At 68.0% G+C, this 55660-nt stretch carries 54 protein-coding genes (2 of these 54 running past the window's edge); 38 read left to right on the top strand and 16 right to left on the bottom strand.

Translation table 11 applies throughout. The features are described 5' to 3' along the window. From ACZ5V4_RS03670 to ACZ5V4_RS03650, 5 genes are all read left to right on the top strand, one after another. Nucleotides 1-3079, top strand: the 3' portion of a protein-coding gene (locus ACZ5V4_RS03670; RefSeq protein ID WP_464316822.1) for an efflux RND transporter permease subunit. The gene continues 17 nt to the left of window position 1, outside the view; the window shows 3079 of its 3096 coding nt (coding positions 18-3096); its start codon lies beyond the left edge, outside the window; the stop codon is at nt 3077-3079. 32 nt (nt 3080-3111) lie between these two features. After that, nucleotides 3112-4023, top strand: coding sequence for a delta(1)-pyrroline-2-carboxylate reductase family protein (locus tag ACZ5V4_RS03665; RefSeq protein ID WP_464316821.1), 912 nt, complete (start codon nt 3112-3114; stop codon nt 4021-4023). Between the two features lie 91 nt (nt 4024-4114). Continuing rightward, nucleotides 4115-5800, top strand: a complete 1686-nt coding sequence (ettA, locus tag ACZ5V4_RS03660; protein ID WP_464316820.1) for an energy-dependent translational throttle protein EttA — start codon at nt 4115-4117, stop codon at nt 5798-5800. 401 nt (nt 5801-6201) lie between these two features. Beyond that, nucleotides 6202-6906 (top strand): DUF6125 family protein, encoded by a 705-nt coding sequence (locus ACZ5V4_RS03655; protein ID WP_464316819.1) that lies wholly within the window; start codon nt 6202-6204, stop codon nt 6904-6906. Between the two features lie 108 nt (nt 6907-7014). Then, the gene (locus ACZ5V4_RS03650) at nt 7015-8556 is read left to right on the top strand and encodes a sigma-54 interaction domain-containing protein (RefSeq protein WP_464316818.1); all 1542 of its coding nucleotides are present in this window, start codon (nt 7015-7017) and stop codon (nt 8554-8556) included. A gap of 139 nt (nt 8557-8695) precedes the next feature. On the opposite strand, the gene ACZ5V4_RS03645 is transcribed toward ACZ5V4_RS03650, so the two are convergent. Next, nucleotides 8696-10321, bottom strand: coding sequence for an FAD-dependent oxidoreductase (locus ACZ5V4_RS03645; protein WP_464316817.1), 1626 nt, complete (start codon nt 10319-10321; stop codon nt 8696-8698). A gap of 152 nt (nt 10322-10473) precedes the next feature. Here ACZ5V4_RS03645 and ACZ5V4_RS03640 point away from each other — a divergent pair, with 152 nt between their 5' ends. The 9 genes from ACZ5V4_RS03640 (at nt 10474) to ACZ5V4_RS03600 (ending at nt 20545) form a co-directional block, all read left to right on the top strand. Further along, nucleotides 10474-11787, top strand: a complete 1314-nt coding sequence (locus ACZ5V4_RS03640; protein ID WP_464316816.1) for an O-acetylhomoserine aminocarboxypropyltransferase/cysteine synthase family protein — start codon at nt 10474-10476, stop codon at nt 11785-11787. Beyond that, on the top strand, nt 11784-12638 hold the full coding sequence (rsmA, locus tag ACZ5V4_RS03635; protein WP_464316815.1) for a 16S rRNA (adenine(1518)-N(6)/adenine(1519)-N(6))-dimethyltransferase RsmA: 855 nt from the start codon (nt 11784-11786) through the stop codon (nt 12636-12638). Before ACZ5V4_RS03640 ends, rsmA begins: the two co-directional genes overlap by 4 nt. A 173-nt stretch (nt 12639-12811) precedes the next feature. After that, nucleotides 12812-13084, top strand: coding sequence for an HU family DNA-binding protein (locus tag ACZ5V4_RS03630; protein WP_464316814.1), 273 nt, complete (start codon nt 12812-12814; stop codon nt 13082-13084). Between the two features lie 290 nt (nt 13085-13374). Continuing rightward, nucleotides 13375-13575, top strand: a complete 201-nt coding sequence (gene rpsU, locus ACZ5V4_RS03625) for a 30S ribosomal protein S21 (protein ID WP_173081155.1) — start codon at nt 13375-13377, stop codon at nt 13573-13575. Further along, nucleotides 13575-14018 (top strand): GatB/YqeY domain-containing protein, encoded by a 444-nt coding sequence (locus ACZ5V4_RS03620; RefSeq protein ID WP_464316813.1) that lies wholly within the window; start codon nt 13575-13577, stop codon nt 14016-14018. Before rpsU ends, ACZ5V4_RS03620 begins: the two co-directional genes overlap by 1 nt. Nucleotides 14019-14210: 192 nt before the next feature. Then, a complete protein-coding gene (locus ACZ5V4_RS03615; RefSeq protein ID WP_464316812.1) occupies nt 14211-16544 on the top strand; it encodes an endonuclease MutS2 in 2334 nt (777 codons plus the stop codon). A 70-nt stretch (nt 16545-16614) separates the two neighbouring features. Next, complete coding sequence (gene dnaG, locus ACZ5V4_RS03610; RefSeq protein ID WP_464316811.1) at nt 16615-18348, top strand: DNA primase; 1734 nt, start codon at nt 16615-16617, stop codon at nt 18346-18348. Further along, the gene (rpoD, locus tag ACZ5V4_RS03605) at nt 18345-20117 is read left to right on the top strand and encodes an RNA polymerase sigma factor RpoD (protein WP_464316810.1); all 1773 of its coding nucleotides are present in this window, start codon (nt 18345-18347) and stop codon (nt 20115-20117) included. Before dnaG ends, rpoD begins: the two co-directional genes overlap by 4 nt. A 143-nt stretch (nt 20118-20260) precedes the next feature. Beyond that, complete coding sequence (locus ACZ5V4_RS03600; protein ID WP_464316809.1) at nt 20261-20545, top strand: EF-hand domain-containing protein; 285 nt, start codon at nt 20261-20263, stop codon at nt 20543-20545. Between the two features lie 73 nt (nt 20546-20618). Here ACZ5V4_RS03600 and ACZ5V4_RS03595 read toward each other — a convergent pair whose 3' ends face one another. The 4 genes from ACZ5V4_RS03595 to ACZ5V4_RS03580 all read right to left on the bottom strand — a co-directional run bounded on the left by ACZ5V4_RS03595 (nt 20619) and on the right by ACZ5V4_RS03580 (nt 26689). Continuing rightward, complete coding sequence (locus ACZ5V4_RS03595; RefSeq protein WP_464316808.1) at nt 20619-22439, bottom strand: ATP-binding protein; 1821 nt, start codon at nt 22437-22439, stop codon at nt 20619-20621. A 286-nt stretch (nt 22440-22725) separates the two neighbouring features. Further along, nucleotides 22726-25740, bottom strand: coding sequence for a proline dehydrogenase family protein (locus ACZ5V4_RS03590; RefSeq protein WP_464316807.1), 3015 nt, complete (start codon nt 25738-25740; stop codon nt 22726-22728). 70 nt (nt 25741-25810) lie between these two features. Further along, nucleotides 25811-26260 carry an Lrp/AsnC family transcriptional regulator gene (locus ACZ5V4_RS03585; RefSeq protein ID WP_464316806.1) on the bottom strand — a complete coding sequence of 150 codons (450 nt, stop codon included), beginning with the start codon at nt 26258-26260 and terminating at the stop codon, nt 25811-25813. 192 nt (nt 26261-26452) lie between these two features. Continuing rightward, complete coding sequence (locus ACZ5V4_RS03580; protein WP_464316805.1) at nt 26453-26689, bottom strand: hypothetical protein; 237 nt, start codon at nt 26687-26689, stop codon at nt 26453-26455. Between the two features lie 323 nt (nt 26690-27012). Here ACZ5V4_RS03580 and ACZ5V4_RS03575 point away from each other — a divergent pair, with 323 nt between their 5' ends. After that, nucleotides 27013-27372, top strand: a complete 360-nt coding sequence (locus tag ACZ5V4_RS03575; RefSeq protein ID WP_464317807.1) for a response regulator — start codon at nt 27013-27015, stop codon at nt 27370-27372. 172 nt (nt 27373-27544) lie between these two features. Here ACZ5V4_RS03575 and ACZ5V4_RS03570 read toward each other — a convergent pair whose 3' ends face one another. After that, the gene (locus tag ACZ5V4_RS03570; RefSeq protein ID WP_464316804.1) at nt 27545-28573 is read right to left on the bottom strand and encodes a sigma-54 interaction domain-containing protein; all 1029 of its coding nucleotides are present in this window, start codon (nt 28571-28573) and stop codon (nt 27545-27547) included. A gap of 323 nt (nt 28574-28896) precedes the next feature. Between ACZ5V4_RS03570 and ACZ5V4_RS03565 the strand changes: the two genes are divergently transcribed. The 9 genes from ACZ5V4_RS03565 to ACZ5V4_RS03525 all read left to right on the top strand — a co-directional run bounded on the left by ACZ5V4_RS03565 (nt 28897) and on the right by ACZ5V4_RS03525 (nt 36316). Further along, nucleotides 28897-29844, top strand: a complete 948-nt coding sequence (locus tag ACZ5V4_RS03565; protein WP_464316803.1) for a sulfite exporter TauE/SafE family protein — start codon at nt 28897-28899, stop codon at nt 29842-29844. A 27-nt stretch (nt 29845-29871) separates the two neighbouring features. Further along, a complete protein-coding gene (locus tag ACZ5V4_RS03560; protein ID WP_464316802.1) occupies nt 29872-30306 on the top strand; it encodes a DUF1634 domain-containing protein in 435 nt (144 codons plus the stop codon). Between the two features lie 85 nt (nt 30307-30391). Then, a complete protein-coding gene (locus tag ACZ5V4_RS03555; RefSeq protein WP_464316801.1) occupies nt 30392-31549 on the top strand; it encodes a sigma 54-interacting transcriptional regulator in 1158 nt (385 codons plus the stop codon). A 3-nt stretch (nt 31550-31552) separates the two neighbouring features. Further along, nucleotides 31553-31912 (top strand): NifB/NifX family molybdenum-iron cluster-binding protein, encoded by a 360-nt coding sequence (locus ACZ5V4_RS03550; RefSeq protein ID WP_464316800.1) that lies wholly within the window; start codon nt 31553-31555, stop codon nt 31910-31912. Then, the gene (locus ACZ5V4_RS03545; protein WP_464316799.1) at nt 31902-33638 is read left to right on the top strand and encodes a sensor histidine kinase; all 1737 of its coding nucleotides are present in this window, start codon (nt 31902-31904) and stop codon (nt 33636-33638) included. The genes ACZ5V4_RS03550 and ACZ5V4_RS03545 overlap by 11 nt, the downstream gene beginning before the upstream one ends. Then, on the top strand, nt 33635-34015 hold the full coding sequence (locus tag ACZ5V4_RS03540) for a response regulator (protein ID WP_464316798.1): 381 nt from the start codon (nt 33635-33637) through the stop codon (nt 34013-34015). Before ACZ5V4_RS03545 ends, ACZ5V4_RS03540 begins: the two co-directional genes overlap by 4 nt. Before the next feature lie 30 nt (nt 34016-34045). Next, nucleotides 34046-34705, top strand: a complete 660-nt coding sequence (locus ACZ5V4_RS03535) for a hypothetical protein (protein ID WP_464316797.1) — start codon at nt 34046-34048, stop codon at nt 34703-34705. A 45-nt stretch (nt 34706-34750) separates the two neighbouring features. After that, the gene (locus tag ACZ5V4_RS03530; protein WP_464316796.1) at nt 34751-35197 is read left to right on the top strand and encodes a response regulator; all 447 of its coding nucleotides are present in this window, start codon (nt 34751-34753) and stop codon (nt 35195-35197) included. Between the two features lie 15 nt (nt 35198-35212). Beyond that, the gene (locus ACZ5V4_RS03525; protein ID WP_464316795.1) at nt 35213-36316 is read left to right on the top strand and encodes a sensor histidine kinase; all 1104 of its coding nucleotides are present in this window, start codon (nt 35213-35215) and stop codon (nt 36314-36316) included. Between the two features lie 11 nt (nt 36317-36327). Here the strand turns inward: ACZ5V4_RS03525 and ACZ5V4_RS03520 are convergent, their stop codons facing one another. Genes ACZ5V4_RS03520 through ACZ5V4_RS03500 form a run of 5 tightly spaced genes read right to left on the bottom strand, consistent with a single transcriptional unit; the run spans nt 36328 to nt 39794 of the window. Next, the gene (locus tag ACZ5V4_RS03520; RefSeq protein ID WP_464316794.1) at nt 36328-37233 is read right to left on the bottom strand and encodes a hypothetical protein; all 906 of its coding nucleotides are present in this window, start codon (nt 37231-37233) and stop codon (nt 36328-36330) included. Then, on the bottom strand, nt 37230-38018 hold the full coding sequence (locus tag ACZ5V4_RS03515) for a substrate-binding periplasmic protein (protein WP_464316793.1): 789 nt from the start codon (nt 38016-38018) through the stop codon (nt 37230-37232). Before ACZ5V4_RS03515 ends, ACZ5V4_RS03520 begins: the two co-directional genes overlap by 4 nt. A 47-nt stretch (nt 38019-38065) precedes the next feature. Continuing rightward, the gene (locus ACZ5V4_RS03510) at nt 38066-38407 is read right to left on the bottom strand and encodes a hypothetical protein (protein ID WP_464316792.1); all 342 of its coding nucleotides are present in this window, start codon (nt 38405-38407) and stop codon (nt 38066-38068) included. Between the two features lie 50 nt (nt 38408-38457). Further along, entirely contained in the window at nt 38458-38964 is a 507-nt protein-coding gene (rfaE2, locus tag ACZ5V4_RS03505) for a D-glycero-beta-D-manno-heptose 1-phosphate adenylyltransferase (RefSeq protein WP_464316791.1), read from the bottom strand. Between the two features lie 35 nt (nt 38965-38999). Next, on the bottom strand, nt 39000-39794 hold the full coding sequence (locus tag ACZ5V4_RS03500) for a YkgJ family cysteine cluster protein (RefSeq protein ID WP_464316790.1): 795 nt from the start codon (nt 39792-39794) through the stop codon (nt 39000-39002). 95 nt (nt 39795-39889) lie between these two features. Between ACZ5V4_RS03500 and ACZ5V4_RS03495 the strand changes: the two genes are divergently transcribed. The 11 genes from ACZ5V4_RS03495 (at nt 39890) to thrC (ending at nt 49345) form a co-directional block, all read left to right on the top strand. Continuing rightward, nucleotides 39890-40315 (top strand): ATP-binding protein, encoded by a 426-nt coding sequence (locus tag ACZ5V4_RS03495; RefSeq protein ID WP_464316789.1) that lies wholly within the window; start codon nt 39890-39892, stop codon nt 40313-40315. A gap of 1 nt (nt 40316) precedes the next feature. Beyond that, the gene (locus ACZ5V4_RS03490) at nt 40317-40655 is read left to right on the top strand and encodes an STAS domain-containing protein (RefSeq protein ID WP_464316788.1); all 339 of its coding nucleotides are present in this window, start codon (nt 40317-40319) and stop codon (nt 40653-40655) included. A gap of 5 nt (nt 40656-40660) precedes the next feature. Continuing rightward, nucleotides 40661-41266 carry a hypothetical protein gene (locus ACZ5V4_RS03485; RefSeq protein ID WP_464316787.1) on the top strand — a complete coding sequence of 202 codons (606 nt, stop codon included), beginning with the start codon at nt 40661-40663 and terminating at the stop codon, nt 41264-41266. Between the two features lie 53 nt (nt 41267-41319). Next, nucleotides 41320-43053 (top strand): dynamin family protein, encoded by a 1734-nt coding sequence (locus ACZ5V4_RS03480; protein ID WP_464316786.1) that lies wholly within the window; start codon nt 41320-41322, stop codon nt 43051-43053. A gap of 67 nt (nt 43054-43120) precedes the next feature. Beyond that, nucleotides 43121-43435, top strand: a complete 315-nt coding sequence (gene rpsF / locus ACZ5V4_RS03475; RefSeq protein WP_464316785.1) for a 30S ribosomal protein S6 — start codon at nt 43121-43123, stop codon at nt 43433-43435. A 3-nt stretch (nt 43436-43438) separates the two neighbouring features. Next, on the top strand, nt 43439-43699 hold the full coding sequence (gene rpsR, locus ACZ5V4_RS03470; protein WP_464316784.1) for a 30S ribosomal protein S18: 261 nt from the start codon (nt 43439-43441) through the stop codon (nt 43697-43699). A 19-nt stretch (nt 43700-43718) separates the two neighbouring features. Next, complete coding sequence (gene rplI / locus ACZ5V4_RS03465) at nt 43719-44243, top strand: 50S ribosomal protein L9 (protein WP_464317806.1); 525 nt, start codon at nt 43719-43721, stop codon at nt 44241-44243. Between the two features lie 49 nt (nt 44244-44292). Further along, a complete protein-coding gene (gene dnaB, locus ACZ5V4_RS03460; protein ID WP_464317805.1) occupies nt 44293-45666 on the top strand; it encodes a replicative DNA helicase in 1374 nt (457 codons plus the stop codon). A gap of 40 nt (nt 45667-45706) precedes the next feature. Further along, on the top strand, nt 45707-47002 hold the full coding sequence (locus tag ACZ5V4_RS03455) for a phenylacetate--CoA ligase family protein (protein ID WP_464316783.1): 1296 nt from the start codon (nt 45707-45709) through the stop codon (nt 47000-47002). Between the two features lie 306 nt (nt 47003-47308). Next, a complete protein-coding gene (locus ACZ5V4_RS03450) occupies nt 47309-47845 on the top strand; it encodes a DUF456 domain-containing protein (RefSeq protein ID WP_464316782.1) in 537 nt (178 codons plus the stop codon). Between the two features lie 54 nt (nt 47846-47899). Beyond that, on the top strand, nt 47900-49345 hold the full coding sequence (gene thrC / locus ACZ5V4_RS03445; protein WP_464316781.1) for a threonine synthase: 1446 nt from the start codon (nt 47900-47902) through the stop codon (nt 49343-49345). 194 nt (nt 49346-49539) lie between these two features. Here thrC and ACZ5V4_RS03440 read toward each other — a convergent pair whose 3' ends face one another. Beyond that, nucleotides 49540-49962, bottom strand: coding sequence for a hypothetical protein (locus tag ACZ5V4_RS03440; protein WP_464316780.1), 423 nt, complete (start codon nt 49960-49962; stop codon nt 49540-49542). A gap of 40 nt (nt 49963-50002) precedes the next feature. Here ACZ5V4_RS03440 and ACZ5V4_RS03435 point away from each other — a divergent pair, with 40 nt between their 5' ends. Next, nucleotides 50003-50746 carry a TlyA family RNA methyltransferase gene (locus tag ACZ5V4_RS03435; RefSeq protein ID WP_464316779.1) on the top strand — a complete coding sequence of 248 codons (744 nt, stop codon included), beginning with the start codon at nt 50003-50005 and terminating at the stop codon, nt 50744-50746. 8 nt (nt 50747-50754) lie between these two features. Here the strand turns inward: ACZ5V4_RS03435 and ACZ5V4_RS03430 are convergent, their stop codons facing one another. Both ACZ5V4_RS03430 and ACZ5V4_RS03425 read right to left on the bottom strand, forming a co-directional pair. Then, a complete protein-coding gene (locus ACZ5V4_RS03430; RefSeq protein ID WP_464316778.1) occupies nt 50755-51180 on the bottom strand; it encodes a YccF domain-containing protein in 426 nt (141 codons plus the stop codon). Continuing rightward, nucleotides 51180-52085 (bottom strand): rhodanese-like domain-containing protein, encoded by a 906-nt coding sequence (locus ACZ5V4_RS03425; RefSeq protein WP_464316777.1) that lies wholly within the window; start codon nt 52083-52085, stop codon nt 51180-51182. The genes ACZ5V4_RS03430 and ACZ5V4_RS03425 overlap by 1 nt, the downstream gene beginning before the upstream one ends. 141 nt (nt 52086-52226) lie before the next feature. Between ACZ5V4_RS03425 and ACZ5V4_RS03420 the strand changes: the two genes are divergently transcribed. After that, a complete protein-coding gene (locus tag ACZ5V4_RS03420; RefSeq protein WP_464316776.1) occupies nt 52227-52718 on the top strand; it encodes a rhodanese-like domain-containing protein in 492 nt (163 codons plus the stop codon). Then, nucleotides 52718-53140 (top strand): MauE/DoxX family redox-associated membrane protein, encoded by a 423-nt coding sequence (locus tag ACZ5V4_RS03415; RefSeq protein ID WP_464316775.1) that lies wholly within the window; start codon nt 52718-52720, stop codon nt 53138-53140. Before ACZ5V4_RS03420 ends, ACZ5V4_RS03415 begins: the two co-directional genes overlap by 1 nt. Before the next feature lie 13 nt (nt 53141-53153). Here ACZ5V4_RS03415 and bioA read toward each other — a convergent pair whose 3' ends face one another. Together bioA and ACZ5V4_RS03405 are read right to left on the bottom strand one after the other, a co-directional pair. Next, on the bottom strand, nt 53154-55073 hold the full coding sequence (gene bioA, locus ACZ5V4_RS03410; RefSeq protein ID WP_464316774.1) for an adenosylmethionine--8-amino-7-oxononanoate transaminase: 1920 nt from the start codon (nt 55071-55073) through the stop codon (nt 53154-53156). Between the two features lie 10 nt (nt 55074-55083). Continuing rightward, nucleotides 55084-55660, bottom strand: the 3' portion of a protein-coding gene (locus tag ACZ5V4_RS03405; protein WP_464316773.1) for a methyltransferase. It continues 203 nt past the right edge of the window; only the last 577 of its 780 coding nucleotides appear in the window; the start codon falls outside the window, past its right edge; the stop codon is at nt 55084-55086.

Here is a 55660-nt window from a genome sequence, read left to right as displayed (position 1 = left end):
CAAGCGCCCCATCGCCACGGCGCTCATCACCCTGGGGCTCATGTTCCTGGGCATCACGGCCTACAGGACGCTGCCGGTCTCCGAGATGCCGGCCATCGACTTCCCCACCATCCAGGTCACGGCGCAGCTGCCCGGGGCCGACCCCGAGACCATGGCCTCCTCGGTGGCCACGCCCCTGGAGAAGCAGTTCTCCACCATCGCGGGCATCACCTCCATGAACTCGGTGAACACCCTGGGGCAGTCCACCATCGTCCTGCAGTTCGAGCTCGGGCGAAACATCGACGGCGCGGGCTCCGACGTGCAGACCGCCATCTCGGCGGCCTCGGGCTATTTGCCGCCCAACCTGCCCAACCCGCCCACCTACCAGAAGGTCAACCCGGCGGACGTGCCCATCCTCTACATCGGCATGCGCTCGCCCACGCTGCCCCTGTACAAGCTCACGGAGTTCGCCAAGACCTTCGTGTCCCAGCGCATTTCCATGGTCTCGGGCGTGTCCCAGGTGCTGATCTTCGGCGACCAGACCTATTCCCCGCGCATCCGCGTGAACCCGGACAGGCTGGCCGCCTACAACCTGTCGATCAACCAGGTGGCGGACGCGGTCCAGGCCGAGAACGTGAACCTGCCCACCGGCTCGCTCTACGGCGACGTGAAGCTCTACACCATCAAGGTCAAGGGCATGCTCATGGACGCCAGGCAGTACCTGGAGCAGGTGGTGGCCTGGCGCAACGGCAAGCCCATCCGTCTGGACGACCTGGGCGCGGTGGTGGATTCCACCATAAACAACCGCAACGCCTCCTTCCACAACGACACCCCCTCCATCACCATCGCCGTGCGCCGCCAGCCCGGCACCAACACCATCAAGGTGGTCAACGACATCAGGGCGCTTCTGCCCTCCATCCAGGCCACGCTGCCCCAGTCCATCGAGTTCGAGGTCATGTACGACCGCTCCCAGACCATCCGGGAGTCCGTGGAGGACGTGAAGTTCACCATGGGCCTGGCCGTGGCCCTGGTGGTGGCGGTGGTCTTTTTGTTCCTGAAGAACATCCGCGCCACGGTGATAGCGAGCCTGGCGCTCCCGGCCGCGCTCATCGGCACGTTCGCGGTGATGAAGCAGTTCGGCTTCTCGCTGGACAACCTCTCGCTCATGGCGCTCACGCTGGCCGTGGGCTTCATCGTGGACGACGCCATCGTCATGCTGGAGAACATCGTCAGGCACATGGAGATGGGCAAGCCGCCCATGCTGGCCTCCCTGGATGGCGCGCGCCAGATCGGCTTCACCATCGTCTCCATGACCATCTCCCTGGCCGTGGTCTTCGTGCCGATCATGTTCATGGCGGGCATCCTGGGCCGGGTGCTCAACGAGCTGGCCGTGACCATCACCATCGCCATCTTCGTCTCGGGCTTCGTGACGCTCTCCTTCACGCCCATGCTCTGCAGCCAGTTCTTGCGCGGCGGGGCCGTGGGCCATTCGGGCAGGCTGTTCAAGGGCCTGGAGCGGCTCTACGAGGTCAGTCTGCGCTTCGTGCTGCGCCACCGCTTCGCCACGCTCATGGCCAGCTTCGGCGTGATGGGGCTCACCCTGTGGCTCTTCACCAAGGTGCCCACCGGGTTCATCCCCACCACGGACACCGGCTTCATCTACGGCTACGCCCAGGCCGAGCAGAGCGCCTCCTTCGACACCATGAGGAGCCGCATCCTGGAGGTCGCGGGCGCAGTCTCGCAGAACCCCAACGTGAATAAGGTGGTGGGCATCGTGGGCGTGGGCGGGCCCAACACGTCCATGAACAACGCGGCCTTCTTCACGCTGGTCAAGCCCGCCTCGGAGCGCAAGGACGACATCGACACGGTGCTGAACCAGCTGCGCGGGGCGGTCTCGAACGTCAGCGGGCTGCGCCCCTTCATGTTCAACCCCCCGGCTATCCAGATCGGCGGGCGCACCACGCGCGCGCTCTACCAGTTCACACTGCTCTCCCCCGACGTGGACAGGCTCTACGCGGCCGCGCGCGACATGGAGACGAAGATGCGCGGCCTGCCCGAGCTGCAGGACGTCAACTCCGACATGCAGATAGACGGCCCCCAGGTGCGCCTGAGCATCGACCGCGACAAGGCCGCCAGCTACGGCATCTCGGCCAAGGCCATCGAGACCGCGCTCTGGTCGGCCTACGGGGCGCGCCAGATATCGAACATCTACGCCACCACCGACACCTACCGCGTGATCATCGAGGTGGAGCAGCGCTACCAGCGCGACCCGTCGCTGCTTTCCAAGCTCTACGTCCAGCCGGACCTGGAGAACAACAAGGACAAGAACAAGGACAAGCTCGTGCCCCTGTCCAACCTCGTCTCCATCGAGGAGGGCGTGGGGCCGATCACCGTGAACCACACCGGCCAGCTCACCAGCGTGACCATCTCCTTCAACACGGCCCCGGGCTCGTCGCTGGGCCAGGCCGTGGCCGCCATCGAGAAGCTGGCCCAGGCCGAGCTGCCCGGCGACGTGAGCCACATCTTCGAGGGCCAGGCCACGGCCTTCAAGGAGTCTGCGGCCAGCGTGCCCTTCCTGCTGCTTCTGGCCGTGGTGGTGATCTACATCATCCTGGGCGTGCTCTACGAGAGCTTCGTGCACCCCATCACCATCCTTTCAGGCCTGCCCTCGGCCGCCCTGGGGGGGCTGCTCACGCTCCTGGTCTTCGGGCGCGAGCTCGACCTCTACGGCTTCGTGGGCGTGATCATGCTCATCGGCATCGTGAAGAAGAACGCCATCATGGTCATCGACTTCGCCATCGAGGCCGAGAAGACCGGCAAGCCCGCGCACGAGGCGGTCTTCGAGGGCTGCATCACGCGCTTCCGGCCGATCATGATGACCACCGTGGCCGCCATCGCGGGCATCCTGCCCATCGCCATGGCCTTCGGCGCGGGCGGTGGGGCGCGCCAGCCCCTGGGCCTGGCCGTTGCCGGAGGCCTGGCCATCTCCCAGGTGGTCACGCTCTACCTGACCCCCGTGGTCTACACCTACCTGGACCAGGCCCAGAACTGGCTGAAGCGCAGGTACGCCACAGGGCGCGGGAGCGCCCGGGCGGCCTGAGCGAAAGCCGAACCCCAAGGACGGATGACCGCATGACCAAGCTCCACGACGCGGCCGCCACGGCCGCGCTCCTGCCCTACGTGCCCCTGAGCGACGAGATCGCCCGCACCCTGGCCCTGAAGGCCCGGGGCAGGGTGGCCTGCCCCGAACGGCTGAGCCTGCCCCTGCCGGACGGCGGGGTGCTCCTCGTGATGCCCGCCGGCGACGGCGAGACCGCCGTGACCAAGCTCGTCACCGTGTGCCCGGCCAACAAGGATCGCGGCCTGCCGCTGATCATCGGCGAGGTGGTGGCCATGCGCGCGGACACGGGCGAGCGCCTGGGCATCCTGGACGGCCCGGAGGTGACGGCCAGGCGCACCGCCGCCGCGTCGCTGCTGGCCGCCGAGCGCCTGGCCCCGGACCTCTCGGGGCCACTTCTCGTGGTGGGCTCGGGCGTGCAGGCCCTGTCCCACGCCATGGCCTTCTCCACGGGCCTGGGCGTGGAGGAGGTGTTCGTGGCGTCGCGCTCCTTCGAGCGCGCAGCCGCCCTGGCCGCGCGCCTGGCTTCGGCCGGGGTGAACGCCGTGGCCGTGAAGGGCGCGGACGAGGCCCTGGCCCGGGCCTCGCTCATCATCACCGCCACCAACAGCCCGGAGCCCGTCATCGGCGAGAACGTCCGCCAGGACGCGTTCATCGCGGCCGTGGGTTCGTTCTCCCCCACCCGCGCCGAGATACCCGCCGGGCTCGTGCGCCGCTGCCGCGCCTTCGTGGACGACCTGGACGCGGCCCGCGCCGAGGCCGGGGACCTGATCCTGGCCGGGGTCGATTTCGGCGCGGTGACGCCCCTCGAAAAGGTGGACTCGCGGCTTGAACTGTCCGGCCCGGTGCTCTACAAGTCCGTGGGCTGCGCGGCCCTGGACCTCGCCGCCGCCAGGCTGGCCTTCGGGCGCGGCCGGGCGGGCTGAGGCCAAGCGGCGTCAGGGCCATTTCCCGCTCAAGCGGGCCGCCACGGCCCGCGCGCATCCCGATAGAAATTTCCCCAAGAGGTGCCAGACAGTGTCCGAACCGAACAACAAGATCATCTACTCCATGATGCGGGTTTCCAAGTTCCACGACAAGAAACCCATCCTCCAGAACATCTCCCTGTCCTACTTCTACGGGGCCAAGATCGGCGTGCTGGGCATGAACGGCTCGGGCAAGTCCACGCTGCTTCGGATCCTGGCCGGGGTGGACAAGGACTTCCAGGGCGAGACCGTGCTCGCCCCGGGCTACACCGTGGGCTTTCTGGAGCAGGAGCCCCTGCTCAACGAGGAAAGGACCGTGCGCGAGGTGGTGGAGGAGGGCGTGGCCGAGACCATGGCCCTGGTGCGCGAGTTCGAGGAGATCAACGCCAAGTTCGCCGAGCCCATGGACGACGACGAGATGAACGCGCTCATCGAGCGCCAGGGCCAGGTGCAGGAGAAGCTCGACGCCGCGAACGCCTGGGACATCGACTCACGCCTGGACATGGCCATGGACGCCCTGCGCTGCCCGCCGCCCGACACCCCGGTGAAGGTCATCTCCGGCGGCGAGAAGCGCCGCGTGGCCCTTTGCCGCCTGCTGCTCAGGCAGCCCGACATCCTGCTCCTGGACGAACCCACCAACCACCTGGACGCCGAGACAGTGGCCTGGCTGGAGCACCACCTGCACACCTACCCCGGCACGGTCATCGCCGTGACCCACGACCGCTACTTCCTGGACAACGTGGCCGGGTGGATCCTCGAGCTCGACCGCGGCCGGGGCATCCCCTGGAAGGGCAACTACTCCTCCTGGCTGGAGCAGAAGCAGGAGCGCCTGCAGAACGAGGAGAAGGCCGAGGCCGACCGCAGGAAAACCCTCGAGCGCGAGCTCGAGTGGATCAGGATGAGCCCGCGCGGACGCCACGCCAAGAGCAAGGCCCGCATCAGCGCCTACGAGTCCCTGGCCAGCCAGGAATCGGAAAAGGCCGCCGGGGACCTGGAAATCTACATCCCGGCCGGGCCGCGCCTGGGCAACAAGGTCATCGAGGCCGTGGGCGTGTCCAAGGGCTTCGGCGAGAACCTGCTGGTGGAGGACCTGAACTTCCTGGTCCCGCCCGGCGCCATCGTCGGCATCATCGGCCCCAACGGCGCGGGCAAGTCCACGCTGTTCCGCATGATCACCGGCAAGGAGCAGCCCGACGCGGGCGCGCTGACCCTGGGCGACACCGTGGTGCTCGCCCACGTGGACCAGTCCCGCGAGGCCTTGAAGGACGACATGAGCGTCTGGGAGGCCATCAGCGAAGGCAAGGACACCGTGATGCTGGGCCGCAAGGAAGTGAGCTCGCGCGCGTATGTGGCGCGCTTCGGCCTCACCGGCCCGGAGCAGCAGAAGAAGGTCGGCGTGCTCTCCGGCGGCGAGAGAAACCGCGTGTTTTTGGCCAGGATGCTCAAAAGCGGGGCCAACGTCCTGCTGTTGGACGAACCCACCAACGACCTGGACGTGAACACCATGCGCGCCCTGGAAGACGCGCTGGTGAACTTCGCGGGCTGCGCGCTGATCATCAGCCACGACCGCTGGTTCCTGGACCGCATCGCCACGCACATCCTGGCCTTCGAGGGCGACTCCAAGGCAGTGTGGTTCGACGGCAACTACTCCGAGTACGAGGCGGACAGGAAGGCCAGGCTCGGCCACGAGGCGGACCAGCCGCACCGCATCAAGTACCGCAAGTTCAGCCGGGCGTAAGAGTATAAGAGTTAAAAGCAAGAGTAGAGTAAGAGTGATGTAAGGGCGCGCCCCCGTGGCGGGGCCTGGCGGGCGGTGCTCGCACGTCCCGGAGGTCATCCAAGCTGCCGGGCCTGAAGGCCCTCTGGCGCAAGCGCCAGCGCAAGATGACCTCCGAGCCGCGCAAGCCCCGCCCGCCAGGCCTCGCCACGGGGGCGCGCCTGTTTGCGCGGTCGAGGGGGAGGCAGGAGGGAATGCTTTCGCGATCCTGGCAGGCTTTTGTACGGTTGCCGGGCTGGTTTCCGATCCTTTTGGCGGGCTTCTGTGCCGCGTTGAAGCTGGTTTTCACTCCGTATCGCTCACGACCGTGGTGCCTGGCCACCCCCCACCAGGCGGCGCCCGGCTCCCGAAGGAGAAACGCCATGTCCTCGAACTCCCCAAAAAACGAGCCCGACGCGGCCGCGTCCCTCCTCGAAGCCGTCAGGCTGATCGCCGTCCATTACGGGCTCTGGTTCGCGGAGACCGTGCACCAGTTCGGCATCGAGAAGGCCCTTCAGGCCGAGGAGAAGGCGGGGCGGCTGGGGATGTCGCTGGCTCTCAAGCGGCTCTGCGGCGGGGAGAACCCGTTCGAGTCCCTGCCCGCCGAAAGGCTCGGGGAGCTTCGCGGCGAGCTGGCCAAGCTCTGGCTGGGCCTGGACGGGGTCTGGTTCCAGGCGGTCGAGTCCCTGGCCGGGATGGACGGGGCCAAGCGCGTCAACGACACCTGCTGGGCGCGCTTCGCGCCGCTCGAAGCCCTGCGCGTGAAGGCCCTGCTCGGGCTGCCGGAAGCCTGCGGCCTGGAAGGGCTGGAAGCGGCGCTTCGCGAGCGCTTCAACTCCCGCATCAACGAGATCGAAATGTCGAGGGAGGGCGGCTCCCTCACGCTTCGCCTGCTGGACTGCCGCGTGCAGTCCGCCCGGCGGCGCAAGGGGCTGGCCGACTACCCCTGCAAGTCCGCCGGGGTCACGGAGTACGAGGCCTTCGCGCGCTTCGTCGATCCGCGCATCGAGACCCGCTGCCTGGCCTGCCCGCCCGATCCGCTCGGGGAGGGCGAATTCTGCTCCTGGCGATTCACCTTGAAATCCTGACCGGGAACTGCTTAAGAAGACGCAGCTTTTTTGCCGAACCGGCGAGGCGGCCGACGCCTCCCCGGGCTCGCCTCCCGCGCCAACCCCGCAGCCGTCCCGGAGTGCCGCATGCTTGAGAAGGTCCTGGAATTCACCCGCGCCATCTTCGAGGAGTTGGACCCCAAGACCTTCCAGCGCCGTTTCCTCGAAATGCTCCTGGCCGCGCAGAACGTGGAGCGCGGCTCCCTCTGGGTGCGCCAGGACGGAATGATCGCCTGCATCGAGGCGGCCGGGGAGGAGAGCGAGCGCATCCTGGGCGTGGAGATCCCGGCGGACAAGCCCAGCGTGGTGGGCTGGGTCATCGCCAACGCGCGCATGACCATCGCCGAGCCCGTGCGCGACCCGCGCCACTACAAGGAGCTGGAACACGGGCTTTCGGCCAAGAGCACGCTCATCCTCTGCTATCCGCTGCTTCTCTCCGACGGGTCGGTCTACGGCGCGGTGGAACTCATCGACACGGCCGCCAAGGGCAGCCGCCTGAACCTGCGCAAGGACTTCCTGGAGCTTCTGGAGCACCTGGTGGCCGTGGGCTCCATCGCCCTGGGCCAGGCCCTGGCCTTCGAGCGCAAGGAGCGCGAATGCCGTGGGCTCAAGTCCGCCCTGGAGCGCTTCAAGGACCAGCCGCCCATCCTGGGCCGCTCCCCGGCCGTGCGCGAGGCCATGAAGAAGGTGCAGGCGTACGCGCGCACGGATTTTCCCGTGCTCATCACCGGCGAGTCCGGCACGGGCAAGGAGCTCTTCGCCCAGGCCATCCACCAGGCAAGCCCCCGGCGCGACAAGCCCTTTCTGGTGCAGAACTGCTCGGCCATCCCGGAGACGCTCCTCGAGAGCGAGCTCTTCGGCTACCGCAAGGGCGCGTTCACCGGGGCGGACCGCGACAAGACCGGGCTCTTCGAGGCCGCCGAGGGCGGCACGGTCTTTCTGGACGAGATCGGGGACATGGCCCCGGCGCTCCAGGCCAAGATCCTGCGCCTGATCCAGAACGGCGAGGTCAAGCCCCTGGGCGCCCCGGCCACGCGCACCGTGGACGTCCGCGTGGTCTCCGCCACCAACAAGGACCTCCTGAAGGCCATGGAGCAGGGCGAGTTCCGCGAGGACCTCTTCTACCGCCTGAACGTGCTGCCTTTGCACCTGCCCGCCCTGCGCGAGCGCCGCGAGGACGTCGGCGAGCTCCTGGACTTCTTCCTCAAGCGCGACAGCCTGCGCATGGGCCTGCCAGCCAAGCGCCTCTCGCCCGAGGCCAGGGATGTCCTGTGCGCCTACTCCTGGAAGGGCAACATCCGGGAGATGGAGAACCTGGTGAAGTACGTGCTCACCGTGGTGGAGGGCGATACGGCCGGAGCGCAGGACCTTCCGGCCCACGTGGCCGCCGAGGCCGGGAACGGGCGCCGGAGCGCGGCCCCGGCCGCCGGTTGCCCCGAAGCCTGCCCGGCCCCGCCGCAGGGGGCCGCGGACCTGTCCTCCATGACCTGGGAGGCATTGGAACGCGCCTACGCCCTTGAGCTTCTGGACAGGCACCGCTGGAACGTCACCAAGGCCGCCAAGCAGGCCGGGGTGAACCGCTCCACCTTCGATTCGCGGCTGAAGAAGCTCGGCATCTCCAAGGATTGATCCCCCCCGTATCCCGCCGTTGCGGGGGTGAAGCCCGCGAAGCTATCGCCGGGTCAAGGGGCAGGCACTGCCCCTTGCAGGTCCAGGGCAGAGCCCTGGTGGGTGCAGGGCGAAGCCCTGCCGGGGCAGAGCCCCGCTTTCAGCCCTTCTGCGCGCCCTCGCGGGCCAGGTCCTCGAAGATCGACAGCGCGGCCGCGCCTCCCTGGCCCACGGCTGTGATGATCTGGCGCACGCCGCCGGTCACGTCCCCCGCCGCGTAGACGCGCGGGACGTTCGTGTGCAGGCGCTGGTCCACCACGATGTTGCCTTCTTCGGTCAGTTCGCATCCCAGAATCTTCGCGGGCTCCGAGTTCGGGGTCTCGCCGATAGCCACGAACACCCCGTCCGCCGGGACCTCCTTGATTTCCCCGGTGGCCACGTTTTTCAGCCTCGCACCCGTGGCCTTCACGTCGCCCAGGATCTCCTCCACCACGTAGCCCATGAGCGTGGGGATGGACTCGCGCTTCACGGAGTCGCTCAGGTGGCGCTCGCCCCGGAAGGCGTCGCGGCGGTGCACGAGGGTCACGTCCACGCCCAGGTTCTTGAGATAGAGCGCGTCCGTGAGCGCGGTGTTGCCCCCGCCCACCACCAGCACCTTGCGGCCCTTGTAGAGGTAGCCGTCGCAGGTGGCGCAGTAGTTCACGCCGCGTCCGAAGTAGGTGTCCTCCCCGGGCACGCCGAGCTTCTTCCAGGTGGCCCCGGTGGCAAGGAGCAGGGCCTTGGCCTTGAAGGTGTAGCTGCTCGTTTCGGCCGTGACCTCGTCCTTGTCCGCCGCGAGCCTTACGGGCTCCTCCTGGATGACCTCGCAGTACTGCCTGGCCTGGGCGGACATGATCTCCATGAGCGTGATGCCCGGGATGTTGGCGAAGCCCGGGTAGTTCTCCACCACCGGGGTCAGCGAGACCTGCCCGCCGATGACCCCTCGCTCCAGGATCACGGTCTTCATGCCAGCGCGCCCGGCATAGATGCCCGCCGTGAGCCCGGCCGGGCCCGCGCCCAGGATCAGGCAGTCCACGGCGATGGTCTCGCCCGGGGCGTGCCTGGGCGTCGCGGGGGCCTGGCCCAGGTCCTTGAGCAGGACCAGTTCCTCGATGAAGCGCTCCTCGGGCTCAAGGCCGAGGATGTTCAGGGCGTCGTTGAAGTTGGTCTGGGGCACGCTGCCCACGCCGTAGCGGTCGGCCAGGTGGGGCATCTGGCCGATCTCCACGCACCAGGCCTCCACGAGGTCCGGGCGCTCCACGGCCGCGCGGATGGCGTGCACGGCCTGGGCCGGGCAGTAGGGGCAGGTGGGGGTGACGAACACCTTCACCGTGCGCTTCTCCGAGAGCTCCTTGAGCGTCCGGCGGGACTTGGCCGAAAGCCCGGAGTCGCGCCGGGAGGCGATGAGGATGGCCTCCAGGAAGGTGCGGCCTTCCTCGCCCAGCGGAGACCCGGCGAAGCGGATGTTGTAGCGCCCGGGCTCCACGAGCACGGTGGGCGAGTGGGTGACGCCCAGGGCCTTGGCGCGCTCCGAGCCCACGGCGTGCCCGGCCACGATGATCTTGTCCGAGATGTGGGCCAGGTCGGCGGCGAAGCCCGTGACGAAGTCGTTGAAGACGTCGTTGGCTCCGGCCAGGGTGAAGACGTCCAGGTGGACGGGGTCCTTCAGTTCCTTGAAAAGTTCCTTCAGCTGCTCGCGGCCTTTCTCGGGCAGCCGCCACTGGTGTTTCGGGGTCTCGTCGGCCATTAAGGGCGCTCCTTGGTTTGCCGCCGGTCAGGCCCCGGGCCTGGGGGCGGGCCATGTTCCTTAAGTATACCCGGCGGGAAACCATCTCAACTCCCTTTTCATTTTCGCGCCGCGCGAGTAGAGAATCGGCTAGCGTCAACAAGGAGCACACAATGAGCGCCAAGAAGCCCGGCATCGAAACCCTGGCCCTGCACGCGGGCCAGTCACCGGACAGCCAGACCCGCTCGCGCGCGGTCCCCATCTACCAGACCACCTCCTACACCTTCCGCGACACCGACCACGCGGCGAACCTCTTCGCCCTGAAGGAGCCCGGATACATATACTCGCGCATCATGAACCCCACCAACGAGGTTCTCGAGAACCGCCTGGCGGCCATGCACGGCGGCACGGCCGGGCTGGTCACGGCCTCGGGCATGTCCGCCATCTTCTACGCCGTGGCCGCCATCGCGCAGGCCGGGCAGAACATCGTCTCGGGCTCCAACCTCTACGGCGGCACGGTGACGCTGTTCGCGCACACGCTCAAGCGCTTCGGCATCGAGGTGCGTTTCGTGGAGTCCTCGGACCCGGCCAACTTCGCCTCGGCCATCGACGAGAACACCCGGCTGGTGTTCACCGAGTCCATCGGCAACCCGCGCTGCAACGTGGACGACATGGAGGCCATCGCCAAAGTGGCCCACGACCACGGCCTGCCGCTCGTCGTGGACAACACCGTGGCCCCGCCGCCCATCTTCAACCCCTTCGACTTCGGCGCGGACGTCTGCGTCTACTCGCTGACCAAGATCACCGGCGGCCACGGCAACTCCATCGGCGGGGCCATCATCGAGAAGGGCTCCTTCGACTGGGCCGCGTCGGGCAAATACCCCGAGATCACCGAACCCGACCCCACCTACCACGGCGTGAACTTCTACAAGAGCTTCTGCGGCCTGGAGGAGGACCGGCTCCGCTGCATGGCCTACCTGCTCAAGGTGCGTTGCGGGCTCTTGCGCGACACCGGGGCCTGCCTGGCCCCCCTGAACGCGTTCCTCATCCTCCAGGGGGTGGAGACACTGCCCCTGCGCGCCCGGGCACACTGCGAGAACGCCCTGAAGGTGGCGACCTTCCTGGTGACGCACCCGGCCGTGAGCTTCGTCAACTACGCGGCCCTGCCCGGTCACTCCGACTATGACCGGGCCAGGAAATACTTCCCCATGGGCCCCGGGGCCGTGTTCGGCTTCGGCGTGAAGGGCGGGCTCAATGCCGGGCGCAAGTTCATCGATTCGGTGAAGCTCTGCTCGCACCTGGCCAACATCCTGGACGCCAAGACCCTGGTGATCCACCCGGCCTCCACCACGCACTCCCAACTCACCCCCCAGGAACAGCTGGACGCGGGCGTCACGCCCGACCTGGTGCGCATCTCCGTGGGCCTCGAGAGCGCCGAGGACATCATCGAGGACCTGGATCAGGCCCTAGCCGCGAGTCAGGCGTGAGCGGCGGATTCTCGAGCCGACCGAAACGAAGCCTCGGCCAGAACTTCCTGACCGACCCCAACACCGCCCGCCGGATCGTGGACGCCCTGGGCGTCCGCCCCGGCGACTCGGTGCTGGAGATAGGGCCGGGCAGGGGGGCGCTCACGGGCTTTCTCATGCAGGGCCAGGCTTCGCGGGTCATGGCCCTGGAGAAGGACTCCGGGCTCGCCCCGGAGCTCGCGCGGGCCTGGCCCGGGCTCGCCGTGGTCAACGCCGACGCCATGGAGTTCTCCTGGGAGCGGCTGGGGCGGATCGCCCCGGTGCGCATCGTGGGCAACCTGCCCTACAACGTGGCCTCGCCCATCATGTGGGACGTGGCCTGGCGCTGCCCGGACTTCGCCAGGGCCGTGTTCATGGTCCAGTTGGAGGTGGCCGAGCGCATCGTGGCCAAGCCCCGCACCAAGGACTACGGCGGGCTCACGGTGTGGCTCCAGAGCTTCGTCACCGCCGAGAAGCTCTTCAAGGTGGGGCCCAACGTGTTCACCCCGCGCCCCAAGGTGGACTCCGCCGTGGTGGCCTTCACGCCCAGGCCCCTGTCCGAGCGCCCGGAAAGGCCCGGCAGGCTCGGGCGCTTCATCAAGGAACTCTTCGGGATGCGCCGCAAGCAGCTCGGGCGGATACTTGGCGCGCGCCTGTCCGGGGCGGCCCGGGGGTATCTGGAAAGCGAAGGGTTGTCGGCCTCCTGCCGCCCCGAGGAGCTCTCCCCGGCCCAAATAGGCAAGTTGCTGGAATTCATGGATTTGTCGCAAACTCCCTCAGAGGCGCAAAACGGCCGCGAAAGGGGAAAAACCCCCGGGAGTCCGCAAAAATAGGGCATTCCCGCTGGACATTGACCTTTGATTGCTATAAGCCTGAGCCACTTCCGCGTGGCTAGCGGGTTGTGTATACAGCCGGGCCGCCTTCCGGCGTCCGGCTTTGACGATTGCGAGAAAGCCTCGATACGCCAAAGGCGCGTATCGCAACAGAACCGAGGAGGAGAGGACAGATGACGAAGGCTGATCTGGTTGTTAAAATCGCTGAGAAGGCCGGAATTACCAAGGCCAACGCCGAACGCGCCCTGAACGCCTTCCTGGAGGCTGTCGAGGCCACTCTGGTTTCCGACGGCAAGCTCACCCTGACCGGGTTCGGCACTTTCCTGGTCGAAGAGCGTCAGGCCCGCACCGGCCGCAACCCCCGCACGGGTGCCGAGATCAAGATTCCCGCCTCCAAGGTGGTGAAGTTCCGCCCCGGCAAGCTGCTCAAGGACGCGGTGAAGTAGCATCATTTTTTTGGGAATGGGCATGCCGGAAACGGCATGCCCGCCTCCTCGGTTCCATGCGCCTGTTGCCGGCGGGCGGGGTGAAAGCCCCGGCGGCCGGAAGAGGGGAACAGGCTCCGGCGCCCGACGATTCCCGCCGCCCGGCCGAAAGGCCGGGCGGTCCTTTTTTGGCCTTTCGGAAAATAATGCTTGCCCAGGGCCTGAAGCCAGGGTATCCAGCTTTTCTTTCTCGAATGAGATATCTACGGGCGTCCGGCCATTGAGCCGGACCGGAAGAGGGGGTGATCTCTTTGCCCGGTGTTTACCTTGAAGAATCCGACAACTTCGACATCTCCCTGCGCCGTTTCAAGAAGCAGGTGGAGAAGGCCGGCATTCTCTCCGAGCTGAAAAAGCGTCAGCACTACGAGAAGCCGAGCGTCATGCGCAAGAAGAAGAAGGCTGCGGCCCGCAAGCGCCTGCTCAAGAAGATGCGCAAGATCAACCAAATGTAATGACTCTCCAAGAACAGATCGAAAAAGACTTTCTGGCCGCCTACAAGGCCCATGAGGAAGTCCGGGTGGCCGTCTTGAGGATGCTCAAGACGGCCATCAAGAACCGGCAGGTCGAACTCATGCGCCCCCTCTCCGACGAGGAGGTGCTCGAGGTCGTGGCCCGCCAGGTCAAGCAGCGCCTGGAATCCATCGAGCAGTTCGGCCAGGCCGGGCGCGTGGAAATGGCCCAGCGCGAAGAGGCCGAACTGGCCGTGCTGCGCGGCTACCAGCCCGCCCAACTCTCCCCCGAGGAGACGGCCACCGCGGTCGACGCGGCCATCGCCCAGACCGGGGCCGCCTCCGCCAAGGAGTTCGGCAAGGTCATGCAGGCGCTCATGGCCGCGCACAAGGGCCGCATCGACGGCAAGGCCGCCGGGGAACTGGTCAGGCAGAGGCTCGGCTGACCGGCCGTCCATGAAAAACGCGCAAGCAGTTTTTCATGGACGCAAAGCCTCGCGCCACGCGGCGTTCGAAACCCGCGCGGGCGGGCAGCAAGGCCGCCGCGCCGGACGCGTGGCGGCTTCATCCGTTCAGGCCCGGGCCGGTCAAGCGTACGGCCCCGCATCCTTCACCTGCGTTTCACCCCAAGACCAGCCATGAACGCCCGCGCCCTCGCACAGCTCGAATTTTCCAAGGTCCTGGCCCACCTCGCCAAGCTGGCGGCCAGCGAACCCGGAGCGCAGGCCTGCCTGGACCTCACGCCCCTTCCGGGACCCACGGCCCTTGCCCACGCCCAGGAGCTCCTGCGCCAGGCCGTTGCCTGCGCCTCGGAGACCGGGCTTCGCATCCAGTCGTTCCCCCAGCTGGACGGCGTGTTCCACTATCTTTCCCAGGGCCACCGCGTCCTGGACGCCGACGGCCTCTGGGCCGTGCGCGAGGTGCTGGAGGCCGCCAGGGCGCTGCGCGAGCATTTCTCCCAGAATCCCGACGCCCCGCGCTGGGCGCTCCTGGCCGAGACAGTCCTGTCCGCGCCGTGGCCCGAGCGCCTGCACCCGGCGCTCAAACGCTGCCTGGCCAAGGACGGCGGGCTGCGCGACGAATCGAGCCCCGAGCTCTTCTCCGTGCGCCAGGAGATCAGGCGCATCCACCAGCGCTGCACATCGCAGGTCAAGGATTTCGTCTCCAAGGAGGGCCTTGGGCCCTACCTCCAGGACGACTTCATGACCATCTCCTCGGACCGCTACGTCCTGCCGCTCAAGGCCAACTTCAAGGGCCGCGTGCAGGGCATCATCCACGACTACTCCCAGACCGGCGAGACCTGCTACGTGGAGCCCATGTTCCTGGTGGAGGTGAACAACCGCCTCCAGGAGCTCAAGCGCGAGGAGCGCGAGGAAGAGCAGAAGGTCCTGGGCTACCTCACCAACCTGGCCCGCGACGAGGAGGACGCCCTGCGCGCGGCCTACCTGCTGGCCGTGGACACCGACGTGATCCTGGCCAAGGCCTCCCTGGCCGGGCTCCTGGACGGTCAGGTGCCGGATGTCGGCGGCGGGGGCTCGGTGGAGCTCTTCTCGGCCAGGCACCCGCTGCTGGCCCTCACCGAGCCCGGCAAGGCCAGGCCCGTGGACATCCTCCTCAAGCCCGACCAGCGCGCGCTGATCATCAGCGGGGCCAACGCGGCGGGCAAGACCGTGTGCCTGAAGACCCTCGGGCTCTCGGCCGTGATGGCCCTGGCCGGGCTGCCCCTGGCGGCCGGTGAGGGCAGCCGCCTGCCGTTCTGGCGCGAGGTCTACGTTTTCATGGGCGACGAGCAGAGCCTGGAGGACCACCTCTCCACCTTCACCGCCCAGATAAGCCACTTGAGCCGCGCCTGGGGCGGGCTGGATTCCGGCGCGCTTGTGCTTTTGGACGAGTTCGGCGCGGGCACGGACCCCTCCCAGGGCGCGGCTCTGGCTCAGGCCGTTGTGGACAAGCTTCTGGAGAAGGGCGCTTTCGTGGCCGCGGCCACGCACTTCCCGGCGCTCAAGGCCTACGGCCTGACCAAGCCCGGGGTGCGCAGCGCCTCCATGCTCTTCGACCCCAAGAGCAAGAAGCCGCTCTACGTGCTGGCCTACGACCAGGTGGGCTCCTCCGTGGCCCTGGACGTGGCCCGCGACTGCGGCCTGGACGAGGACGTGCTGGACCAGGCCCAGAAGTACCTGCTCATGGGCGGCGAGGATTCGGCAAGGCTCTTCGACAGGCTGAACGAGCTGGCGCTGGAGCGCGAGAACGAGCTTTCCGCCCTGGCCCAGGAGCGCCGGAAATTGAACGAGCGCCGCCTGAAGCTCGCCGAGAGCTTCGAGAAGGAACGCAAGAAGCTCCTGGACGAGCTGGCCGCCAAGTCCCGGACCATCCTGCGCCAGGCCGAGCAGGAGAAGATCGGGCGCAAGCAGGCCCTCAAGGAGCTCGCCCAGGCGCGGCGGGACGTGGAAAAGCTCTCCCTCGAGCCCGCCGGGGCCGAGGCCCCTGCCGCCGCCGCGCCCGCCTGGAGCTTCGAGGAAGCGGCCGTTGGCGCGCGCGTCACGCTCAAGGGCTGGGAGAAGTCCGGCACGGTGCTGGAGCGCGACGAGAAGCGCCGCTCGCTCAAGCTGGACATGGGCGGCGTGAGCCTCTGGGCCGCCTTCGAGGACGTCTCCCCGGCCAAGGGCGGGGCGGAGCGCCCCAAGGCCCCGGCCCAGGCTCCCGTGAACGCGCCCCCGGCGCCCTCCGGGCCGTCCATGGTCCTCGACCTGCGCGGCATGCGCGCGGACGCGGCGCTCTCGGAGCTGGCGGCCTTTCTCGACAAGGCCATCCTGCGCGGCATCGGCAGCCTGGAGATCGTGCACGGGCGCGGCACCGGGGCGCTTCGGCGCGAGGTGCACGCGTTTCTCAAGGACTTTCCGGCAGTGGCCTCCTTCGAGGTCGCTCCCGAGGACCGGGGCGGCGACGGCATGACCATGGTGGAATTGAAATAAAGACGCCCCCCGGGGGTTGCCCCGGGCGGAAACGAACTTAGCTTGTCCGCAACCCGAACGGGCGAGATTCATGAAGACCGATCCCAGGGCCATCCAGGCTCTCAAGTCCCGGTTGAACATCGCCGACCTGGTCAGGCGGTACATGGAGCTCAAGTCCGTCGGATCGCGGCTTGTGGGGCTCTGCCCGTTCCACAACGAGAAGACCGGGTCGTTCAGCGTCAACCAGGAAAAGGGCGTCTTCTACTGCTTCGGCTGCCAGGCTTCGGGGGACGTGATCGATTTCTACTGCCGCATCAACGGCCTGGACTTTCGGGAAGGTTTGGAGCAATTGGCTCGTGAGGCGGGTATCGCCTTGGCCGAATTCAAACCGGACCCCCAGGAGGCGCAGCGGCTGCGCCTGAGGCAGGCCGCGGGCGACATGCACGCCCTGGCGCGGGACTTCTACCGCGACTGCCTGCGCGGCCCGGCCGGCGAAGGGGCCAGGCGGTATCTCGAACGGCGCGGGGTGAGCGCCGAGATGGCGGAACGCTTCCAGCTGGGCTTTTCGCCGGACGACTTCCACGGCCTGGAGCGCGTGCTGACCTCCAGGGGCTTCAAGCCGCACGACGCCGTGTCCGCCGGGCTTCTGGCGCGCGGCGACGACGGGCGGGTCTGGGACAGGTTCAGGGGCAGGCTCATGTTCCCCATCCACGAGGTCTCCGGCAAGGTGGTGGCCTTCGGCGGGCGGGTCATGGGCGAGGGCGAGCCCAAGTACCTGAACAGCTCGGACTCGGTGGTCTACAAGAAAGGCGAGCATCTTTTCGGACTGCACCAGGCGAGGCCCCATCTTTCCCGGGCTGGCCGCGCTCTTCTCACGGAGGGATACCTGGACGTGATCGCGCTGCACCAGCACGGTTTCCCCGAGGCCGTGGGCGTGCTCGGCACGGCGCTGACGCCCCAGCAGGTGAAGCGCCTGACGGGCTTCATCCGCCAGGTCACGCTGGTGTTCGACGGCGACCCCGCCGGGGAGAAGGCCGCGCTGAGGAGCGCGCAGATGCTCCTCTCCCAGGGAGCGGAGTGCCGCGTGGTGCTTCTGCCCCAGGGCGAGGACGCCGACAGCCTGCTGAAATCCGGCGGGGCGGAAACGTTCAAGGGATTTCTCGATTCGGCGCGCGAAGGGCTCGATTTCTGCCTGACCACCATCAGGCGCATGCGCTCCTCCAAGGAGGTGGTGGACTGGGCCCTGGAATTCCTGGACGGCCTGCCGTCCGACCTGATGCGCGCGGGGCTTTTGACCCGCCTGGCCCACGGCCTGGGCATAGGCGAGCACGAATTGCGCAACCTGGCCGCCTCGCGCTTAAGCCGCGCGGGCAAGGCCGCCGGGGCCGCGAGCCCGGAGGCGGCGCGGCGCACGCGGCCGGTGAGCGCGGAAGCCAAGAAGGACGCACAGATACTTGAATTCGCCATCCGCTGCCCGTCGCACATTCCGGAGCTTGAGCGGATGGGCATCTTCGAAACCCTGGCCACCGGGAGGGCCAGGGCTTTTTGGCGTCTTCTCGCCCAGTTCGGCCAGTACGACGTGCTGCCCTACCTGGACGAGAAACAGAAGAGTTTCTGGGGACAATGCGCCAGCAAGCCGCCCCTCTCCGAAGCGGAAGAGGCGAACTGGTGGCAGGACATAACGGCCCATGCCTCACGCGCGTGGGCCGATGCGCACAAGCGCGAACTCATAGAGGCCATGCGTTCGGCGCGCGACCGGGGCGACTCCGCCGAGGAGAAACGCCTCATGGCCGCCTTCAGCGAGCTTGTGGGGAGGAATCAGTGAGCAACATCAAGGACATCCAGCAGATCAAGACCCTCATCGCCAAGGGCAAGGAAAAGGGCTTCCTCACCTTCGAGGAAGTCAACAAGGCCTTGCCCACGGAGCTGTCCGCCAATCCGGACCAGATCGAGGAAGTGATCTCCATCTTCGACTCCATGGACATCGCCATCGTCGATTCCGAGAAGGAGATGCGCAAGATCGAGGTCATGCCCACCGAGGGCGAAGAGGCCCCGGACGAGGGCGGCCTCGAACTGACCGAGTCCGAGGACGCGCTGGACTACTCCGCGCGCTCCACCGACCCCGTGCGCATGTACCTGCGCGAGATGGGCGCGGTGCCGCTTCTCGACCGCGACGGCGAGGTGACCATCGCCAAGAAGATCGAGAACGGCGAGATGGAGGTGCTCTACGCCCTGGTGGAGGTCCCCGTGGCCCTGGAGGAGCTCATCCAGGTGGGCGAGGACCTGAAGATCGGGCGCATCAAGCTCAAAGACGTGGTCAAGACCATCGAGGAGGACGACCCCTCCGAAGACGAGATGAACCAGCGCTCGCGCGTCATCCTCCTGCTCGACGAGCTCAAGGCCATCTTCAAGAAGCGCCGCAAGGTCTACGGCAAGCTCGACTCCTGCGCCTGCCTGGAGCGCCGCGTGGCGGGCGTGCAGCGCGAGATCATGGCCTTCAAGGACGAGGTGGTGGGCCGGCTTCGCGACATCAAGCTGGAGAAGACCCTCATCGACCGCGTCATCGAGACCGTCGAGGACTACGTGCGCCAGATGCACAACTGCCAGCGCGACCTCTCGGCCTACATCCTCTCCACGGGCAAGACCCAGGTGGAGATCCAGGGCCTCTTCCACCAGCTGGAGGCCCGCGAGATCAACCCCATGGTCGCTGCCTCCGCCCTGGGCATGACCGTGGAGGAGATCTTCTCCTTCAAGGAAATGATCCTGGCCAAGATGGAGATCCTCCACCGCCTCCAGGACAAGTGCTGCCACCACGTGCCCGACCTGGAGGAAGTGCTCTGGCGCATCAAGCGCGGCAACAACGCCGCCTCGCGCGCCAAGCAGGAGCTCATCCGCGCCAACCTGCGCCTGGTGGTCTCCATCGCCAAGAAGTACACCAACAGGGGCCTGCAGTTCCTGGACCTGATCCAGGAAGGCAACATCGGGCTCATGAAGGCCGTGGACAAGTTCGAGTACCAGCGCGGCTACAAGTTCTCCACCTACGCCACCTGGTGGATCAGGCAGGCCATCACCCGCGCCATCGCGGACCAGGCCCGCACCATCCGCATCCCCGTGCACATGATCGAGACCATCAACAAGCTCATCCGCACCTCGCGCTACCTCGTGCAGGAGCTGGGGCGCGACCCCACCCCCGAGGAGATCGCCGAGCGCATGGATTACCCGCTGGAGAAGGTCAAGAAGGTGCTCAAGATCGCCAAGGAGCCCATCTCCCTGGAGACGCCCATCGGCGACGAAGAGGATTCGAGCCTGGGCGACTTCATCGAGGACAAGAAGGCCCTGGCCCCGGCCGAGGAGGTGGTGAACACCAAGCTCACCGAGCAGATCGCCCGGGTGCTCTCGGACCTCACCCCCCGCGAGGAGCAGGTGCTGCGCAAGCGTTTCGGCATCGGCGAGAAGAGCGACCACACTCTCGAGGAAGTGGGCAAGCTCTTCAACGTCACCCGCGAGCGCATCCGCCAGATCGAGGCCAAGGCCCTGCGCAAGCTGCGCCACCCCGTGCGCAGCCAGCACCTGCGCAGCTACTACGAAAGCTAGGCCGCGCGTAAACGCGAACACGCGAGCGCCGGGCGGGATGACCGTCCGGCGCTTTTTTCGTCCGCGTAACCGGCGCGTCGCGCCCCGCGACTCCAGGGGGAACCGTCCGGAAAGCCCGGGCGGGAACACCCTGGAGGAAAACCATGTCGAAACGACTGATCGCCTTTGCCGCGGCCGCGCTCCTGACCCTGTGCGCCGCTTCCGCCTTCGCCCAGGAAGCGGGCAAGCACCGCTTCTTCGACCGCATCGACGCCAACTCCGACGGCTCCCTGACCCGCGAGGAGATTCAGAAGCAGTTCCCCAAGTTCACGCAGGGGAACTTCAAGCAGGCCGACGTGAACGGCGACGGCAAGCTCTCGCTGGAGGAATGGCGGGGATTCGTGAAGGCCAGGAAGGCCGAGCGCAAGGCAGGTACTGGAGCGATGTAGCGGAGCCGGGCAATCGACCGGCCCGGGGGGAGGGCGGCGATAGCCTTCCCCCACCGGCCGGGCGGACGCCCTTTCAGGTCCGGCCGCGCCTGCCCGAGGCCAGGGCCTCGGCCACGGCCCTGGCCAGGTCGTCCTTTCCGGCGGGCTTGGGGAGGTAGCCGTCGAAGCCAGCGGCCAGGAAGCGTTCCCTGTCGCCGCCCATGGCCTGGGCGGTGAACGCCAGCACGGGCAGCTCCCGGCCCTGCCCGCCGGGCAACTCGCGGATGGCCTCAAGCGTCCGTACCCCGTCCATCCCCTCCATGCGCACGTCCATGAGCGCCACGTCGAAGCGCCCCGCGCGCACGGCCTCCAGGGCCTGCGGGCCCGAGGCCACGGCCGTTACCGCATGCCCGAGCTTTTCGAGCATGGCCTTGGTGGCCAGGCGGTTCACCTTCTCGTCCTCCACCAGGAGCACCGCGCCCGCCCTCGCCCCGGGTTCGGGCCGGGGGGCGAAGCCGGCCTGGCCCGCGCCCTCGGGGGCCGGGCGCACCGGGATGCTCAGGTAGAGCGCGCACCCCTGGCCCGGGGCCGTGTCCACGTTTATCTCCCCGCCCATCATCCGCGTGAGCCTGCTCACGATGGCCAGGCCCAGCCCGGCCCCTTCGCGCCCGCTCCCCGCTGCGGCCTCCAGCCTGGTGAACGGCGAGAAGACGGCGCTCAGGTGCTCCGGCGCGATCCCAGGCCCGTTGTCTCGCACCTCGAAGACCAGGACGCGCGGCCGCAGCGGGTCCGGGTGGGTCACGGAGTACGCGGTCAGGGAGACTGACCCCTCGTCGGTGTATTTCACGGCGTTGCCCAGGAGGTTGATGAGCATCTGCGCGAGCCTGCCCCCGTCGGCCAGCACGGGTTGGCGGACGCTCGGGTGGATGTGCGTCTTGAGCTCCAGGCCCTTGCGCGCGGCCTCCTTGGCGAAGAGCCCGGCCACGGATTCGGCCACGTCCGAGGGTCGCACCGGGGCAGGGACGAGCTCGTAGAGGCCCGACTCCACCCGCGAGAGGTCCAGGATGTCGTTGATGATGGCCAGGAGCTTGCGGGAGGACTCCAGGGCCATGTCGGCGCGCTCCGCCTGCTCTCGGGGCAGGGGCGCCTCGCTCAAAAGTTGGAGCATGCCCATGAGGCCGCTCAGGGGCGTACGCACCTCGTGGCTCATGGCCGCCAGGAATTCGGACTTGGACCGGCTGGCGGCCTCGGCCGCGAGCCGGGCCTCCACCGCGCTGGCGTGCAGGGCCGCGCGCCTTTCGATCTGATGGGAAACCAGGGAACGGCCGTACAGGATGCCCGCGCACCCCACGATCCACAGGGCCAGGAGCACCTGGGCGTGGCGCTCCATCTCGGTGGCGTGCAGTTCCATGAAGGAGGCCATGGGCACGGACACCGAGATGCCCCCGCGCACGTCACCCAGCTTGTAGCCCTGCCAGGCGTGGCATTTGAGGCAGCGCTCCTCGGCAATCACGGCGCGCATGTAGCGCAGGTGCGAGGAGCCGTTCAGGTCGGCGACCTCGCTGACCTCCTGTTTTCCCCTGCTCATGTCCTTGAGAACGCGCGCCTCCCATTCGTCCGGGGAGTTTCCCGGCCGGACGGGGTTCAGGCTCGTGATGTGGCCCTTGACCCCGTAATCCGCGCCTTCCATCTCCTGGACCTGGCGGGTCATGTAGGCCGGGTTGACCAGCGTGAGCACCCGGCCGTCAGTGGTGGTGACCACCTTGCCGGGCGCATCCAGGTACGGGTTTGGCTGCATGGACTCCGTGACCGGAACGTAGACGCCTCCGTGCGTCGCGTTCCAGCGACGGTAGGCGAGGTCCTTGTCGTAGTTCGAACGTGCAATTCCTACTGCGATGGTGGTTATTCTATCCATTTCGCGACAAGAAAGAAAGTAGAAGGCGTTCGCGAGGATTATTGTCCAGGCAACGAGAAGGGCAAGGCTGAAGCGTTTTAGAGTGACGGATTCCCGTGTCTGTTCGCTCATTGAATAATCATAATGAAAAGGTGCTCCATGGTAAAGTGGGCCTTCGATTTCACAGTTGATGAATCCGGTGGAATTGTTCCGGAAAAGGCGCGGGAGGCGACGGCGCGCCGCGCACGAAAAAAGCCGGATGCCCGCGCGGGGCATCCGGCCGTGAAGCGGGCGGGGCCAGGGCGGATCAGGCCAGCCAGTCGTCGTCCTCCCCGATGGGTGTGAAGCCCCGGCGCAGGGTGTTCTCGCTGACCACGCGCGGGTCCATGAACTGGAGCAGGTAGTCCGGGCCGCCAGCCTTGGAGCCCACGCCCGACATCCTTGCTCCGCCGAAGGGGTGGCGCTCCACCAGCGCGCCGGTGATGTTGCGGTTCAGGTACAGGTTGCCCACGCGGAACTCGCGCCGGGCCTTCTCCAGGTTTTTCGGGCTTCTGGAGAACACGCCGCCGGTGAGCGCGAAACGCGAGTCGTTGGCCATGGCCATGGCCTCGTCGAAGTTTTTCGCCCGCATCACGGCCAGGACCGGGCCGAAGACCTCCTCCTGGGCGATGCGGTGTTCGGGCCGGATGTTCTCGACCACCACCAGCGGGGCGTACCAGCCCGGGCCCTGGGTGACGCGCTCCAGTGCCACGCGCCCCTCGGAGCGCGCAATGGCCGCGTACTGGAGCACCGTGTCCATCTGGCCCTTGTCCGCCACGGGCCCCATGAAGTTGGCCGGGTCCTCGGCCGGGCCGATCTTGAGCGACGAGCAGGCCGCCACCAGGCGCTCCATGAAGCGGTCGTAGATTTCGTCCAGCGCCACGAGCCGCGAGAGCGCCGAGCACTTCTGGCCCTGGAAGCCGAAGGCCGAGTAGACCGCCGCAGTCACGGCTTCGTCCAGGTCCGCGTCGTCGTCTATTATCATGGCGTTCTTGCCGCCCATCTCGGCGATCACGCGCTTGCAGTTGGCCTGGCCCGGGGCCACTCGCGCGGCCTTCTCCATGATCCTGAGCCCCACCTCCATGGAGCCCGTGAAGGCGACGACGCTTATGTCCGGGTGCTCCACCAGGCAGTCGCCCATTACAGAGCCCCGGCCCGGGCAGAAGTTGAACACGCCGTCCGGCAGCCCGGCCTTCCTGAAGATGTCCACCAGCCCCCTGCCGGTGAGCGCCGAGATGCCCGAGGGCTTGTAGACCACGCAGTTGCCCGCCACCATGGCCGCCGCCGACATGCCGCAGGAGATGGCCAGGGGGAAGTTCCACGGGGCGATCACCGCGCACAGGCCCTTGGGCTCGTAGAACAGGTGGCTCTGCTCGCCCGGGGCGCGGCCCATGCGCCGGGGCGCGCCCAGGCGCAGGGCCTCGCGGGCGTAGTACTCCAGGAAGTCGATGGCCTCGGCCACGTCGTTGTAGGCCTGGTCCCACTGCTTGCCCACCTCCAGCACCTGGATGGCGCAGAGGTCCGCGATGGTCTCCCGGGCGATGGCCGCCGCGCGCAGGAGCACCCCGGCGCGCTCGGCAGGGCCCGCGTCGCGCCAGGCCGGGAAGGCCTTTTTCGCGGCCGCGACGGCCTGCTCCGTCTCCCGGATTCCGGCCTGGCAGACCAGGCCCAGCACCTCGGAGGGGTCGGCCGGGTTGGTGGAGGGGACGCGGTCGTCCGTGAGCACGTCCCGGCCGCCGATGAAGAGCGGGCAGACGCCCCCGGCACCGGAGCGCACCTTGGCGATGGCCTTGGGGAAGGCCTCGCGCAGGCTTTTTTGCGTGAAGTCCGCCAGGGGGAAGTTGGCGAAGCCGTCCAGGCCTCCCGGGCCCTTGGGCGCGGGCCTGGGCGGCGCGGCCTGGGAGAGCTCGCGCTCGAGGGTCAGCGCCGGGTTCTCCAGAAGCCTGTCCTCGGCCTCGCCCTCGGCGAAGGTCAGGCGCAGGAAGGACTCGTTGGCCGTGTTCTCCAAGAGCCTGCGCACTAGGTAGGCCATGCCCGGCAGCAGCTCGCCGTAGGGGCAATAGAGCCTGACGCGCCCCGCCACCTTGAGGAGCCCCTTGCGCACGGGCTCGGCCATTCCGTAGAGCGCCTGGAACTCGTAGCGGCTCTCGGGCACGCCAAGGGCCCGGGCCGCCTCCATGACGAAGCTTATGGAGCGGATGTTGTGCGATGCGCACTGGAAGTAGATCAGGTCGCTGTTTTGGAGCACCATGGCCGAGCAGCGCTCGAAGGCCAGGTCGGACTCGGGCTTGCGCGTCCACACCGGGATGTCCCAGCCCATCTGCCTGCTGACCACGGTCTCGTAGTCCCAGTACGCGCCCTTCACCAGGCGGATGCCCATGGGCAGGTTGTTGGCCCTGGCCCAGGCCAGGAGCGCGCGCAGGTCGTCCTCGGTCTGCCTGAGGTAGCACTGGAGCACCACGGAGAGGTGCGGCCAGGCCACGAACTCGGGGTCGGTGCGCAGCCGCTTGAACAGCTCGATGGTCATGTCCTTGTACTTGAGCTGCTCGATGTCGATGCACAGTGCCCCGCCCATGGCGATCACCATGCGGTAGATGGGGCGCATGCGCTCGAGTATCGCCTCCACCGAGCCCTCGAAGTCCGCGGGTTTGGCCTGGGAGTAGAGCGCCGAGGGCTTGATGGACACGTTCACCCTGGGCGCGTGGCCCCAGTCCAGGCCCTGCGCGCCGGACCCCAGGGGCTTCCAGGAGCCCTGCTCGCGGGCGATGGCCTCCAGCACCTCCAGGTAGCCGTCGCGGTAGGCCTGGGCCTCCTCCTCGGACACGGTGGCCTCGCCCAGGAGGTCCACGGTGAAGGCGAAGCCGTCCTTGCGGATTTTGGCCAGGTTCTTCACGGCCTCGCGGGTGTTCTCGCCCACGATGAACTGCCTGGCCATGCCCTCGATGTTGGAGCGGATGGCCTTGCCCATGACCTTGGCCGCCACCGCGCCCAAAAAGCCCGACTTCTCCGCGCCCCACTTGAGCACGGCCGGGATGTCGCCCGAGCCCGCGCCCGTGAAGTACTCCTCGATGTGGCGCTGGAGCGAGTCCGCGGAGTTCAGGTAGGGCAGCACGTCCACGAAGCGGAACAGCTGGACCTTGAAGTCCTCGTTTCGCATGGCCCAGTCCATGACCTTGCCGGTCCAGAAGCCCTTGTTGAAGACGGACGGGGCCTCGCCCCTGATGCTCGCGAAGAACTCCTTGCCGCGCGCCGTGATGGCCTGGTCGATTCCCTCTGGAAGCATGGGTCTTTCTCCTGGATGAAACGCCCTCCGGGGAACGCCCGGGGCGGGAGGTCGTGGTTCGCCGGGCCTTCTAGCCCACGGGCATGACGCCCGTTTCCTTCACCGTCTGGAGCACCACCGTGGAGTTGGTGTCGCGCACCGTGGGCAGCGCGCCGATGCGCTTGAGCAGGTCCGCCAGGGCGCGCGGCCCTGCCACGCGCACCTTGATCAGGTACGCGGCCGAGCCCGCGGCGTAGTGCACCTCCATGACCTCGGGCAGGGCGGCCAGGGCCTCGCCCGTGTCGGTCGCGCCCACGGGCTCCTCGGTCTTGACGAAGGTGAACGCCGTGAGCGTGAGCCCCAGGGCCTCGGGGTCGATGCGGGCCTCGTAGCCCGCGATCACGCCCCGGGCCTCCAGCTTGCGCACGCGCTCGAGCACGGCCGAGGGGGCCATGCCTACGGCGCGGGCCATGTCCGCGTTGGACGTGCGGGCGTTCTGCTGAAGTATCGTCAGAATTTGCTGGTCGATTTCGTCGATCATTCTGTTTGCCTGCCTGTTGACGGGATAAAATTCGATTTTGACCAGGATGTCAATGGAGGGCGGAAAGGCGTGACCGCCTCCGGGGTCGGGGAGACTTGAAAATGTGACGGCAAGGTTCGTGGCGGGCCGGGGACGGTCCGCAAGGGAGGGGCGGACGACGCGCGCCCGGCGGGAAGGGTGCGGGGATGCGGGTCAGCCCGTGTCGCGGTTGCGCACGTCGCTTCGCCAGGGGTTGAGCGGGGCGCAGCAGCCCTCGCCCATGGCCAGGAGCTCCCTGAATTTATTCTGGGAGGACAGGCCGCAGCGGTAGAGCTTCAGGGAGTCGTCCCAGGCGACCTCCGGGCAGCGTTCGCGGTAGCCGTGCAGGATGCGCGATTCGACGCACTGGTCAGTCAGGCAGCACCAGCCGCAGCCGACGCAGGAACTCAACAGGGAAGCAGGTTCGCTGCTTGGTCAACGGGCCTGACCTCGCCCCGGCGGGGGAGGGCCGCCGCGCTGCTGAAGCGCGGCGTGGAAGGGGAGCTTTTCGAGGGCATGGCAACGGCTAACACCGGGGGGAGCAAAGCGCAACGGGCGTTTCCCGGCGGCCGTGAGCCCTTGTGCCGCAAGGAGGAACCCGGCGCTCCGTTCTCTCATCGAAGAGTAGGGATTTCCCCTCTGGACGACTCCCCTCCTGGTTCACGTATACCGCCAATCAGCGGGGTCCTGGGGAGTTGCCGGATGCACTCTGGGAGCGGTCATTCGTGAAGATCATGCTTATCGAAAACGACGCAGTGAGCGCCAACCACATCACCGAGATGCTCAAGAAGGTCGGGCACAAGGTCATGCTGGCCAGGGACGGCTCATGTCTGCCGGAGGTCCTGGGCTCGGCCCAGGTGGACATGGTCATCACCGACATCTTCCTGGACTCCACCTCCGGGCTCCAGGTGGTGCTGGACGTCAAGGACATCGCCCCGGGGGTGAAGGTCCTGGCCATCTCGGGCGGCGGCAGGACCCTCAACTTCGACTACCTGGACTACGCCCTGGAGTTCGGCGCGGACGCGGTGATGCGAAAGCCCCTGGACGAATCCAGGCTCATCAGCCTGCTCGACCAGTTCTCCACCACCTGCTGAGGGATTTCCCTTCGCCTGACGGCCGGCGCTTCCGGGGTTTTCCCCCGCGAGGCTCTGGCCGTTCCGCATTTATTTCGATCCCGAGCCCGGCCTTTCGCCCCCGAAGCCGCGCGCCTTTTCCTGTTCGCCCGGGCGCGGCAAGAATTTGCCGCAGCCGCGCGGCGGGCCACCCTCACTTCAGGTGCCGGGAGAGCACCATGCCGTATTCGCTTATCTTGTAGCGCAGGGTCCTGGGCGAGATGCCCAGCGTCTGGGCCGTGAGCCCTTTGTTGCCCCGGCAGTGGCGGAAGGCCCTGACGATGGCCCGCATCTCCGCGTCGCGCACGGCCGCCTCCAGGGTCATGCTTTCCGGCGCGGGGTCCTCCATCTGGCTCTGGGCCCCGGGGTGCAGCTCGGCGGGCAGGTCCTCCGGGCCGATGACGCCGCCGGGGTTCACGAGCACGAGGCGCTCGATGAGGTTGCGCAGTTCGCGCGCGTTGCCCGGCCAGGCGTAGCCCGTGAGGATGGACAGGGCCTCGTCCGAGAGGCGCATGCCGGAACGGTGGTAGCGGTGGCTGAAGTGGTCCACGAAGTGCGCGGCCAGCACCGGGATGTCCTCCCGGCGTTGCCTGAGCGGCGGCAGGAACACGGGCACCACGTTCAGGCGGTAGAAGAGGTCCGCCCGGAAGAGCCCGGCCTTGACCATCTCCAGCAGGTTGCGGTTGGTGGCGGCAACGATGCGGGCCTCGAAGGGCAGGTCCCGGTCGCCGCCCAGGCGCCTGAACGTGCGCTGCTCGAGAACGCGCAGGAAGTCCGCCTGGTTGTTGGGCGGGATCTCGCCCACCTCGTCGAGAAAGAGCGTCCCGTCGCCGGCCAGCTCGAAGCTGCCGCGCTGCTGGCGCGAGGCTCCCGTGAAGGCCCCGGCCTCGTGGCCGAAGAACTTGTCCGCGAAGAGCTCGTCCTTCAGCACCCCGCAGTTGATCGGCACGAAGGGCTTCTCGCGCCGGTTGGACATGGCGTGGATGAGCCTGGCGAAGAGCTCCTTGCCGGTGCCCGATTCGCCCTGCAGGAGCACCGGCGCGTCCGAGGTGGCCACCTGCGAGGCCAATTGGTGGGCCTCGCGCATGGCTTTCGAGCCGATGAGCACGGCGGTGACGCCGCCGCCCTCTGCGGGCAGGTCGTCCAGGTCCAGACGAATCGGCAAATTTTTGCCGCTACTCATGTGTTCCTCCTGACACCGTTTTACGGTGTCCGAGCGGGGAGGAAAAACAATGCCGCTCACGTTTCCGGCTACTCTTTCCCTTCGAAAAAGGGAAGCGGTTTGCGGCAATGTTTTGCCGATAGCGGCAAACGGTTGCCGCACGACGCCTTTCGGCTGTTTTTTAATATACTGAAATAACAACGATTGTGTCTGGTACGCTTCTTGATTGTTCCGGAAATAACAAGCGTGGGGCGTGCCGCCGACGGTTTCGCCGGACGGATCCTTCAGAATCTGGAAGCAAGGGAGAGCGTGCGAACATGAAATCGAGATGGTTGCGAATCGGTATGGTTGTCCTGGCACTGGGCCTGGCGGGCGCTGCGTTCGCCTACGCCGCCGCGAGCGGCGGGGCGCAGGCCGTGAGCGAGGCCGCCGGAGCGGCCGGAACCCCGTCCGGCCCCTGGTGGATGTGGCCGGCGATCCTTCTGGTGTTCTGCTTCGTGCTGGGCATCATCGCCGTGCTCGCGGGCGTGGGCGGCGGCGTGCTCTACGTGCCCCTGGTCAGCGGCTTCTTCCCGTTCCACCTGGACTTCGTGCGCGGAGCGGGCCTGCTGGTCGCCCTGGCCGGAGCCCTGGCCGCCGGACCGGGCCTTCTCAAGCGCAACATGGCCAGCCTGCGCCTGGCCCTGCCCGTGGCGCTCATCGCCAGCTCCTGTGCCGTGGTGGGCGCGATGATGGGCCTGGCGCTGCCCACCAACGTGATCCAGCTCTGCCTGGGCGGCACCATCCTCTTCATCGCCATCCTGCTCTTGGTCTCCAAGAACACGGCCAACCCCGTGGTCACCAAGCAGGACGCCCTGGGCCTGGCGCTGGGCATGAACGGCACCTACTACGACCCCTCCACCTGCGAGACCGTGCACTGGAAGACCCACCGCACCCTGCCGGGCCTTCTGATGTTCATCATCATCGGCGTCATGGCCGGCATGTTCGGCCTGGGCGCGGGCTGGGCCAACGTCCCGGTGCTCAACCTGCTCATGGGCGCCCCGCTCAAGATCTCCGTGGGCACCTCCAAGTTCCTGCTGTCCATCACGGACACCTCGGCGGCCTGGGTCTACCTGAACCAGGGCTGCGTGGTCCCGCTCATGGCCATCCCCTCGGTCATCGGCCTGATGCTCGGCTCCTTCGCGGGCGTGAAGCTCCTGGCCAAGGCCAAACCCAAGTTCATCCGCTACATGGTCATCGGCGTGCTGCTTTTCTCCGGCGGCAAGGCGCTGCTCAAGGGCCTGGGCTACTAACAAACTCACAGGAGAAGGAGAATCCACATGGCCGAAAACAAGAACGTCTGCGCCCCCGTCGAGACCCCGAGGGAGCAGCTGGTATACGCCGAGATCCTGTTCTGGGGCTGCTGGGGCGGGCTCGCCCTCATGGCCGTGACCTACATCGTCTACCTGGCGGGCATCCTGCCCCCGCACGTGCCCATGGACCAGATCACCGTGCTCTGGTCTAAGCCGGTGGGCACCTACCTGGCCGAGGGCAAGGTCCCCAACGGCTGGGGCTGGCTCGTGCTTCTGGGCAAGGGCGACTTCGTCAACTTCCTGGGCATCGTGCTGCTGGCGGGGCTGACCATCGTGGCCTACCTGCCGCTCATCCCGGCTTTTCTCGGCAAGAAGGACAAGGCCTTCGCCGTGATCGCCATCCTGGAAGTGCTGGTGCTCCTGATTGTGGCCTCCGGCCTCGTCGGCGGCGGCGGCCACTAAACTAATTGATAAAGTGAAGGTTTCAGTGTGTCATGCGTCCTGACGTCCTGAAAGACGGCAACGCAACGCAAGGAGAAACCGCGATATGACGCTCGTGTCCCCCGCAATGCTCGCATCCCTGGACCTCCCGGCGGTCCTGGACGGCCTGCCCCTGGGCGTGGCCGTCCTGGACCGGGAGGGCCGGGTTGTCACGCTCAACTCCGCCCTGGAACGCCTGACCGGTTTCTCCAGGGAGGAGGCGCGGGGGGCGCCGTGCCGTCACGTGATCCGTTCCGGGCTGTGCCACCGCCGCTGCCCGGCGGGGGCCCCCGAGGACACCGACATCGTCAACCGCCACAGGCGCAGGATCCCGGTGCGCATCTCGGCCGTGCCCGTGCGCGACGCCCTGGGCCGGGACCTCTTCAGGCTGGACCTCGTGGAGGACCTCTCGGCACTGCGGGAACTCGAGCGCAGGCTGGAGGAGCCCGGCGGCATCGGCAAGCTCGTGGGCAAGGGCCCGGCCATGGAGCGCATCATGCGCCTGATCCCGGCCATGGCCCAGTCCGGCGCCCCGGTGATGATCATCGGCGAGACCGGCACGGGCAAGGACGCCGTGGCCGAGGCCATCCACAAGGTCTCGCCGCGCTCGCGCGAGCCCTTCGTGCGCGTCAACTGCGGCCCCATGCCGCCCGAGGCCCTGGAGGCCGAACTCTTCGGCAGGCTCCAGGGGTCGGGGGAGATAGCGCCCGGGGCGTTCCAGAGGGCCGGGGCGGGCACGGTGTACCTCTCGGACGTGGGCGAGATGCCGCAGGCCCTCCAGGCCAGGCTCACCCGGTTCATCGACGAGGAGGTCATCCTCCCGGCCGGAAGCGAGAACCCAGTGCGCTCCCAGGCCAAGGTCATCGCCTCCTCGCCCCAGAGCCCGGAGTCGCTCGTGCGCGCGGACACGATGCACAAGGACCTGGCCTACCGCCTGGGGGCCATGCGCCTGGACCTGCCGCCGCTGCGCGAGCGCCCCGAGGACATCGAATTTCTGCTGGCGCACTTCCTGGAGGTCTTCGCGGCCAAGTTCCGCAAGAAGGTCCTCGGCTTCACGCCCAAGGCCAGGCGGCTGCTCCTGGGCCACGACTACCCGGGCAACGTGCGCGAGCTCCGCAATATCGTCGAGTACGCCGTGATGGTCTGCACCAAGCCCTCCATCCCCCCCGCCTGCCTGCCCGCGCACCTCATCGCGCACCTGGCCGCGTCCGGGGAGAAGGAGTAGGCCATGCGGATCAAGCGCGTGCTCATTCCCCTGTACAAGGACGAGGTGGCCCCGAGGTTCGACCTGGCCTCGGAGGCGCTCCTGGCCATGGTCGCGCCCGGCGGCGGCGTGGAGACCGAGGACTTCCTCCTGCCCCACGCCTCGGCCGACGGCATGTGCGACCTGGCGCTCAGGAAGGACGTGGACGTGGTCATCTGCGGGGGCATCGAGGAGGAATATTACCACTATCTTCGCTGGAAAAGGGTGGAGGTCATCGATAATGTGGCGGCCAGGGCCCTGACGGCGCTCAAGCATTTCGCGCAGGGCACCCTCAAGGCGGGAGACATCCTCTTCGCCGCCAAGGAGGACGACCATGCTCGGTGACATCTTCACCAGGCATTTCCGCGACCTGCACACCAGCGAGGACTCGATCTCCCCCGAGCGCTACGACGCGCTCAAGTACAAGATCGTCGGCCTCATGGCCGTGGTGACCATCCTGCCTCTCCTGCTCATGGCCACGATCAACTTCGTCGAGTTCCAGACCACCATGGCGCGCGAGATCCAGAACCCGCTGCGCGTGCTCCTGGGCAAGACGCGCAACACCATCGACCTCTTCCTGGCCGAGCGCGCCTCCACCGTGGCCTTCATCGCCCAGGCCTACACCTTCCAGGAGCTGGCCGACGAGCGCGAACTGGGCCGGATATTCCGGGTGATGCGCAAGGAGTTCGAGGGCTTCGTGGACCTTGGGCTCATCGACGCGCGCGGCCACCAGGTGAGCTACGTGGGCCCCTACGACCTGAAGGGCCGCGACTACTCCTCGCAGGATTGGTTCGCCCAGGTGCGCGTCAACGGCAAGTACATCTCCGACGTGTTCCTGGGCTTCCGCAAGCTGCCCCACGTGGTCATCTCCATGCAGCACATCTCCGAATCCGGAGAGACCTGGGTCCTGCGCGCCACCCTGGACACGAGGCAGTTCGACAAGATCATCGCGGCCATGGGCCTGGAGCCCGGCTCGGACGCCTTCATGGTCAACCGGGGCAACGTTCTCCAGACGGCTTCGCACCTCTACGGCAGCGTGCTCGAGCCGAGCCCGCTCAAGCTTCCGCCCGTGACCTACGAGCCCCAGGTGATCTCCGTGAAGGACCCGGAGGGCCGCGACATCTACCTGGCCTACGCCTACGTGCCCAACACCGATTTCGTGCTCATGGCCGCCAAGCCGCGCCTGGGCGCGCTCACGGCCTGGTACAACCTGCGCGGGGACCTCTTGTTCATCTTCGTGGCGGGCGTGCTGGCGATCTTCTTCGTGGTTTCGCGCTTCACCGGGCTCCTGCTCAACCGCATGCGCGAATCCGAGGAGCGCCGCGCCCTGGCCTTCAGGCAGGTGGAGCACGCCCAGAAGCTCTCCTCTATCGGCAGGCTGGCGGCGGGCGTGGCCCACGAGATCAACAACCCCCTGGCCATCATCAACGAGAAGGCCGGGCTCATGAAAGATCTCCTGGGCCTGCAGGGCGATTTCCCGGGCAAGGCCAAGTTCGACGCCCAGGTGGAGGCCATCATCAAGGCCGTGGAGCGCTGCCGGGGCATCACGCACCGGATGCTCGGCTTCGCCAGGCGCATGGACGTGAAGATCGAGGGGCTCAACCTGAACGAGGTCATCCAGGAGACCACCGGCTTCCTGGCCCGCGAGGCCGAGCACCGCAACGTCAGGCTCGACCTCAAGCTCGCCCAGGACCTCGGGCGCATCGAATCGGACAGGGGCCAGTTGCAGCAGGTGATCCTGAACATCCTGAACAACGCCCTGGCGGCCATACCGGACAACGGGGCCATCGAGGTGAGCTCCTGGAACGAGGGGCCCGAGCACGTGGCCTTCTCCATCCGCGACAACGGGTGCGGCATGTCCGAGGACACCATCAAGTGCATCTTCGAGCCCTTCTTCACCACGAAACGGGGCAAGGGCACGGGGCTCGGGCTGTCCATCACCTACGGGATAGTGAAAAGGCTCGGCGGGGAAATATCGGTGCAAAGCGAGGTGGGGACAGGGACCGTGTTCACCGTGGTCCTGCCCGTCATGGCCCCCCCCAGCGCAGCCGTGGAGGCTCAGGTACAATGACCGACAAGGATTGGAACGTCCTGCTTGTGGACGACGAAGAGGAGTTCGTCCAGACGCTGTGCGAGAGGCTGTCCCTGCGGGGCATCGCCTGCAAGGTGGCCCTAAGCGGAGAGGCGGGGCTGGCCGTCATCGAGGAGCAGGTCCCGGACGTGGTGGTCCTGGACATGTTCATGCCCGGGCTCAAGGGCCTGGACGTGCTCAAGCTCATCCGGCAGCGCCATCCCTCGGTGCAGGTGATCCTGCTCACCGGGCAGGGAGCCACCAAGGACGGCATGGACGGCATGAAGCTCGGGGCTTTCGACTACATGATCAAGCCGCTCTCCATCGACGACCTCACCGCCAAGATCGGCGAGGCGGTCAAGGCGGCGAGGGGCTAGGGCGCGGACGCCCGGGACGCGGAGGCGTACATGGACAATGCGAAATTCATGGGGCGCGTGACGGCCTCGGCCAGCCACGACCTGTGCAACGTGCTGGCCACCATCCAGCAGGCCGGGGGGCTCCTGGGGGACTACCTGTCCCTGGCGCGCAAGGAGTCGCTCAAGTCCATGGGGATAAGGCCCAAATTCAAGTACGACCAGAAATTCGGGGAGATAATCTCCCAGATCCAGGCCCAGGTGGACCGCGGCCAGGACATCTGCGACCGCCTGAGCCAGCTGGCCCACAGCCCGGACGAAGGGCAGGAGGGTGCGGACCTGGCCCGGGCCTGCAAGCTGATCACAGGGCTCTCCGGGCGCGAGGCGAAAAAGCGCAAGGTCTGCCTGCTGGCCGACTGCCCCGGGGGCGAGCCGTGCATGGCGGACGCGACCCTGGTGGAGGCCCTGGGCGGGATAGAGGACGCCTTCCTGGCCGTGGCCGACGCCTGCCGGGAGAAGGGCGACATCCGCCTCGTCCCGGGTGGCGGGGGCCCCGACCACGCGTGCGTGGACGTGCTCTGCGCGGCCCTGGGGCCGGAGGACGCCGAGCGTCTGGCGTCGGAACTGAGCGGGAAAAGATCCGGCCTTTACACGGCCGGTGCGATACAAGGCGGGGTGCGCCTGGCCTTCGGCAAGGCCGGGCGAAAAGCGTAATCGAGTGGCGGGCGCGTGCGCGCCGAAGTCTGGAAGGAGATGGGAATGAACAAGATCAAGCTGCTTCTCGTGGACGATGAGGAGAATTTCGTCAACACCCTGGCCGAGCGCATGAAGATGCGCGACGTGCCCTCCAAGGTGGTCTACTCCGGCGAGGCCGCCCTGGACGTGGTCAAGTCCCAGGAGCCCGACGTGATGATCCTCGACCTGCGCATGCCCGGCATCGACGGCATGGAGGTGCTGCGCAAGGTCCGCGCCACCAACCCCAAGGTGCAGATAATCATCCTCACCGGCCACGGCACGGACCTGGACGAGGAAGAGGCCCGCAAGCTGGGCGCGTTCCACTACCACAAGAAGCCCATCGACATCGACGAGCTCCTGGGCACCGTGAAGAAGGCCTACCGCCAGCGCATCGAGGACGCCATGGTCGTGGCCGCCCTGGCCGAGGAAGGCGACTTCGAGACGGCCAAGAAGGTGATGGACGAGGACTAAACCAGGGGAGGGGGCATGCGCCCCAAGACCTTGCTCATCGACGACGAGCGGGACTTCGTCAGCATGCTGGCCGCCCGGCTCGAAGCGCGGGACTTCCCCGTGCGTTACGCCTGCGACGCCTCGGGGGGGATCGACGCCATTGCGCGCGAGACCCCCAGGGTGGTCGTCCTGGACGTGAACCTGCCGGACAGGGGCGGGCTCGAGGTGCTCGAGGAGATCAAGGAGCGCTGGCCCCTGGTCCAGGTGGTGATGCTCACGGGCCAGTCCGACCTGCGCACGGCCGTGGCGGGCATGAAGCTCGGCGCTCTGGACTACCTGGTGAAGCCGGTGGACGTGGACCGGCTCGCCAGCGTCATCGAGACCGCCGGGGAGCGCGGGCTGACCCAGGAGGAGAGCCTGCGCATGATCGAGACGGGCAAGCTGGCCGCGCTGGGCCGGCTGGCCCAGGGCGTGGCCCACGAGATCAACAACCCCGTGAACATCATCATGCAGAAGGCGGGCTGGACCGGGGAACTCCTGGAGGAGCCCGCTTTCGCCGAGTGCCCGGGCCTGCCCGAGGTGCGCGCGGAACTGGAGTCCATTCAGAACCAGGGCAGGCGCTGCCGGGACATCGTGGCCAAGCTCATGAGCCTTGGCGGCAGGATCGACCCCAGGGCCTCGGAGTTCGACCCGGCCGACGCCGTGCATGCCGTTGTGGAGGAAGTGCGCGAACGCGCAGTGGCGCTCGGCGTGCGCATCGAGGTCGCCTGCGGGCACGGCGGCGCCACCGTGCGCCTGCCGCGCGGCGAGGTGGAGCAGGTGCTCAGGCGGCTGGCGGACAACGCCCTGGACGCCATGGCCGAGGGCGGAGGGCTGCTCGGCATCTCGGTGGGCGGCCTGCCCGGGGGCATGGTGCGCATCGAAGTGGCGGACACCGGACCCGGCGTGCCCGAGGCCATCGCGGAGCGCATCTTCGAGCCGTTCTTTTCCACCAAGGCCGTGGGCCAGGGCGCGGGCCTCGGGCTTTCCATCTGCCACGGCGTCATGAAATCGCTTGGCGGGGACGTGGAGCTCGTGAGCCCGGGGAGGCCCGGGGCCGTGTTCGCGCTCGTCCTGCCGCGCTCGCCCTCCGGGGCCTGAAACCCTTCCCCCTAGACTCCCCCCAGGGCCCGCACCAGCGACTCCGCGTCGTCCACGCTGCCCAGGTCGGTCTCCGAAAGCCCTGCCAGGGTCCAGCCGGGCCGCCCGGCCACGGCCAGGCACACCGCGTCCAGGAGCGCGAGCTCCCCCCGCACCGCGTCCGGGTGCGGCAGGCTCACGCGCGCGCCCTGGGCCATCATCACCTCGAAGCTCGATTTCGCCAGGGCCGCGTGGAAGTCCGCCGCGCGCCTGAGCCGCGCCGTGAGCTCCAGGTGCTTGGCCCCGAGCATCTCCGCGGCGGGGGCCTCGGGGTCGAGCGTCCCCAGCCAGGTCAGCGCCCACTCGAGCGCCTCCAGGGCGGCGAGGCTCGAAACGTCGAGGCCGGCGAGCAGCGCGGCCGTGAAGAATTCCCTCTGCCCGCTCCATTCCAGGCGGCACTGCCTAAGCATGGCCTTGACCTCGCCCGCCCGGCCCGGCCCGAAGCGTTGGTCCGCCAGGCCCGCGAGCCGCGTAGGAGGGCTCCTGTCCGGGCGCAGCCTGGCCAGGAACGTGGCCGCGTCCCCGGGTTCCAGCACGATCTCCACCACGCTCCCGTCCGGCAGCACGGCCCTGGCCAGCTTCACGCGGTCCTCCAGCGCGGCCGCCGCCTGACGAGCCTCCCCGGGCGAGCAGGCGGCCCGCTCCAGCTCGGGCTCCAGCATCGCCTGCATGCCGGGCGGCGCGGTGAGCAGGAGCCCGGCCAGGGTGGCCGCGTCGGGGTCGTCGCGGCGGGCCAGCATGTCCTGGAAGTCCTCGATGGCGTCCCCGCCGTGGGTGGTGCGCATGTAGTCGAGCACGCCGCCGCCCTGGGGCAGGCCCTGCTCCAGGGCGCGGGCCAGCTCGGCCACGAGGCGCTCCACGCGCTCGGGCAGGGTCACGGCGCGCCGTCCAGGTCGATGGTCCTCTGGATGACGGCGTTCACGCGGCGCACCACGTCCTCGCGGGTGGACAGGCTGAACATCAGGTGGCGCATGTTGCCCTTGGGCAGGTCCGTGAGCCTGAGCGCGACGAGATCGTCGGGCTTGAGCCCCGCGAGGCAGGCCAGGGTGTCGGCCTCCTCGGGGTTGAACAGGGCGTAGTCGAAGCGCTTGGCCCCGAGCATGCGCATCAGCTGCATCTGGGTGCCGGTCATGCGCACGGGCGGTTCGGCCATCTGGGCGATGATGGCGTCCACCGCCGCCCCGTAGGAGAAAGCCGAGTTGATCCCCAGCACCAGCCCCTTTCGGGCCGCGAGCCCGGCCAGGGTGTCCACGCCCGGAGGCGGGGGCGCTCCCGAGCGCAGGAACACGGCCGCCAGGGGCAGGTCCTGGTAGAAGGGCAGGCTGAACCGGGCGAAGAGTTCGCGCTCAGGGGTCTTGAACCAGCCCACGGAGCACACGGGCTCCCTGGAGGACTTGAGTTCCTCCACGATGCGCTTGGCGGGCATTTCCTGGAAGTCCGGCTCGATCCCGGCCGAGGTGAGGATGGTCCGGGCCAGGTTCAAAAGCACGCCGCCGGGCACGCCGTCCACGGTGGTGTAGTAGGGCGGGCGCTCGAAGTAGAGCACCTTCATGCGCAGGGCGTGGCAGTCCGCCGGGGCCAGCACGCCAAGGGCCAGCGCGAGCGCGGCGGGCAGCCGGAGGAGGTTCCAGGCGGCGCGGAATGTCTCGCGCGGGCGGATCATGGCCGGACTCTAGGCCAAGCCTCCGGGGGGATCAAGCGCGCGCGGCCTTATTTGGGGAGGGATTTGACAAAAAGGTTCAAGTTGCCGAACTTGTCCATGTAGACGTCGCCGGTGAGGGTGACTTCCTTGTTCTTGTAGGCCTGCTGGAAGGCGGAGAGCGCTTCCAGGCTCACGTCCTCGGGGGTCCACACGGAGTAGTTGGTGCCGTCGGAAGCCACGACCCAGAGGCCTTCGCCATCCTCCTCGCCCACCACGGCCGTGATGGCCGCGTCCTTGGCGACGAGCTTCATTTCCTGTTCGTCCTGGGCCTGCGCGGACTGGGCCGCGAGCAGGAAGAGAAGCGCGGCCATGGCCACCGAGCGGGCCAGCGCCGAGTAGAATCCGTTCATGACCATCCCCCTGTAACGCCCGGAATTTTTACCGCCCCAGGCCCCGGGCGTCAAGCGTCGCGCCCGCCCCGGGCGCTCAGGATGCGTTCGATGAGCGACGTGGTGGAGTATCCGGGCAGAAGCGGCAGCGAGACGACGCGCCCCCCGGCGGCCTCCACGGCCTCGCGGCCCACGATGGCTTCCACGGGCCAGTCCCCTCCCTTGACCAGCACGTCCGGCAGCACGGCCTCGATGAGCGTAAGCGGGGTGGGGTCGGAAAATCCGGTGACGTAGTCCACGCAGGCGAGCCCGGCCAGCACCAGGGCCCGGTCCTCCCAGGGGACGACGGGGCGCGAGGGGCCCTTGAGCCCGCTGACCGAGGCGTCGGAGTTCAGGCCCACCACCAGGAGCCCGCCCAGGGCCCTGGCCCGGGCGAGCAGGTCCACGTGGCCGGGGTGCAGGATGTCGAAGCAGCCGTTGGTGAAGACGATGGGCTTTTGCCCGCGCTCGGGGGCCAGGCGGGCGAGCAGGTCCTCAAGGGGCAGTACCTTGGCCGTGAGCGAGGGGTCCGGGCGCATGGCGGTCGAGTCCTTTCGGCGGGCGGGCGCCCGGGTCAGGATTTTCTCCTGAGCGCTTCGGTGCGCCCGAAGAGGATCATGTCCAGCCAGTCCATGGCGAACTCCAGGCGCCTGGTCTCGTCGCGCTCCACGGCTTCGCGGTCGTGCGCGCCCATCTCCAGGCGGTCCATCATCCCGGTGTCGGACAAAAAGCGCATGAAGCCGTCCAGGTTGTAGGCGGCCAGGAAGACCATGTTGGCCTGGCGCTGGTCCAGGCGCGCGCCCAGGTCCTTGGCGCGGGCCAGGAGGAGCATGTGCCGGTCGTTGTGGCGGTTGTATTCCTTGAGGTCCTGGTCCTTGAGCCATTCGCCCGAGGACCAGCGCGCGTCCTCCTCGAAGCCCCGGCAGTGGGGCTCGCGGACCACGAAGAACTGCTCCACCACCTCGCCGGACGCCCCCGTCTTGGTGGCCCGGCCCAAGGGGTAGGTGCGGCAGGCCCCGGGGCGGTCCGGGTAGACCGAGCAGCCCTCGCGGGTGACGAAGGGGCAGGGCGAGCCCGGCACTGAGTCCATCATGCGCAGCCTGAGCATGGGGAAGCCCGTGTCCGGGGCCAGGGCGGTCTCGGCGTGGCGGGCGATGAAGTCCCTGCTGGAGAGCATCAGGCGCGAGCGCAGGCGCAGCACGTCGTAGGGCGTGAGCATGAGCGCCAGGTCCGAGCAACAGGCGTTGAAGCAGGGCACCTTGGGGTGGCAGGCGAAGCGGAAGCGTTCGCCGGGCTTCAGTTCCGGCAGGCTCTCGAGGAAGGCTTGGGTCGCGTCGCGTTCTTGTCCGGTATTGTCGTTGTTCTGCATGGCCAGAGGCTTGTAGCACCGCCCGGCCCGCCTTGGAAGCCGGAAAAGGGCGGCCTCGTTGACACGGCCGCTCCTTCGTGGAAAACATTCCGGGCATGAGTGAGCAGTTGAGGCTGCGCATCGACAACCGGTTGCCGGAACTCGACCGCCTCCGCGAGGAGGTGGAGGGCTTCCTGGCCCGCAGCGGCGTGAGCGGCAGGGAATCGTTCCACATCCAGCTGGCGTTGGACGAGCTCGTCACAAACGTCATCAACTACGCCTACGAGGCCCAGGGCGGGCACGCCATCGACCTGACGCTCGAGCACGCCCCCGGCCACGTGGACATGGTTCTCGAGGACGCGGGCAGGCCCTTCAACCCCCTGCTCTCGCCGGAGCCCGACGTCTGCGCCGCCCCCGAGCGCCGCAAGGTCGGCGGCCTGGGCATCCACTTCGTGCGCAGGACCATGGACGAGTTGCGCTACGAGCGCTTGGGCGGCAGGAACATCCTCCACATCCGCAAAAAGACAAAGCAGGAGCCATGATATGGAACTCTCAGTGACCACGTCCGGGCCGGTGACCGTGCTCAAGATCGACGGCAGGCTGGACTCGAACACCTCCCGCGAGCTCGAGGACAAGGTCATGGGGGTCATCACCGGGGGGGCCAAGCGCGTGCTCATGGACTTCGGCGGCGTGGACTACATCAACTCCAGCGGCCTGCGCGTACTGCTCATGGCCTTCCAGCACCTGAAGAAGGGCGGGGGCGTCCTGCACCTGTGCGACATCAAGGACTACATGCGCGAGGTCTTCGAGATATCGGGCTACACCGAGATATTCCCCATCTTCCCCGGCCAGGCCGAGGCCCTGGCCGCGTTCCCGGAGTAGGGGCCGTGCGGGCGCTCATCCTGGCCGCCCTGCTGGCCCTGGCGGCCGCCTGCCCGGCCCTGGCCCAGCCCGCGCCCATGGAGATCGCGGGCGTGCGCCTGGGCGCGGACGTCAAGGGCTTCGCCGGGCTCGTGGAACTGGGCAAGGTGGAGACGGACATCTCCCGGCAGTACCTCTCCACGGCGGCCCTCGCGCCCGTGCCCGGCTACCGCTCGGGGTACGTCACCTTCGGCAACTGCGCCTCCCCCGGGCGCGTCGCGCGCATCAAGGTGAACTACGCCGACGACTCGCGCGCCTTCTACGAAAAGCTCCTGGGCGCGCTCAAGAAGCGCTACGGCGAGCCCCAGCAGTGGCGCGGCAACCCCTTCGGCACCCTGCGCGTGTGGAAATGGAGCGTCAAGGACAAGGAACTCGGCGACATCTCCTTGATCCTCCAGCACTATTCCGGAGACGACGACACCTTCACCAGGGGCAACTCCCTGCGCATCGCCGCGCCCAGGCTCCTGGAGGCCGAACGCGCCTGCAACGACAGGAAGCATCCCGAGGAGCGCATCAGCAAGCCCGAAGCGCCCAAGGGCTCCTTCGACCTGGACTACTTCCTGCCGCGCTGAACCCCAGGCCGGGCCACCACCTTCCCCAACGCGAACGAGGGACGTTCCGCCACATGTCCGCACTGCTGATAGACGAGTCCCTGGCCGCGCGCCGGGCCGAGATAGCCGGGCTGCTCTCCCGGCTGGCCGAGCTGGCCCTGCGCGCGGGCGGCGAGGCCCTCTCGCGCGACGCCCAATCCCTGGCCCAGGCCGCCGGGGAGCCCTTCCTCTTTGTGGCCGCGGGCGAGGTCAAGACCGGCAAGTCGAGCTTCATCAACGCCCTGCTCGGCGCGGAAGTCTCCGACGTGGCCCCGGACCCCTGCACGGACCGCATCCTGATGATCTCCCACGGCCCGGAGCTCTCCCGCGAGGACGAGTCCGAGCTTTTCGCCCGGGTGCGCCTGCCGCACCCCATCCTCAAGGACGTTGCCGTGGTGGACACCCCGGGCGTGGACTCCGTGGTGGACCGCCACCAGGAGATCACCGAGCGCTTTATCCCGCGAAGCGACCTGGTGCTCTTCGTGTTCTCAAGCCTGAATCCCTACACGCGCTCGGCCTGGGATTTCCTCGAGCTCATCGCCGGGCGCTGGCGGCGCAAGGTGGTGCTGGTGCTCACCCAGGCCGACCTGGCCACGCCCGAGCAGCTGAAGATAAACAGGCGCAAGGTCTCGGAGCTGGCCCTGGAGCGCGGGCTCGGGGAGCCGCCCGTGTTCGTGGTCTCCTCCGCGCTGGAGGCCGTGCAGCCGGAGCTCTCCGGCATCGAGGCCGTGCGCCGCCACATCCGCGAGATGGTCACGGGCGGGGAGCACACCCGGGCCAAGCTCGCCTCCCTGGCCCGAGGGGCCTTTCGCGTGCTGGACGCGGCGGCGGCCGTGGCCTCCGCCCAGCGCGGGGCGCTCTCGTCCGACGAGGAGGGTGCCGGGCGCATCGCCCAGCGCCTGGACGCGGCCCGTGCCTCCGCGCTCTCGGAGGCCGCCGCGCTGACGAGCCAGGTGCTCGGGCGCTACTCCAAGGCCTGCGCGCGCTACCTGGGGGCTCTCGAAATGGAGCTCTCCTTCACCAGCATGCTCAGGCGCGGGTTGCTCGGCGTGTTCAGGCGCAAGTCCGCCGTGCCCGCCATGCTCGAAGAGCTCGGCGAGGACTTCAGGCGCTCGCTGGAGGCCGAGGCCGAGGCCCTGGCCCGCGAGGGCGCGGCCAACCTGGCCGGGCGCTTGGGCCTCGAGATCGCGGACATCTCGCGCGAGCTCAGGCTCCTGGCCGCCAACGCCGGGTGCGCGGGGCCAGCCGATTCCCGGGACGCCCCGGCCATGGCCAGGCAGCGCGAGGAGGTGCTGCGCGACGTGGCCAGGAGCCTCGACGCGCTCATGGACGGCGGGGAGGACCCGGGGCGCGTGGACCCGCTGCGCGTGGCCCGCATGGACCCCAAGGCGGCCATGGGCGGGCTCATGGTGCTGGCGGGCGGGCTCTTCGTGCTCTCGGTCAAGGGCGTGGTCGTGGACGTCACGGGCGGGGTGCTGGCCGGGGCCGGGATGCTCCTGGCCGGCGGGGTGCTGGCCGTTGGCCGCCCGCGCCTCTTGCGCGAGGTGCGCAAGGCCCTGGAGCAGGGCGGGGAACGCATCGAGGCGGAACTCGCCGGGCTCCTCGAGGCCCGCGTGGACGAGGTTTTCTCCGCCGTGCGCCTGGGGCTCGCCCCGCTGGAGGCCGACATGGAGCGCAGGCGCGCCTCGCTTGCCGACCTGGAAGCGCGCATTGTCGAGTTACGCTCCGGTTTCGCCAAGGTCCTTGACACGGATTTTCAAAGCGTCTAACGACGTCCGTTCGCCTTGCTCTTCCCCTGCCTCAGGGGGAAGGGCCACAGTCCAAAAGGAGGATCACATGAGGAAGTATGAGACGCTTCTGCTGTTGAGCCCCGAGTTCAACGCGGAAAGCAAGAAGGCCGTCATCGACAACCTGGTCGCGATCATCGAGCGCGAACAGGGCTCGATGCTGACCGTGGACGACTGGGGAACCAAGGACCTGGCCTATCCCGTGAAGAAGTACGTTCGCGGGCAGTACGTGCGCATGGAGTACGCCTCCCCGGGCAAGGCCGTGGCCGAGCTCGAGCGCATCGTCCGCATCACCGACGGCATCTTCAAGTTCGTGACCGTCAAGCTGGCCGACAAGTTCGTGCCCGCCCCCGTGGAGGCCTAAGCCATGTCCTTCAAGAAGAAATTCACCCCCAAGAAGAAGTTCTGCCGGTTCTGCGCCAACAAGAACCTGCCCCTGGATTTCAAGCGCCCCGACATCCTGCGCGACTTCATCACCGAGCGCGGCAAGATCATCGCCCGGCGCATCACCGGCACTTGCGCCAAGTGCCAGCGCAGGCTCACCACCGAGATCAAGCGCGCCCGCCAGATGGCCCTGCTCTACTACACGGCCACCCACAGCGCCGAACTTCTGAAGAAGATGCAGTAGGAGTATCGCCATGGCTGCCATGAAACTCATTTTGCGCGCTGACATGGAGAACCTGGGCAAGCTCGGGGAGATCGTCTCCGTCAAGCCCGGCTACGGTCGCAACTACCTGATCCCCCAGGGCCTGGCCATGGTCGCCAGCGCCTCCAACCTGAAGGTGTTCGAGCTGGAGCGCAAGAAGCTCCAGGCCAAGATGGACGCCCTGCGTTCCGACGCCTCCGGCCTGGCCGACAAGCTCGCCGCCGCCACCGTGACCATCGAGGTGCGCGTGGGCGAGGGCGACAAGCTCTACGGCTCCGTCACCTCGGCCATGATCGCCGACCGGCTCGAAGAGCAGGGCGTCATGGTGGACCGCAAGAAGATCGTCCTGGACGACCCCATCCGCACCCTGGGCGTCCACGAAGTGCCCGTGAAGCTGCACGCCGACGTGCGCGGAACCATCCGCGTGCTGGTCTGCCGCCAGGGCGAGAAGCTCATCGAGGGCGAAGCCGCCCCCGAAACCGTTGCCGAAGAAAGTGGACAGCCGTCCGGCCAGTCCGAAGCGTAAGACCCGTGGCGGGGCGGGCCAGGCCGACGGCCAGCTCGCCCCGCAAACGTTGGAACGGGTCTCCGGCGATCTCCTTCGCCGGGTCCCGCCGCACAGCCCGGAAGCCGAACAGTCCGTGCTGGGCGGCATCCTGATCAAGAACTCCGTCCTCCACGAGCTCATCGACGTCCTCTCGGACGACGACTTCTATTCCCCAGTCCACCGCTCCATCTTCCAGGCCTGCATGGAGCTCTCCCGCAAGAGCGTGGCCGTGGACCTTGTGACCCTCGCCGACGAGCTCGCCCGCATGGGCAAGCTCGACGAGGTGGGCGGCCCGGTCTACCTGGCCGAGCTGGCCTCGGCCACGGTGAGCGCCTCCAACGCGGTGCACCACGCGCACATCGTGCGCGACAAGTCCGTGAAGCGCCGCCTGATCTCCACGGCCTCGGACATCATCGAGAAGGTCTTCGAGGGCGCCGAGGAGACCGACGCCCTGCTGGACGCCTCCGAGCAGGCCGTGTTCGCCATCTCCGACTCCAAGAAGACCGGGGTCATGAGCTCGGGCAAGGTGCTGGTGGACCAGGTCTTCGAGCAGCTCACCCGGCGCGTGGAGAACCAGGAGGTGGTCACCGGCGTGCCCACGGGCTACTACTCCTTCGACGAGTACACCGCCGGGCTCCAGCCCTCCGACCTGATCATCATCGCGGGCCGCCCCTCCATGGGCAAGACCGCCTTCGCCATGAACCTGGCCATGCGCGCCGCCTGCATGTACACCGTGCCCACCGCCGTGTTCTCCCTGGAGATGAGCAAGGAGCAGATCATGATGCGCATGCTCTGCTGCTGGGGCAAGGTGGACCTCTCCAAGCTGCGCAAGGGCCGCCTGGACGACAACGACTGGGCCAGGCTCTACGAGGCCGCCAACGCCCTGTCCCCCGCGCCCATCTTCGTGGACGACACCCCGGCCCTGACCACCATGGAGGTCCGCGCGCGCTGCCGCCGCATGAAGGCCGAGCACGGCCTGGGCCTCGTGGTGGTGGACTACCTCCAGCTCATGCGCTCGGCCCGCCGCGTGGACTCGCGCGAGCAGGAAATTTCCGACATCTCCCGAAGCTTGAAGGCCCTGGCCAAGGAACTCCACGTGCCCGTCATCGCGCTCTCGCAGCTCAACCGCAAGGTCGAGGAGCGCGGCGACAAGCGCCCCATGATGAGCGACCTGCGCGAATCCGGCGCCATCGAGCAGGACGCGGACATGATCATCTTCCTCTACCGCGAGGCCGCCTACAAGAAGAAGGACGAGCTCACGCCCGAGGACAACGTGGCCGAGATCATCATCGGCAAGCAGCGCAACGGCCCCACCGGCATGGTCAAGCTGCGCTTCCTGCGCGAAGCCACGGCCTTCGAGAACCCGACGGACATCCCGCCGCCGTCGGAATACGGGGTGTAACCAGGCCCGATACAGGACCTCAAAACGCGCAGGAGAGCGCATGCACTACGATCCGGCCGAGACCCTTTCCCGCGACGGCATAAGCCGCCTGCAACTCTCCCGTCTGCGCACCACCTGCGAGCGCGCCGCGCGCTCCAGGCTCTATGCCCGCAAGTTCAGGGAGGCAGGCCTCTCCCCGGCCGACATCAAGACCCTGGACGACGTGCGCCGCATCCCCTTCACCACCAAGCAGGACCTGCGCGACTCCTACCCCGATGGGCTGAATACCGTGCCCACCGAGAAGATGGTGCGCATGCACGTCTCCTCCGGCACCACCGGCACCCCCACCGTGGTCTACCACACCGCCGCCGACATCTGCTGGTGGTCCTCGCTGGTCGCCCGCTGCATGCACATGACCGGCATGCGCCCGCGCGACGTGTTCCAGAACACCACCAGCTACGGCCTGTTCACCGGCGGGCTCGGCATGCACTACGGGGCCGAGCGCCTGGGCTGCCTGGCCATCCCCATGGGCGCGGGCAACACCCAGCGGCAGCTGAAGCTCATCCAGGACTTCAAGGTCACCGCGCTGCACATCATCCCCTCCTACGCGCTCTACCTGGCCAACTACTGCGAAATTAACGGCATCGACCCGCGTTCGCTCGGGGTGCGCATCGCCCTGGTCGGGGCCGAGCCCTACTCCGAGCAGGCCCGGCGCAGGCTCGAGGACATGTTCGGCTTCAAGGCCTTCAACTCCTACGGCCTCTCCGAGATGAACGGCCCGGGCGTGGCCTTCGAATGCCAGGAGCAAAACGGCATGCACCTCTGGGAGGACGCCTACCTGGCCGAGGTCATCGACCCGGAGACACTCGAGCCCGTTGCCCCGGGCGAAGTGGGCGAGCTCGTGCTCACCACCCTGTGCCGCGAAGGCATGCCCATCCTGCGCTACCGCACCCGCGACCTGACGCGCGTGCTGCCCGGACCCTGCCCCTGCGGGCGCGAGCACATGCGCCTGGACCGCATCACCGGCCGCTCCGACGACCTGATCATCATCAAGGGCGTGAACATCTACCCCATGCAGATCGAACAGGTGCTCATGAGCCTGCCCGAGGTGGGCCAGAACTACCTGATCGAGCTGGAGCGCGAAGGACCCATCGACCAGATCCGCGTCAAGGTGGAGGTCAAGGAGGAGTTCTTCGTGGAGGACATGCGCGCGCTCAACTCCCTGCGCCAGAAGATCTCCCACAAGCTGCGCGACGAGATACTCGTCACGCCCAAGGTGGACCTGGTGGAGCACAACACCCTGCCCAAGAGCGAAGGCAAGGCCAAGCGCGTGGTGGACAGGCGCGAGGAAAGCTGAACAGGCGAGGCGGGGCGCTGCCCCGCATCCCGGCAGGACGAGTCCTGCGCCTGACGGGGGTCCGCCCCGCACCCCGGCAGGACTCCGTCCTGCACCTGCCAGGGGCAGTGCCTGCCCCTGGACCCGGCAACGGCTTCGCGGGTTTCACCGGCGGGCCGAAGGGGCAGGGGGCCGCTCTTGAGATTCTTGCCGCTCTCCCGGGGCTTCAGTTCCCTGCCGCGAACGTGTACACTCCATCTTGCCGCCGGGCTCCCGCCCGGCCGCAATCAGCAGAAAACATCCGCAAATCGCGAGGATAACCATCTCATGGAATACGTCTGGGCGTCAGTCTTCATCTTTTTCCTCCTGGCCACGCTGGGGCTGAACATCGTGGGCCTGCCCGCCAACTGGGTCATCCTGGGCCTGGCCTGGGTCGGCAGCCTGGTGCTGCCGGACTTCTCGCCGGGCTGGGGCTTCTACATCCCGCTCATCGTCATGGCCGCGCTGGGCGAGGTGCTGGAGTTCGGGGCGCAGTTCTACGGCGCGAAGAAGTACGGCGGCTCCAACAAGGGCAACATCGGGGCCTTCATCGGGGCCATCGCCGGGGCCATCTTCTTCGCTCCGTTCCTGCTCGGGTTCGGGGCGCTGCTCGGGGCCGTGGGCGGGGCCTACCTGGGCTGCTACGTGTTCGAGCGCATGCACGGCAGGCCCTCCAGCGAGGCCTGGATGGCCGCCAGGGGGGCCATGTGGGGCCGCGTGTTCGGCTTCGTGGTCAAGATCGGCCTGGGCGGGGCCATGGTGGCCATCATCGCCCGCGCCGTCTGGCCCAAGGCCGCGCAAGCCGTGGTCCTGCTTGGCATTTAGCCCCGTCGAGGGTATCAGGGGCCACGGTCCCATGATCAAAACGAAGGAAACAGCATGACCAACGATTTCCCCACCTACCGCGGCAACATGGAGTACTTCTGCCTGGGCTGCGAGGCCCGCTTCGGCATCGGCGAGCTCCATTACACCTGCCCCACGTGCGGCGGGGTCTTCCTGCTCGAGGATACCTGGTTCGACTCGCTGGCGGAGAATCCCCCGGTCTACTGGAAGTCCCTCTTCGACAAGCGCGCCGCCACCAAGACCACGCCGCTTCGGGGCATCTTCCGCTTCTACGAGCTCATGGCCCCCATCCTGGAGCCCGGGGACATCGTCTACCTGGGCGAGGGCAACACCCCGGTCATTCAGGCCAGCCAGGCGCTCTCTGATTACCTGGGCACGCCCATGGCCTTCAAGAACGACGGCCAGAACCCCTCGGCCTCCTTCAAGGACAGGGGCATGGCCTGCGCCTTCAGCTACCTGAAGAACCTCGTGCGCGAGAACGAGTGGGACAGCGTGCTCACGGTCTGCGCCTCCACGGGCGACACCTCGGCCGCGGCCGCGCTCTACGCGGCCTACGTGGGCGGGCCGATCAAGTCCGTGGTGATCCTGCCCCAGGGCAAGGTCACGCCGCAGCAGCTCTCCCAGCCGCTGGGCAGCGGGGCCACAGTGCTCGAGGTGCCCGGCGTGTTCGACGACTGCATGAAGGTGGTGGAGCACTTGGCGGACAACTACCGCGTGGCGCTTCTGAACTCCAAGAACGCCTGGCGCATCTTGGGCCAGGAGTCCTACGCCTTCGAGGTGGCCCAATGGTACGACTGGGACACCTACCGCAAGGCCGTGTTCGTGCCCATCGGCAACGCGGGCAACGTCACCGCCGTGATGAGCGGCTTTTTGAAGCTCCAGCGCCTGGGCGTGATCCCCTCGCTGCCGCGCATCTTCGGCGTGCAGTCCGCCCACGCGGACCCGGTCTACCGCTACTACAGCGTGGAGGACCCGGCGCAGCGCGTGTACGAGCCCGTGAAGGTCCAGCCCAGCGTGGCCCAGGCCGCCATGATCGGCAACCCCGTGAGCTTCCCGCGCGTGAAGCACTTCGCGGACATGTACGAGAAGATCGGCGGCCCCGGCTCCTTCCAGGTGATCCAGGTGGAGGAGCAGGCCATCGTGGAGGGCATGCTTTTGGCCAACCGCCACGGGCACATCAGCTGCACCCAGGGCGGAGAATGCCTGGCGGGCCTCATCCGCGCCAAGGAACTCGGGCTGATCGAACCCTCGGAGCTGGCCATCCTGGACGCCACGGCCCACAGCCTCAAGTTCTCCGGCTTCCAGGAGATGTACTTCACCGACAGCTTCCCGCCCGAGTACGGCGTCACCCCGAAAAAGGAACTGACCAACCTGCCAGAGCTGGTGATAACCCCGGAGGAGAAGGAGCGCCTGAGCCCCGAGGACTACACCGTGGCGGCGGCCGAGAAGGTCGTGGCCAGGCTCGGGCTCGCCGGGAAGTAACCGCTCGGGGAGAGAATGAAGCGATTGCGGGGCGGCTTCGGCCGCCCCTTTGCGTGCGTTGCGTGATGAGCGGCTATAGGGCGGCTTTCGGCGGCTATGGCCGCGGGATGCCGGCTAGGCCCGCGAGCCCTCGCGCGGGTTGACCGGCGCCGTTCAGGCGGGGCGGCGGGTGGAGACCCCGAGGGCCAAGGGGCCTACACAGTGTGGCGGGTGGTCATGCCCTTGCGCCGGATGGCGTACTCGATGAACGAGAACGCCCGCAGGTGCGGCTTGCCCATCCGCACGGCCTTGACCACGTCGAAGAGGATGTGGAACAGGCAGGCGGCCAGGACCACCCAGGACTGGTGGAGCCAGAACCCCAGCAGGAAAAGCGCCAGGCAGAACTCCAGGGTGTGGAACCAGGCCAGCGAGAGGTAGTTGGGCAGCTCGGGCACCACGCGGTGGTACTCGAAGAACTTGCGCATCGAGAAGCTTTTGCAGTCGCGAACGAAGGGGGCGATGTGGTCCAGGTCGATGAGCACCACGGCCAGGCCGAAGATGAACGCGTCCGTCCCCACGAACGGGTAGAGCACGGCGGCGCTGAGCGTCCCTTGCACGACATGGAATTTGGGGCTCACTGACGGAAAATATCCCAGACTGGCAGGGTAGGCAATACGCATGGCGAATCCCAGATACAGGGCCGACCAGCTCATGGTGGAGCAGGGCCTGGCCGAAAGCCGCGAGCGGGCCAAGCGCCTGGTCATGGCCGGGCAGGTCTATCTCGAAACCGGCGGCAGGCGCGAGCTCCTGGACAAGCCGGGCAGGATGCTCCCGGGCGGGGCCGCGCTCTCGCTGGCCGAGCCCGAGCGCTTCGTGAGCCGGGGGGCCTACAAGCTCCTCTCGGCGCTCGAGAGCTTCAAGCTGGACGTCTCCGGGGCCGTGGCCCTGGACGTGGGGGCCTCCACGGGCGGCTTCACGGACTGCCTGCTCCAGCACGGCGCGGCCAGGGTCTACGCCGTGGACGTGGGCAAGAGCCAGTTGCACGAGAAGCTTCGGGCCGACCCCCGCGTGGTGGCGCTCGAGGGCGTGAACTTCCGCCTGGCCCCGCCTGATCTGATCCCCGGGAAGGTGGACATCTGCGTGGCGGACGTCTCGTTCATCTCGCTGACCAAGGTGCTGCCGGTGATCAAGGGCTTCGTGAAGCCCGGAGGGAAGATCGTGGCGCTGGTCAAGCCGCAGTTCGAACTGGGCCCGGGCATGACGGACAAGGGCGTGGTGCGCGACGAGGGCCTGCGCATGCAGGCCGTGCGCATGGTGGAGGAGGCGGCGCGGGCGCTTCAAATGGAACCGGCCGGGTTCGTCCCGGCCGGAGTGAAGGGCCCCAAGGGCAACCAGGAGTACCTGCTCCTGATACTCGCCTGATTCGTCCCCTACTGGCAGATTCTACAGTCGGCCTTGTCCACCACGGTCTTGCCCACCGGGGCCAGCGACAGAAGCGCCAGCTTCAGGTGCTGCACGCCGAAGGGGATGCCGATGATGGTCACGAAGTTGGCCACGGCCGAGACCAGGTGCCCGAAGGCCAGCCACCAGCCCGCGAAGAGAAACCAGATCACGTTGCCGAGCAGTCCCAGCGGGCCGGTGCCCGCGTCGTGGTAGCCCTGCACGTACTGGCGGTCCATGATCATCTTGCCGAAGGGCCACAGGGCCAGCTTGGCGATGACGAAGCACGAGCGAGCCCAGGGCAGGCCGATGATGGTCAGGGCCATGATCACGCCGGCCAAAAGCCAGCCCAGGCTCATGAAGACGCCGCCCAGCACCAGCCAGAGCACGTTCATGATGAAGTTGACGGGTTCCATTACGCTTCCTTTTTCGCTCCGAGTTTGTTCATGAGTTCGGCCAGGGCCCGCAGGTGCCCGCGCTCCTCCCCGGCCAGCTGGTGCAGGGTGTCCTTGGCCTCCTGCTGGGCGGTCACTGCGGCCTGGCGCATGTAGAGGTCCATGGCCTGGGCCTCGATGCCCATGGCCATGTCCAGGGCGTCGTGGGCCTGCTCGAAGCCCTTGAGCCCTTCGAGCACTTCGGCTGCGTCGCGCCCTCCCTCCATCACCCTGGCCACGGCCTTGGAGGCCAGGTCCTCGATGCCCGCGCTCTCGGGGTGCAGGCGCTTGTAGAGGTGGTAGACCACCAGCTTGTGCTTGTCCTCGAACCCGGCCAGCTTGAGGAAGGCGGCCTTGAGACTTTCGTCCTCGGCCTTGCCGGCCAGTTCCGCGTAGAACGCGCCCAGCTCGCGCTCCATGGCGAAGGCCAGGGTCAGGATCTCCTCCGGGGTCTCGTCGCCCCGGTAGTGGCCCATGCCCGTGCCCGGGGCGCCCACGGCGCTCGCGCCCTTCCAGGCCATGATCCCGCCCTGCATGTTGGTCACGTCGGCGTAGCCCATGCTCGAAAGCAGCGACGCGGCCGCCGCGCTGCGCCTGCCCGAGTGGCAGTAGACCACCAGAGGCTTTTCGCGCGGGATTTCACCCAGGCGGTCCTCCAGTTCGGCCAGGGGCACGAGCCTGGCCCCGGGCAGGTGGAACTCCTCGTATTCCCAGTCCTGGCGCACGTCCAGGACGGTCAGGGAGTCGGGGCGGGCCTTGGCGAGCATGGCCCGGACCGCATCGGCCTCGGCGTTCTTGGGTGGGGTGGCTGGCGTGGGCATCGATCCTCCAGTGAAGCGGCGCAGGACGAATCCGAAGTATTCGAGCAGGGCGTTGAGTTTCCGCACGTTTTCCTCTAGGCAGTTGGGGCGGCGCGCAGCGAGGCTCCGCATGTCCGGGCCGTCCGGGGAGCCGTTCTCCCGGCGGGCCTCTCATTCATCGAACGCGCCGGGCCGCAAGCGCAGGCTCGGCGCACGACGAGGCAAACGATGCTCCCATCCCGACGCGGCCGCCGCTGGTGGCCCGAAACGGTTCTTCTTCTTGCCGTATCCATCATGGCCGCCTGGGTTGTCAACGTTGGAAGGCCCGAGCCGCTGCCCTGGCGGGGCGACTTCAAGGCCCGCAAGGTCGAGGACGTCGTCCGCAAGGGCTTCGCCGTGGTGGCCCCGGACGAGGCCCGCGCCCTGCTCATGAAGCGCTCGCACCTGTTCGTGGACGCCAGGGACCCGGCCGAGTTCGCCGAGGGCCACATCCCCGGCGCGCTGCTCGTCCCCGAGGAGGCCATGCTCACGGGCCTGGAGGCCGCCGTGGCCGGGCTCGACAAGGCCGCGCCCATGGTCGTCTACTGCGGCAACCTGGCCTGCCCCAAGAGCAAGGACCTGGCGAAGGCGCTCGAGCAGATCGGGTTCACGGCCGTGTCGGTGATGCCCGAGGGCTTCGAAGGCTGGAAGGCCGTGGGCGGCCCCGTGGAGGTCAGGTGATGCGCGCCGTGTGGACGATATGCAGGATCGTGTTCGGCTTGGTGTTCGTCTACGCCGGGGCGCTCAAGATGGTGGACGCCCAGGGTTTCGCCCAGACGGTCTTCAACTACCAGATGCTTCCCGCCAGCTTCGTGTACGCCGTGGCCATGGCCCTGCCAGCCGTGGAGGTGATCTGCGGCCTGGCGCTCTGCGCCGGGTCCATGTCGCGCGGGGCGGCCATCGTGCTGAACGCGCTGATGGCCTTTTTCATGGTCGCCCTGGGCGTGGCCATGGCCAGGGGCCTGAACGTCGAATGCGGCTGCTTCGGCCCCGCGAGCCAGGCCAACGCGGCCGAGGCCCTTGTGCGCGACGCCGTGATCCTGGCCGTGGGCCTCGTCGCCCTGTGGGGCGCGTTCGCCACGGACAGGGACGACGAAGTCTAGGGCGGCCCGCGCCTCAACCGTCCTTGAGGAACGCCTCCAGGCAGTCGTAGGCCCCGTGGAGCTCCTCAGGGGCCAGGCAGAAGGGCGGCAGCACGTAGAACACCTCGCCGAGCGGCCTGGCGTAGTATCCCCTCTCCAGGAAGAACTTCTTGAGCCTCGCTCCCACCTGGGCCCCGTAGCCCTTGTCCCCCCCGGTGAGCTCCACCGCGCCGATTGACCCGGCCCAGCGCGGCTTGGCGAGCCCCGATGCGTGCGCGAGCGCCTGAAGGCGCTCTGCGTGCACGTCCTCCAGGGCCTTCACGCGCGTGAGCGTCCGCTCCCTCTTAAATATCTCAAGCCCGGCCAGGGCGGCCGCGCAGCCCAGCGGATTGGCCGTGAAGGAGTGGCCGTGGGCCAGGGCCCGGTCGAAGGTTTCGCCCAGGAACCCCTGGTAGATCGTTTCCGTGGCCACGGTGACGGCCATGGGCAGGAAACCGGCGGTCAGCCCCTTTGCCAGGCAGATGATGTCCGGGTTGACCTGGGCGCGCTGGCAGGCGAACATGGTCCCGGTGCGCCCGAACCCGGTCATGACCTCGTCGAAGATCACCAGCGCCTGGGCCTGCCTGGCCAGGCGCGCGGCCTCGCGCACGAAGCCGGGGCGGACCATGCGCATGCCCGAAGCGCCCTGCACCAAAGGCTCCATGAGCACGGCCGCCACGGTCCCGGCGTGCACCGCGAAGTAGTTCTCCGCCACGGCCAGGGCCGTGGCCTCCTTCTGGTCCGCCTCGGCGTCGCCGGACCACGTGGCCGGGTAGGGCAGGAAATCAACGGTGAAGGTCCAGGGCTCGAAGCCCTTGTAGTACCCGCAGGACAGGCCCACGGACATGGCCCCCACGGTGTCGCCGTGGTAGCCGCCCTGGAAGGCCGCGATGCGGGCGCGCTCCGGGCGGCCCTGGTTGCGCCAGTACTGGGCGGCCATCTTGAGCGCCACCTCCACGGCCGTGGAGCCGTTGTCCGAGAAGAACACGCGCTTTAGCCCCCCGGGCAGCATGTCCGCCAAGGCCTTGGCCAGCCGGGCGGCGGGCTCGTGGGTGAAGTCCGCGAAGAGCACCTGCTCCAGGGTGGCGGCCTGGCTGGCAACGGCCCGGGCCACGTCCGGGTGGGCGTGGCCGTGCGGGTTCACCCACCAGGAGGCCACAAGGTCGATGAGCTCGCGGCCGTCCGCCGTGTACAGCCTCGCGCCCCGTCCGCGCACGGCCTGCATGGGCGCTGGCGCGGTGGCCGCCTGGCTGAAGGGGTGCCAGACGTGCTCGCGGTCCCAGTCGAGCACGTCCCCGGGCTCCTGGTCCACGGGCAGGCGAAGCGAGGGGATGAGGGCGCGCAGGGCTTCGGGCGTGAGCGGGTCCAGCCGGGGGATCTCGGCGATCACGGGCACGCGCCCGAGTTCCTCGATGTCGCGGCGGTTTTTGGGCTCGGGGGCGCCCACCAGCACCACCCCGGCCACGTCCAGGCCGCGCAGGCGCAGGGCCTCCAGGGTGAGCAGGGTGTGGTTCACCGTGCCCAGGCCCGAATGCGCGGCGACGATCACCGGCAGGCCCAGTCGGATCATGAGCGTGGTCATGTCCTGCCCGGGCGCGATGGGCACCAGCGCCCCGCCCGCGCCCTCCACCACCAGGGGGCGGGAGACCTCGGGCAGGGGGACGGCGGCGACGTCGAGCGTCGCGCCTTCGAGTCCGGCGGCCTGGAGCGGGGAGAGCGGGGCCTTCAAATGCACGGCCGGGGGCGTGAAGCGCGAGGGGTCGAGCCCGGCCAGGCGCGCGGCCTCGGCGGTGTCGGAGTCGGGCCCGGTCTGGATGGGCTTGAAGTAGTGGGCGTCCAGAGCGGCGCAGAGAAGCGCGCTCACCACGGTCTTGCCGACGCCGGTGCCGGTACCGGTGACGAAATAGCCTTTCATGCGCTGGGGTCTACCCCAGAGCGGGGCGCGACGCCAGGGCGAAGAGCACGTGGTAGCCGAGCCCCGGCCCCACGTTGGCCCAGTCCGCGTCCAGGCGGGAGAGCACCGCCCGGAACCGCCCGGGCGTGAGCGGGGCGTGCCCCGGCCTGGGCACGAAGCCGCCCACGGCCTTCAGGTGCCTGGGCAGCTCGAGCGCCCGGGAGAGCCCCAGGCTGAAGTGTTCCTCGAAGATTTCCGCCCCGCCCGGGAACATGGCCGTAAGAGACGTGGCCGAAGGGAACTCCCGAAGCCCGCAGGAAAACCCCAGGGCCTCGTGCGCCGCGCGCCAGGGCGCGAAGGTTCCCTCCCCGGGGATGGCCACGGCCAGGAGCCCGCCCGGGGCCAGGAGCCCCCAGAGCGAGGCCAGGGCGGCCTTCATGTCCTGGGCCCAGTGCAGGGCCATGCTGGAGGCGATGAGCGTGAAACCCGGCTTGAGCGCGGGCTCAAGCGCGTCCATGGCCGCAAGAAGCGGGCGCGGGGTTGCTCCTTCGAGCCTTCGCGCGGCCCGGGCAAGCATGTCCGGCGAGATGTCCGCGCAGACGTAGCGG

Source organism: Fundidesulfovibrio sp. YSD1 (assembly GCF_055397115.1).
This window is presented reverse-complemented; position numbering and strand designations above follow the sequence as displayed.

Bases quoted from the DNA above. Each gene is read 5' to 3' on its own strand.
- ACZ5V4_RS03665 (WP_464316821.1), top strand. From the start codon at position 3,112: ATGACCAAGCTCCACGACGCGGCCGCCACGGCCGCGCTCCTGCCCTAC.
- ACZ5V4_RS03655 (WP_464316819.1), top strand. From the start codon at position 6,202: ATGTCCTCGAACTCCCCAAAAAACGAGCCCGACGCGGCCGCGTCCCTC.
- ACZ5V4_RS03650 (WP_464316818.1), top strand. From the start codon at position 7,015: ATGCTTGAGAAGGTCCTGGAATTCACCCGCGCCATCTTCGAGGAGTTG.
- ACZ5V4_RS03645 (WP_464316817.1), bottom strand. From the start codon at position 10,321: ATGGCCGACGAGACCCCGAAACACCAGTGGCGGCTGCCCGAGAAAGGC.
- ACZ5V4_RS03640 (WP_464316816.1), top strand. From the start codon at position 10,474: ATGAGCGCCAAGAAGCCCGGCATCGAAACCCTGGCCCTGCACGCGGGC.
- ACZ5V4_RS03630 (WP_464316814.1), top strand. From the start codon at position 12,812: ATGACGAAGGCTGATCTGGTTGTTAAAATCGCTGAGAAGGCCGGAATT.
- ACZ5V4_RS03620 (WP_464316813.1), top strand. From the start codon at position 13,575: ATGACTCTCCAAGAACAGATCGAAAAAGACTTTCTGGCCGCCTACAAG.
- ACZ5V4_RS03615 (WP_464316812.1), top strand. From the start codon at position 14,211: ATGAACGCCCGCGCCCTCGCACAGCTCGAATTTTCCAAGGTCCTGGCC.
- dnaG (WP_464316811.1), top strand. From the start codon at position 16,615: ATGAAGACCGATCCCAGGGCCATCCAGGCTCTCAAGTCCCGGTTGAAC.
- ACZ5V4_RS03600 (WP_464316809.1), top strand. From the start codon at position 20,261: ATGTCGAAACGACTGATCGCCTTTGCCGCGGCCGCGCTCCTGACCCTG.
- ACZ5V4_RS03595 (WP_464316808.1), bottom strand. From the start codon at position 22,439: ATGGATAGAATAACCACCATCGCAGTAGGAATTGCACGTTCGAACTAC.
- ACZ5V4_RS03590 (WP_464316807.1), bottom strand. From the start codon at position 25,740: ATGCTTCCAGAGGGAATCGACCAGGCCATCACGGCGCGCGGCAAGGAG.
- ACZ5V4_RS03585 (WP_464316806.1), bottom strand. From the start codon at position 26,260: ATGATCGACGAAATCGACCAGCAAATTCTGACGATACTTCAGCAGAAC.
- ACZ5V4_RS03575 (WP_464317807.1), top strand. From the start codon at position 27,013: ATGCTTATCGAAAACGACGCAGTGAGCGCCAACCACATCACCGAGATG.
- ACZ5V4_RS03570 (WP_464316804.1), bottom strand. From the start codon at position 28,573: ATGAGTAGCGGCAAAAATTTGCCGATTCGTCTGGACCTGGACGACCTG.
- ACZ5V4_RS03565 (WP_464316803.1), top strand. From the start codon at position 28,897: ATGGTTGTCCTGGCACTGGGCCTGGCGGGCGCTGCGTTCGCCTACGCC.
- ACZ5V4_RS03560 (WP_464316802.1), top strand. From the start codon at position 29,872: ATGGCCGAAAACAAGAACGTCTGCGCCCCCGTCGAGACCCCGAGGGAG.
- ACZ5V4_RS03555 (WP_464316801.1), top strand. From the start codon at position 30,392: ATGACGCTCGTGTCCCCCGCAATGCTCGCATCCCTGGACCTCCCGGCG.
- ACZ5V4_RS03550 (WP_464316800.1), top strand. From the start codon at position 31,553: ATGCGGATCAAGCGCGTGCTCATTCCCCTGTACAAGGACGAGGTGGCC.
- ACZ5V4_RS03545 (WP_464316799.1), top strand. From the start codon at position 31,902: ATGCTCGGTGACATCTTCACCAGGCATTTCCGCGACCTGCACACCAGC.
- ACZ5V4_RS03540 (WP_464316798.1), top strand. From the start codon at position 33,635: ATGACCGACAAGGATTGGAACGTCCTGCTTGTGGACGACGAAGAGGAG.
- ACZ5V4_RS03535 (WP_464316797.1), top strand. From the start codon at position 34,046: ATGGACAATGCGAAATTCATGGGGCGCGTGACGGCCTCGGCCAGCCAC.
- ACZ5V4_RS03530 (WP_464316796.1), top strand. From the start codon at position 34,751: ATGAACAAGATCAAGCTGCTTCTCGTGGACGATGAGGAGAATTTCGTC.
- ACZ5V4_RS03525 (WP_464316795.1), top strand. From the start codon at position 35,213: ATGCGCCCCAAGACCTTGCTCATCGACGACGAGCGGGACTTCGTCAGC.
- ACZ5V4_RS03515 (WP_464316793.1), bottom strand. From the start codon at position 38,018: ATGATCCGCCCGCGCGAGACATTCCGCGCCGCCTGGAACCTCCTCCGG.
- ACZ5V4_RS03510 (WP_464316792.1), bottom strand. From the start codon at position 38,407: ATGAACGGATTCTACTCGGCGCTGGCCCGCTCGGTGGCCATGGCCGCG.
- rfaE2 (WP_464316791.1), bottom strand. From the start codon at position 38,964: ATGCGCCCGGACCCCTCGCTCACGGCCAAGGTACTGCCCCTTGAGGAC.
- ACZ5V4_RS03500 (WP_464316790.1), bottom strand. From the start codon at position 39,794: ATGCAGAACAACGACAATACCGGACAAGAACGCGACGCGACCCAAGCC.
- ACZ5V4_RS03495 (WP_464316789.1), top strand. From the start codon at position 39,890: ATGAGTGAGCAGTTGAGGCTGCGCATCGACAACCGGTTGCCGGAACTC.
- ACZ5V4_RS03490 (WP_464316788.1), top strand. From the start codon at position 40,317: ATGGAACTCTCAGTGACCACGTCCGGGCCGGTGACCGTGCTCAAGATC.
- ACZ5V4_RS03480 (WP_464316786.1), top strand. From the start codon at position 41,320: ATGTCCGCACTGCTGATAGACGAGTCCCTGGCCGCGCGCCGGGCCGAG.
- rpsF (WP_464316785.1), top strand. From the start codon at position 43,121: ATGAGGAAGTATGAGACGCTTCTGCTGTTGAGCCCCGAGTTCAACGCG.
- rpsR (WP_464316784.1), top strand. From the start codon at position 43,439: ATGTCCTTCAAGAAGAAATTCACCCCCAAGAAGAAGTTCTGCCGGTTC.
- rplI (WP_464317806.1), top strand. From the start codon at position 43,719: ATGAAACTCATTTTGCGCGCTGACATGGAGAACCTGGGCAAGCTCGGG.
- ACZ5V4_RS03455 (WP_464316783.1), top strand. From the start codon at position 45,707: ATGCACTACGATCCGGCCGAGACCCTTTCCCGCGACGGCATAAGCCGC.
- ACZ5V4_RS03450 (WP_464316782.1), top strand. From the start codon at position 47,309: ATGGAATACGTCTGGGCGTCAGTCTTCATCTTTTTCCTCCTGGCCACG.
- thrC (WP_464316781.1), top strand. From the start codon at position 47,900: ATGACCAACGATTTCCCCACCTACCGCGGCAACATGGAGTACTTCTGC.
- ACZ5V4_RS03435 (WP_464316779.1), top strand. From the start codon at position 50,003: ATGGCGAATCCCAGATACAGGGCCGACCAGCTCATGGTGGAGCAGGGC.
- ACZ5V4_RS03430 (WP_464316778.1), bottom strand. From the start codon at position 51,180: ATGGAACCCGTCAACTTCATCATGAACGTGCTCTGGCTGGTGCTGGGC.
- ACZ5V4_RS03420 (WP_464316776.1), top strand. From the start codon at position 52,227: ATGCTCCCATCCCGACGCGGCCGCCGCTGGTGGCCCGAAACGGTTCTT.
- ACZ5V4_RS03415 (WP_464316775.1), top strand. From the start codon at position 52,718: ATGCGCGCCGTGTGGACGATATGCAGGATCGTGTTCGGCTTGGTGTTC.
- bioA (WP_464316774.1), bottom strand. From the start codon at position 55,073: ATGAAAGGCTATTTCGTCACCGGTACCGGCACCGGCGTCGGCAAGACC.